The following is a 56490-nucleotide window of genomic DNA, read 5'->3' as shown; positions in this document are numbered from 1 at the left end:
GCAGGCCGGCGATCATCTGCGCCCGCACCCGCTCGATCGCGGCGGGATCGAAGCGCGGCTCGGCGAGCGCGAGGGTGAGCAGGCGGATCGCCTCGTCCGCGTGCTTGACCAGCGTCTTGAGCGAGCCGCCGATGGAATCGGGGCCGGTATGGAAGCTCAGCTCGATCGCGCGGGCGGCGAGCGCCTCTTGGAAGGCGTCGGAATCGAGATCGCCCGCGCCCTCGTCGAGCAGGCGCGCCATCATCTGCGCGGTGCCCGCCTTGCCCTCCGCGTCCTGCGCCGCACCGCCCTCGAAGGTGAAGGAGAGCGCGATCATCGGCACCACCGGCGAGGCGACGTGCCACGCCTCGATGCCGGGGGCGGCCGCGAGCGGCAGCGCCTGGGTCGGCGTGGTCGCGGTGCGCGTGCCGGTCTCGGCGAGATTCATCGGAAGTTCCTTAAAGCGTCTTTTCACAAACGGCGCCGCCGGCCCTCCGGCGGCGCGAAGAATCGGGCGGCCTCAGGCGACCACGACGTCCGTCTCGCGGGCCTTGGTGAGGTAGCCGGTCACCGAGCGGGCGGGCACGAGGTAGCGGGCGGCCACCGCCACGAGCCGGTCGCGGCTCACCGCCTCGATCTCGGTCGGCCAAGCACGCACCTCCTCGACGGTCTCGCCGATGGCGAGCGCCGAGCCGTAGATGCGGGCGAGCGAGGACTGCGAGTCGGAGGAGTAGACCGTCTCGGCCACGAGCCGGGTCTTGGCCCGCTCGATCGCCTCCGGATCGAGCGCCTCGGGAACGCGGCGCAGCACGCGGTCGACGTGCTCCTCCAGAGCTTCCAGGCTCACACCCTCGGCCGGCACGGCGTAGACGGCAAACCGCGTGTCGTCGATGGCCGAGCCCATGTACCAGGCGCCGGCATTCACGGCGACGCCCATCTCCAAAACCAGTTTGCGGTAGAGGAACGAGGTCGCGCCGCCGCCGATCACCTCGGCGAGCAGTTCGAGGTCATGGCCCTCGCCGTCGCGGGCGGTCATGCAGGAGGGAGTGAGGTAGAGGCGCTGCAGGGTCGGCTGCTCGACCTTCGGATCGGCCACCGCGATGCGGCGCATCGCCCGCGGCTCCGGCTCGCGGGGCCGCGTCCGAAGCGGTCGCGCGCCCTGCGGCGTGACCCGGCCGTAGGTGTCCTCGGCCAGCCGCCGCACCTCGTCGGGCGTCACGTCGCCGGCCACCACCAGGATCGCGTTCTCGGGCGTGTAGAAGCGCTTGTAGTAGTCGATGGCGTGGGTGCGGTTCAGCTCCTCGATCTCGTGCATCCAGCCGATGATCGGGATGCCGTAGGGGTGATGCACGAAGAGCGAGGCCGACATCGCCTCGGAGAGCTGGGCCGAGGGATCGGTCTCGACCCGCATACGCCGCTCTTCCAGCACCACGTCGCGCTCGGGCGCCACCACGGCGTCGTCGAGAACGAGGCCGCTCATGCGGTCGGCCTCGAAGGACATCATCGTCGAGAGGTGGTCGCGGGCGACGCGCTGGAAATAGGCGGTGTAGTCGTAGCTGGTGAAGGCGTTCTCCTGGCCGCCGAGCGACGAGACCGCCCGCGAGAAGGCGCCGGCCGGATGCCGCTCGGTGCCCTTGAACATCAGGTGTTCGAGGAAGTGGGCGATGCCGGACTGGCCGATCGGATCGTCGGCCGAACCGTTGCGGTACCAGATCATGTGGGTCGCCACCGGCGCCCGATGGTCGGGCACCACGACGACGTCGAGCCCGTTGTCGAGCACGAAGGCGGAGACCTCCGGGCCGCCGGCCTCGGAGCGCCCGAACGGGGCAGCATCCACGCGGCCGGCGTGGTTCAGGCCTCGCTGCGGTCCCACGGGCGCGATGGCCTTCCGGTAGAGGTGCATCCTGCTGTCCTTTGCGGGGGCTCTTCCGCCCTCCGCGCTTCCCGTCTCAAGAATCCCGGTATTGTCCCGAGATCGTAGGCCGATGGCAAATCCCGTACCGCGCGGCGTGTCCGCGCGGTTACAATCCGTCCGAATGCTTGACGACTTCGTGGCTCCTTCCGCCGCGAACGAACCGCATCGGGAAGGGTACGCTCAGCGCCGGGACTGATCCCTGATATAGGCACGCGGATCGGCTTCGTCGCGGTCGTTGATCGGACCGCCGATGGGACCACCCTGCGGCTTGGCGACCTTCACCGGTGACTTGCGGTAGCCCGTGGGCGGATCGGTCAGCGTATCGCGGTCGGGCTCGACCAGCGAGGGTTCGGTCTTGTCGGGCGTCCCCTTGAGGAGTTCGAACGGGCTGAGCCAGGTCGAAGTGCGGGTATCGCCCTCGCCGGGAGAGTTCGCCGGCCCGGTCAGGGCGCCGGCACCGGCGCGTCGGCCGGCCTCCAGCTCGTAGACCGAGAGCGTCTCGTTGTTGTCGTTCATGCGCCCCTGGGCGCCGCGGACGATCGGCTTCTTCGCCTCGATGGCAGCCCGCTCGCGCTGGACCAGTTCAGGGTCCTTGGGCCAGGCCGGGTCGGCTTGGCGGGTGCGCGGCACGGGCAGGCCGGCGGTCAGATCTTCCTTTCCGCCGAGCTTCGGCGGCATGGCGAGCGGAGCGCGCTCGCGATAGGTGATGGCGGGGCGCTCCGGCTCGATCAGGCCGAGATTGCTCAGCGTGTCGCGCATGAACTCACCCTCGGCCCGGGCCGGGCCGGCGGCGAGGCCGGGCAACAGGGCCGCGCCCAAGGTCGCACTTAAGGCCCAGGGACGGATCGATCCGAAAGCCCGCGAGACGCTGCGCCGCCCGTTCATGTCATCTTCCCCAAGGTTTCAAGAACCGGCTCCGCCCGCTTTTCAACCGGGGCAGTCAGCCGGCGGGCAACTCGATGTGAGTCGCGGACCGAGACCTTCCGAACCGAGGTGAGCCGGGTTTCGGGCGAAGGTATGGCGCCTTGACGCAGCCGGGATGAAGTTCCCGTCAGGCCTGGGGATGCGTGCGGTCCTCCGCCACATCCGCAGGCGGGCTGCGTCCGGCCGGCCGCAGGCTGTCGAGGATCAGGCCGACGACGCCCGCGACGATGGCCGCATCCGCCACGTTGAACACGTACCAGGACCACGTCCCCGCATGCAGGTGGACGAAGTCGAACACGGCGCCGTAGGCCGCCCGGTCGATGGCGTTGCCGAGCGCACCGCCGACGATGAGACCGAGCGCCACGGCGAGCAGCCGCGAGCCGGCCCGGACCATCCATACCGACAGGCCGATCGCGGCGGCGAGCGAGATGCCGACGAGCAGCCAGCGCCCCAATCCGCCTTCCTGCTGGAACAGACCGTAGGACACGCCTCGGTTCCAGACGACGACAAAGTCCGCGAAGGGCGCCAGCCGCCAGGGCTGGGTCATCACGAGATCGGTGCCGAAATAGAGCCAGAGCTTGGAGGCCTGATCCAGGACCAAAGTCGCGATCAGGGCGGCGAGGCCGGAGCGGAAGGGGGTCACAAGGCCCCCGCACCCGGATGCGCCGCATCCCATTCCCGCAGGGCCTTCGCGTCGCGCGGCGTCACATCCGGGTAGTCGGGATCGCTGCCGATTTCGGGCGTGACCCGCCAGGAGCGGGCGCATTTCGTGCCCGCGGCACGCTCGGGCACCACCGCCACGCCCTTCACCTCGTCGAGGCGGAAGGCGTCCGTTGGGCCCTCGCCCGCGCGGACCGTGATCGCCGAGGTGATGCAGACATCGGCGAAATCGACGCCGTCGAGGGCGCCGAGCAGGTCGGGGTCCGACACGTAGACGGTCGGGGCCGCCTCCAGGCTTGCGCCGATGCGCTTGGCCGCGCGCTCGATCTCGAGCGCGCCGGTCACGACGCGGCGAACCTTGCGGATCTTCTGCCAGCGCGCGGCAAGCGCCTCGTCGCGCCACGCGGCGGGCGTTTCCGGCAGGGTCTGGAGATGGACCGAGCCGTCCTGCGACGGATAGCGGTCGAGCCACGCCTCCTCCGCCGTGAAGGCGAGGACGGGGGCGAGCCAGATCGTGACCCGGCGGAACGCCTCGTCGATGACCTGAAGCGCGGCGCGGCGGGTCACCGAGGAGATCGGATCGCAGTAGAGCGCATCCTTGCGTACGTCGAAGTAGAAGGCCGAGAGGTCGCCGGTCATGAAGCCGTTGAGCAGCGCGACGATCCGCTTGGTGTCGAAGGCCGCGTAGGCGTCGCGGATCTCGCCGTCGAGTTGCGCCAGACGATGCAGAATGAAGCGCTCCAGCTCCGGCATCTCGGCAAACGGCACGTCGTCGCCGGGCACCCGGTGGGCGAGCGAGCCGAGCATCCAGCGGAGCGAATTACGCAGCTTGCGGTAGGTCTCGGCGAAGGTTTTGACGATCTCCGGGCCGATGCGCAGATCGTCGGAATAGTCGGCCGCCGCAACCCAGAGACGGAGGATGTCGGCGCCCGATTCCTTGATGACGTTCTGCGGCGCGACGACGTTGCCGCGCGACTTCGACATCTTCTCGCCCTTGGCGTCGAGGACGAAGCCGTGGGTGAGCACCACGTCGTAGGGGGCGTGGCCACGCGTGCCGCAGGATTCGAGCAGCGAGGACTGGAACCAGCCGCGATGCTGGTCGGAGCCCTCCAGATACATCACCGTGTCAGGTCCGCCATCGACCGCGCGGCGGATGCCGGCGAGGCCGGGGAAGGCCTGTGGGTCGTCCAGCACGAAAGCGTGGGTCGAGCCGGAATCGAACCAGACGTCGAGGACGTCGGTGACCTTCTCGTAGTTCGCCGGATCGTAGTCGGGCGCCAGGAAGCGCTCCGCGGCGCCTTCCGTGAACCAGGCATCCGCGCCCTCGGCGGAAAAAGCCTCGGCGATGCGGGCATTCACCGCCTCATCGCGCAAGACCGCCCCGGTCTCCCGCTCGACGAAGACGGTGATCGGCACGCCCCAGGCGCGCTGGCGCGAGACCACCCAATCGGGCCGCCCCGCCACCATGCCGTTGATGCGGTTCTTTCCCTGTGGCGGAACCCACTGCGTCTGTTCGATGGCGTGAAGAGCGGTCTCGCGAAGAGTCCGGTTGCCCAAAGAGTCCACCGGCCGGTCCATGGCGATGAACCATTGCGGCGTGTTGCGGAACAGGACCGGCTTCTTCGAGCGCCAGGAATGCGGGTATTGATGGCGCAGAACCCCGCGGGCGACCAGGGCGCCGACTTCCGTCAGCGCGGCGATGAGCGCCTTGTTGGCATCGCCCTTCTCGCCCTTGGCGGTGAAGACGAAGCGGCCGGTGAAGCCCGGCGCCTCCGCGGTCAGCATGCCGTCGGCATCGACGGTGTAGGGGATGCGGGTGTCGATGCCGGCTTCCGTGAGGCGGCGGCCATTGGCCATCCAGACCTCGAAATCCTCGCGGCCGTGGCTCGGCGCGGTGTGGACGAAGCCGGTGCCGGCCTCGTCGGTGACGTGCTCGCCCTCCAGCATCGGCACCACGAAGCCGTAGCCGGGGTCGAAGGCATGAAGCGGATGCGACAGGGTCAGCCCGGCAAGACTCGCCGCCGGCACGTCGGCCACGCGCTCGAACGCCTCGACGCGGGCGGCCTTGAACACGCCCTCGGCGAGCGCATCGGCAAGCAGATAGGTGTCGCCGACCTTCGCCCAGTTGTCGTCCGCTGCCTGCGTGACGCGGTAGAGCCCGTAGGCGACGCGCTTGGAATAGGCGACCGCGCGGTTGGCCGGCAGGGTCCAGGGCGTGGTCGTCCAGATCACGACGCGGGCGTTGGCCAGCTCGGCCGAGGCGCCCTCCCGGATCGGGAACGCGACGAACACCGTGTCGCTGACATGCTCCTCGTACTCGACCTCGGCCTCGGCGAGCGCGGTCTTCTCCACCACCGACCACATTACCGGCTTCGAGCCGCGATAGAGCTGGCCGGAGGCGGCGAACTTCATCAGCTCCGCGGCGATGCGCGCCTCGGCCGGGTAGGCCATGGTCGAGTAGGGATGATCCCAATCGCCGGTGACGCCGAGGCGCTTGAACTCGTCTCTTTGTGTGTTCAGCCAGTCCGCCGCAAAAGCCCGGCATTGCTGGCGGAATTCCAGCACCGGCACCTCGTCCTTGTTCTTGCCCTTGGCGCGGTACTGCTCCTCGATCTTCCACTCGATCGGCAGGCCGTGGCAGTCCCAGCCCGGCACGTAATCGGCGTCGCGGCCGAGCGCGCCCTGCGAGCGGACGACAACGTCCTTCAGGATCTTGTTGAGCGCGTGGCCGATATGGATGTTGCCGTTGGCGTAGGGCGGCCCGTCATGCAGCACGAAGCGCGGGCGCCCCTTCGCGGCGGCGCGGATCCTCTCGTACAGGCCGATCTCCTTCCAGCGCTCCAGCAGAAGCGGCTCGCGGGTGGGCAGACCCGCGCGCATCGGGAAGTCGGTCTTCGGCAGGAACAGGGTCCGCGAATAGTCGCGGGCGGCCGCGGGGGCGGCATCGGTCTGGTCGCTCATGGGTTCGGCAGAATTCTCGTCGCAGGAGGACGGCGATCAGGGAAACAGGCGGAAGGCGTCACCCGGCATCCGGGGCGGCCGCCAGTGCGGCGCCTTAGTGTCTCTCACAAAACTCCCGCCGCGCTGTCCTCGCCAGAGCGAGAACGGTCGGTGACCGGGAGTTTCGTGAGTCACTCTTACGCGGAGGCCGGGCCCGTAATTCGCGTCGCGGAGGAGATGAGGCCGAACATGCAGTGCTTCTAAAGCGCTCCCCGGCCAAGGGGAAGAGCCGAGACGACGCCCCGTTTGCGGACCGGGACGATCGCGGAGCGGGAGGCCGCGCGGAGCCACACGTTTCCGGGTTCCCGCTAATCCGTCGCCAGGACTGCGACATCACAGCGCCTGCCCCTTGCATCGACCGTGCATCCTTGCCATCAGCCGCGCGCAACAGGGGCTCCGGCCGACAGCAAGGCGATGCCGGAGTGACCAAGGTGTCGTCAGTTACAAAGGCGGCTCTGACTACCGATGTGCGATTGAGCACTGAAATTAAAGAGACTAGCGTCCGCCCAAAGCCGCCCGGGCGAGGCCGCGCGACACGGTATCGGTGAGGAAACATGGCCCATTCCGCAACGCCTGATGCGGGCGCCCACGGCGCGCAGCCGGCCGCCCACGTGCCTTGGTACCGGGTGCTCTACATCCAGGTGCTGATCGCCATCGTGATCGGCGTCCTGCTCGGTTGGCTCAGCCCGGAATGGGGCAAGTCGATGAAGTGGCTCGGCGACGCCTTCATCGCGCTCATCAAGATGCTGATCGCGCCGATCATCTTCTGCACCATCGTCCACGGCATTGCCTCGATCGGCGACCTGAAGAAGGTCGGCCGCGTCGGCCTCAAAGCCCTGATCTATTTCGAGGTCGTCTCCTCCCTGGCACTTCTCATCGGCATCATCGTCGGCGAGGTGATCCAGCCGGGTGCCGGCTTCGGCGCCGACGTGTCGAAGCTCGATGCCAAGGCGGTCGAGGGCTACGCCAGCAAGGCGGCGGCCGATTCCACGATCGCTCACATCCTGGCGATCATCCCCAAGAGCTTCTTCGACGCCTTCGCCACCGGTGACCTGCTTCAGGTCCTGCTGATCTCGGTGCTCACGGGCGTCGTGCTCACCGGCATGGGCGAGAAGGGCGCCGGCATCACCCGCGGCATCGACGCGGCGGGTCAGGTGTTCTTCCGCATCATCGGCCTCGTGGTGAAGCTCGCCCCGATCGGCGCCTTCGGCGCCATGGCCTTCACGGTCGGCCAGTACGGCATCGGCAAGGTGATCGACCTCGCCTGGCTGGTCGGCACCTTCTACACTACCTCGCTGGTGTTCATCTTCGTCGTGCTCGGCGGCATCGCGGCGTTCGCCGGCTTCTCGATCATCAAGTTCCTGGCCTACATCAAGGACGAGTTGCTGATCGTGCTCGGCACCTCGTCCTCCGAGACCGTGCTGCCGCACATGATGACCAAGATGAAGCGCCTCGGCGCCTCGGATTCGGTCGTGGGCCTCGTGATCCCGACGGGCTACTCGTTCAACCTCGACGGCACCAACATCTACATGACGCTCACCACCCTGTTCCTGGCGCAGGCGGTGGGCGCCGACCTCTCGGTCGGGCAGTACGCGACGATCTTCCTCGTCGCCATGCTGACCTCGAAGGGCGCCTCGGGCGTGACCGGCGCCGGCTTCATCACGCTGGCCGCGACGCTGGCCGCCATCCCCGGCAACCCAGTGCCGGTGGCGGCCATGACCCTGGTGCTCGGCGTCGACAAGTTCATGTCGGAGTGCCGCGCGCTCACCAACCTCATCGGCAACGGCGTCGCCACCGTCGTCGTCTCCCGCTGGGAGGGCGAGCTCGACAAGACCAAGCTCGCCGAGGTGATGGCGCATCCCTTCTCGATCGGCACCGAGATCTCGGACGAGGCACCCGAAGGCCCCGGCGAGGAGCACACTCCCACGACCCCGAAGGCCGTCGCGGCGCAGTAGAGCCGCCTTGGTCTCCGATGCTTTACGGTTCGGGATCGATCTCGGCGGCACCAAGATCGCCGGGATCGTCCTCGACGCCGACGGGACGACGCGAGCAGAGTCTCGTGTTCCGACTCCGCGCGGCGACTATGAGGGGACGCTCGACGCCATCGCCGGCCTCGTTGCCGCTCTGGAGCGGCAGGCCGGAACCGCGGGGGCGAGCGTCGGCGTCGGCATGCCCGGCGCGATCTCCCGCGCTACGGGCTTGATCAAGAACGCCAACTCGGTCTGGCTGAACGGCCGGCCCTTCGCGGAGGATCTCTCCGCCCGCCTCGGCCGCCCGGTGCGGATCGAGAACGACGCCAACTGCCTCGCCGTCTCGGAAGCCGTGGACGGGGCCGGCGCGGGCGCAGCCATCGTCTGGGCGATCATCCTCGGCACCGGCGTCGGCTCGGGCATCGCCCTCCAGGGGCAGGCGCTGACCGGCCGCAACGCCATTGCCGGGGAATGGGGCCACAATCCCCTGCCCTGGCCACACGACGACGAGCGCCCCGGCCCCGCCTGCTATTGCGGCCGCCACGGCTGCCTTGAGACCTGGCTCTCCGGCCCCGGCCTTTCCGCCGATTTCTTCCGCCGCACGGGAGAAAGCCGGAGCGGCGAGGAAATCGTCGCGCGTGCCGAAGGCGGCGATGCGGCTGCCCTTGCGGCGCTGGTGCGCCACCGCGACCGGCTCGGACGCGGCATCGCCCATGTGGTCAACATCCTCGACCCGGATGTGATCGTGCTCGGCGGCGGCCTGTCGCGGGTCGAGGGCCTCGTCGCGGCGTTGCCCGACGCGATCGGGCCGCACGTCTTCACCGACGCCTTCGACACGCCGGTCCGAGCGAGTCGGCACGGCGACGCCTCGGGCGTGCGCGGCGCGGCTTGGCTCTGGGGGACGCCTTGATCGGCTGGCTCCGCCGCCTGCTCGGCTGGGATCACCCGCCGGCGTCGGCTCCGTCCACCGTGGTCTGGAGACCGCCGCAAGGGCGCGGCGAGGCGGCGATCGACACGCCGAGGCCGCCTGTGGCGGTCTGGGAGCCGAAGCCTCAGCCGCCGCAACCCCGCAGCGAGGCGGAGATCGACGCGGTCGAGGCGGCTCTCGAGAGCCTGATCGCCGCCGGCCTCCGGCTCGGTCCGCACTACGAGAAGATGGACCGGCGCGCAGTCGCGCGGTCGATGGCGGAACATCCCGAGTTCGCGGCGGGCGACGACAACGAGCCCCTGTCGCTGACGGAGCGCAGCCCGGAGACGCTCTCGATCGACATCCTGTGGAGTTACCGCGCCTTGGCGGACGGGATCGAGGACGAATTCGCCAACGCGGCGATCTTCGAAGATCACTGCTACGACGGCGCCGACGAGGACACCTATCGCGACCTGTTCGCCCGGCTGATCGCGGTCGCCGGGGTCTGGACCGGCCACGATGTCACCGTCTCCCGCGTGCCGGGGCTCGGTCCCTATGGACACGGCTTCCGCGTCGCGTTCGAGACCGAGCCGCCGATCCCGCCCCTCACCTTTCCGGCCGACAAGAACTTCGACTGGAGCCTGCTCGAACAGCTCGACGCGCACCGGCCAGCGGGTGAGACGCGGCGCTTCCGCGTCGCCGCCGATGGCGGGGCCGGGCTGGTGCTGTTCCTCGACGACGCCGAGGCTCGGGCGATCGCCCTGCGCCTCGGCTGGGGACCGGACGATCTGTGACGGCTGCCTTCAAACCAAGTGTGTGGAAGGCTCCCCGCTCCTCAGCATGAGGACCGTCGTGGATGCCGAACGGCTCCGTCAAACAGGCTCTGTGGGCTTCGGTTGTCTCTCGGCGTCGTGAGTCAGCATTGACTTACCGCGTCCGCCTTCCGAAAACCCGCCGTCCCCACCGCGGGGCACGCTTCGCAAAATCACGGTCCCATCATGCCCATCCTGACCTTCCCCGACGGCAACACCCGCGCGTACGACGCCGCGGTGACCGGCCGGACCGTGGTGGAGGGCATCGCCAAGTCGCTCGCCAAGCGCACGGTTGCCATGGCGCTCGACGGCACGGTGCGCGACCTCGACGACACGATCGAGGCGGATGCCGCGATCGAGTTCCTCTCGCGCGACGACCCGCGGGCGCTCGAACTGATCCGCCACGATTGCGCGCACGTGCTGGCGGAAGCCGTGCAGGCGCTGTGGCCCGGCACGCAGGTGACGATCGGCCCCGTCATCGAGAACGGCTTCTACTACGACTTCGCCAAGGATGAGCCCTTCACGCCCGAGGACTTCCCGAAGATCGAGGCGAAGATGCGCGAGATCATTTCGCGCGATGCGCCCTTCACCAAAGAGGTCTGGACCCGTGACGACGTGAAAAAACTCTTCGCCGACAAGGGCGAGAGCTACAAGGTCGAGCTGGTCGATGCGATTCCGCCGGGCGAGGATCTGAAGATCTACCGCCAGGGCGACTGGTTCGACCTCTGCCGCGGCCCGCACATGACTTCGACGGGCAAGGTCGGCGCGGCCTTCAAGCTGATGAAGGTCGCGGGCGCCTATTGGCGGGGTGATTCCAACAACCCGATGCTGACGCGCATCTACGGCACCGCCTGGGCCTCTCAAGGCGACCTCGACGCCTACCTGCACCGGCTGGAGGAGGCCGAGCGCCGCGACCACCGCAGGCTCGGCAAGGAAATGGACCTGTTCCACTTCCAGGAGGAAGGGCCGGGCGTCGTGTTCTGGCACGCCAAGGGCTGGACCATCTTCCAAGAGCTGATCGCCTACATGCGCCGCCGCCTGAAGGGCGACTACGCCGAGGTGAACGCCCCGCAGATCCTCGACAAATCGCTGTGGGAGACCTCCGGCCACTGGGGCTGGTACCGCGAGAACATGTTCGCGGCCCAATCCGCCGGCGAGGAGGCCGAGGACAAGCGCTGGTTTGCCCTCAAGCCGATGAACTGCCCCGGCCACGTGCAGATCTTCAAGCATGGCCTGAAATCCTACCGCGACCTGCCGCTGCGCATGGCCGAGTTCGGCGTGGTTCACCGCTACGAGCCGTCGGGCGCCATGCACGGCCTGATGCGCGTGCGCGGCTTCACCCAGGACGACGCACACATCTTCTGCACCGAGGACCAGCTCGCCGCCGAGTGCCTGAAGATCAACGACCTGATCCTCTCGACCTACGCCGATTTCGGCTTCGACCAGATCCTGGTGAAGCTCTCGACGCGCCCCGAGAAGCGCGTCGGCTCGGACGCGCTGTGGGACCACGCCGAAGCGGTGATGACGCGGGTGCTGGGAGAGATCGAGGAGCAGTCCGGCGGCCGGATCAAGACCGCGGTCAATCCCGGCGAGGGCGCGTTCTACGGGCCGAAATTCGAGTATGTGCTGCGCGACGCCATCGGCCGCGACTGGCAATGCGGCACGACGCAGGTCGACTTCAACCTGCCGGAGCGGTTCGACGCGAGCTACATCGACGCCGACAGCCAGAAGAAGCCGCCGGTGATGATCCACCGTGCCATTTGCGGCTCGATGGAGCGCTTCACCGGCATCCTGATCGAGCATTTTGCGGGGCACTTCCCGCTCTGGCTCGCGCCGGTGCAGGTGGTGGTGGCGACGATCACCAGCGATGCCGACGCCTACGCCCGCGAAGTGGTCCGCGTGCTGGAGCGCGCGGGCCTGCGTGTGGAAGCCGACCTAAGAAACGAGAAAATCAACTACAAGGTCCGTGAGCACTCGCTGGCCAAGGTGCCGGTACTGCTGGCGCTCGGCCGCCGCGAGGCGGAGGAGCGCACGGTCTCGGTGCGCCGGCTGGGCAGCCAGAAGACCACCACGCTGACCCTCGACGCGGCGCTTGCGGCCTTCATCGAGGAGGCGACCTCCCCGGATCGCCGCCGGGCCGAAGCCGCCGCCGACAGCCTGCCGAGCACGGATGCGGTGCTCGACGGCCAGCACGTCGAGGTTCCCGCACCGTAAGTGTCTCACAAAACTTCCGCTGCGCCGTCATTGCCAGAGTGACGACGGTCAGAGACCGGGAGTTTTGTGGGGCACTCTTAAGACGAACGAGGGGCGGGGCCTTCGCGCCTCACCCCTCCATCGCCCGCGCGAGCTCCGAAAACACCCGCGGGTCGGCGCATTGCGCCACGTTGAAGCGCATGGCGTCGGCAGCGCCCTGGCTCAGCGAGAACACGTTGCCCGGCGCCAGCACCACGCCGCGGGCGAGCGCCCGGCGGGAGACGTTGGTCGCGTCGAGGCCGTCCGGCAGGCGGCCCCAGAGGAACATCCCCGCGCTCGGCACGAACGGCACCGCGACGCCGACCTCGGCGAGCCGCCGCACCACCGTGCCGCGGGCCTCCGCCAGCCGGGTGCGCATGGCATCGACGTGGTGGCGGTAGCTGCCCTCGGCGAGGAAGCGGTGGACGGTGGCCGCGGTGAGATGGTTGTCGCTGAGCGAGACCGCGAGCTTGAGATCGACGAGGCGTTCGACCCAGTCGTCGCGGATCGCGATCGCGCCAACGCGGGCGCCGGTCGAGATCGTCTTCGAGAAGCCGCCGACATGGATCACCCGGTCGAGCCCGTCGAAGCCGGCCAGCCTGGGGCCCGGCTCGGCCTCGAAATCGGCGTAGGCGTCGTCCTCGACGATGAGCGTGCCGTGCATCTCGGCGAGCCGCAGGATGCGGTGGACGGCGACCGGGCTCAAGGTGGCGCCGGTCGGGTTCTGGAGGCCGGAATTGGTGATGTAGAAGCGGGGCTTGTGCTCGATCAGCGCCCGCTCGAACGCCGCGAGATCCGGCCCCTCGGGCCCGAACGGCACGCCGACCATCTGCAAGCGGTGGGCACGGGCGAGCGCCTGGAACGAGAAGTAGCAGGGATCGTCGAGCAGCACCGTGTCGCCGGGCTCAGCGAGGAAGCGGATGATGAGATCGAGGGCGTGGGTAACCGAATCGGTCAGCACGAGCTGGTCGGGATGGGCGCGGATGCCACGCTCGGTCAGACGGAGCGCCAGTTGCTGACGGAGCGGCGCATGGCCCTGCGGCGTGTCGTAGAACATCACCGCCGCGCTCTGCCGCGCGACTTGGCGCAGCGCCCGGCGCAGCTCCGCCTCAGGCAGCCAGTCCGGCGGGAGCCAGCCGCAGCCGGGCCTCAATGAGTCCGGCCGCGCCTCCAGCGACTGCCGGGTGATCCAGACCGGATCGACCGCCCGGTCGAGCCGCGGCCCGATGGCGGTAAGGCAGAGCGGCTCCGGCCGAGCGGAGACGAAGAAACCGGAGCCAGGGCGGGAGACGATGGCGCCGCGCGCCGCCAGCCGGTCATAGGCCTCGACGACGGTCGATTTGGAGACCTGCATGCTCTCGGCCAGCCCTCGCACCGAGGGCAGCCGGGCGCCGGGGCCAAGCGCCCGGCCCTCGATCCGCGCCTCGATGGCACGCATCACCGTCTCGACCCGTGAGAGGACCGGCTCCTCGACCGTGACCGTCATGACTGTTCCTCCGAACTGTACCGGCGCATGCCCCGGACAGTTCCTCGGAATCGTACTGCAACCGTCCCTGTCGGAGAAGCGGCGATCCCCTCATATCGGAGCCACCGAGAGACGGGAGACTGACCATGACGCTTTCAGAAGACACCCATTCGCGCCAGCCCGGCACCGGTGCCTGGCTCGGCCGGCGCCTGCGCGACCTCCTCGTTTTGACCCTCGGCGCTCTCCTGGCCCTGCCGCTGATCGTGCCGTTCGCCTGAGCCGACTCAACCGGCGGTGCAGTTCGCCTCGAACAGCGACCGCGCCCGCTCCATGGCCTGGAACGCCACCATGGAGCCGGGGCTGCGCAGTTCCGGCCCCTCGGGCAGGCGTCCGAGAAATTTCTCGGAGAGATCGGCGACGAACGGGCGGGGGCCGGTATAGGCGCCCATGCGGTTCCTCACATCGACCGTGCCGCAGAGCGCCCCGGCCCGGCCGATCCGCAGGTCGGCGACCCGAGCCTCAGGATCGCGCATCTGCTGCTCGATCAGGCTCAGCGCGGTGTGCGCCGCCTCCGCTCCGACGCCGGCCTCCGAGCCGTCCACGACGGTCTGCGCCTCCGCCCCGCGAAGGCCGGACAGGATCAGGAGGGCCGCCAGGGCGGTCGTGCGCAGACGCATCGGGCTTCAGCTTCCTTTGGCGACGACTTCGATGTCGCGGTCCATCCCGCTCTCGACCTTGAACTCGCGGGTGAAGACCTGCCCGTCATGCCGGGCGATCAGCACGTAGTCGCCCTCCGCCAGCGTCACAGAAGGGAAGGCCCCGATCGCCTCGCGGATCGTGTCGCCACCGGGCGTCAGCACGCTGAAGGCGGTGCCGGCGAACGCCTCGGAGCCGGGAGCGGCCACGAGCTTCAGGGTCACGGTGGCGGCGCGGTGGTTCATGGTCGCGTCGGTGACCTTGCCGTTCTCGACCCGGAGATCGGCACGCTGGATCGCGTTCGAATCGCCGTAGCTCGACACGACGTGATAGGTGCCCTCGGGCAGGCGGACGATCTCGCCGGCCTTGATGCCGCTGCGCACGAGGCGTCCTTCCGAATTCGTCCCGATCGGCACGTAGACCGAGAAGCCGAGCTGATTGCCCGGAATCTTCTGGTCGCCGACCGCGCCCGACAGCTTGAGCGCGCCCGCCGCGACGCGGAGCTGATCCGTGTTGGCGGTGCCCGCCATGGTGATCCGCTTCGAGGCGCTGGCATAGCCGTAGGTGACGGTGGCGACGTAGGCGCCGGCCGCGAGCTTGAAGGTCGGGGCGGGCTCGTTCGAGCGGGCGACGATGGCCGGGCGGGCGCCATCCCCGTTCTCGCCGTAGACGCGCCAGGTCAGGCCAGAGCGGATCGGCCCGTTCGCGCCGACGAAGACCGCCGAGAGCGTGAGGTCCGCCTCGCCCTCGGCCGCGGGCGGGGGCAGCATCGGCCCGGTCACGCCCGGCGAGGGCAGGCCCGGCCCGAACGGCGACGGCGCCTGCGCGGCGGCCGGCGCGGCCGTGAGGAGGGCAGCCAGGGAGACGGCCGAGGCGATGATCGTGCAGCCTGCGGACCCGCGTCTCATCGTCCCCGATCCTTCCGCTCGCCCCGCCGGAGGCCATCTCAAGCACCAGTTCGGCATCTTCGCGCTCTTGAAACCCGACCGTGGCGGCGGCATGGCGGTCGTGGTGCGAGCGTCATCCATCCTTCAGCCCCAGCACGCGGATTGTCCATGACCGAGATTCGAGACACCGCCGACGGCATCACCCTCGATCTGCTGCGAACCCGCCGCTCGGTGCCGCCGATGCTGCTCGACGGGCCCGGCCCCATGCCCGAGGAACTCGACGGCTGGCTCGCGATCGCGGCGCGGGTGCCCGACCACGGGAAGCTCAGCCCCTGGCGCTTCCTCGTGATCGAGGGCGAGGCGCGCGAGCGCATCGGCGCCATCATCGAGCAGGCCTTTCTCGCCGACTTCCCCCAAGCCGACGAGAAGCGGCGCGCCCAGGAGCGGCAGCGCCTCGCCCACGCGCCGGTCGTGGTGGGCGTCGTGTCCCAGGCGGCGCCGCACGTGAAAATCCCCGAATGGGAGCAGGTGCTCTCGGCCGGCGCCGTCTGCATGAACCTCATGGTCGCCGCCAACGCCGCGGGCTACGCCACTTCCTGGCTCACCGAGTGGTTCGCCTATGACCGCCGGGTGCTCGACGCGCTCGGCCTCGACCCGGCCGAGCGCATCGCCGGCTTCATCCATATCGGCCGGGCGCGGGAGGTGCCCTCCGACCGGCCGCGGCCGGATCTGAGCCAGATCGTCACCCGGCTCTGAGAGACGCTTCATGCATTACGAGGCCGACAATCCCAGCCTGCCGCACAATCCGCTCAAGGCCATCGTCGCCCCGCGCCCGATCGGCTGGATCAGCGCCATGGACCGGGCGGGCCGGGTGAACCTCGCGCCCTACTCGTTCTTCAACGCGGTCGGCGGCGAGCCCGACATGGTGATGTTCTCCTCCTCGGGCCGCAAGGACGCGATGACCTTCGCGGAAGAGGGCGGCGAGTTCGTGTGCAGCCTTGCCACCTTCGACCTGCGCGAGGCGGTCAACGCCACCTCGGCGCCGCTGGCACGGGGCGAGAGCGAGTTCGGCTTTGCCGGGTTGACCCCCGCGCCGTCGCGCCGCGTGCGGCCGCCCCGCGTCGCGGAATCGCCCGCGGCGATTGAGTGCAAGTGGCTTCAGACCGTGCCGCTGGTGCCGCTCGGCGGCGGTGAACCGGCGAATTTCATGGTGATCGGGCAGGTGGTCTCGATGTACGTGGACGACCGCTTCGTGAAGGACGGCCGGGTCGATACCGGTGCCATGCGCCCAATCCTGCGCGGCGGCTATTTCGACTACTTCACCACCGAGTCTGAGAACCGGTTCGAGCTGCGGCGACCGAAGGGTGGCGGCTAAGAACCTATTCCGGTAGGGTTTGTTGAGCGGCGATGATCCCGCAGGCGAAGTGGACGAGGGCTCGGTAGTTCCGGGGCTTTTTGGGCCAGCGGATGAGGATGCCACGGAAGCGGTTGAGCCAAGCGTGGGCGCGCTCGACGACCCATCTGCGCGCCTTGGCCCCGCGGTGGCGTTTGGCGTGGATCTCCTCGCCTCGGCGGCGCAGGTGGAGGGTGAAGCCGCGCTCCTCGACCAAGGTCCGGGAGGTGGCGTAGTCGTATCCCTTGTCGAGGCACAGGTGCAGGGGCGAGCGTCTGGTCGGTTTGGGCCGGGCGACGGGTACGGCGTCCAAGGTCTCACCCATGAGAAGATGGTCGTTGACGTTGGCGCCCGCGATGACGACGCTGATCGGGACGCCGCGTCCGTCAGTGAGCACCGAGCGCTTGACCCCGCGCTTGCCGCGGTCGGTCGGGTTGGGGCCGGTTTTTTCCCCCACCCAGGGGCGCCTTGCCCATGGCTGCATCCAGCGACAACCACGTCCAGTCGATCCCGACCAGATCGTCGTAGGCCAGCAGGCCCTCCCGCCAGAACGCCTCGAACACCCCGGCCTGCGTCCACTCCTGGAACCGGCGATGGGCCGAGGAAGAGGTGCAGATCCCGGTGGCGGTCAGGGCGTTCCACTGGCATCCGGTGCGCAGCACGAACAGGATCGCGTCCATCGCCTTGCGATCGGGCGTCCGCGGGTTGTGACAGCCCAGAGGATGAGGCGGACGTGGAGGCAGCAAGCGCTCCATCCGCGCCCACAGATCGTCGGGCAGGCGATAGCCGTCGTCCAGAACTGACGGCTTGCTCGGGCGGCGCTTGCGAGGCTCGGTCATCCCGACAAACTAGGGCGCCGAGCCTCAGCGCCTAGCGAGATAGGTTCTAAAGCGCTTTCCGACGAAGTGGATGCCGGTTCGTCGAGCGGACAGTTTCGACTTCACCCGAGATGGCCCTGCGCGGCTCCGCGGCGGCGCGGAACGCGAGCGGGCACAGCGCCGTTTCTCACGCCACGAGGTGGGAGGAACGGCATGCGAGTTCTTGCGACGGCATCGATGCTGACGGTGATGACGCTGCTCGGCGTCGGGACCGCGGAGGCCAAAGGCTGCATCAAGGGCGCGATCATCGGCGGCGTCGCCGGCCATTATCTGGCTGAGCGCGGCGTGGTCGGTGCCGTGGCCGGCTGTCTGGCCGGACGGGCCCTGGCCAACCGCCGTGCACGACGCGAAATCGACTACGGCTCCCGTGTCCAGCCCCGCGGGGCCGGCTATGGCGCAGGACAGGCCTATCCGCGCCGGGACTACCGATACTGACACGGGAACCGGGGCGCCGATCGGCGCCCCGTCTTGTACGGATCCGCCACTCGGTGGTCCGTGCCGAGCGCGGGACGTTCCACGGGTCGCTCGAAGTCATCGGCCGTGAGGCGGGTCCGCTGGGCGTTGCGGACAGGCAGGGCTGGCGAGCCGATGCAGTGGCGCCTCTAACCGGTGATGCCGAGTTCGGCTTCGACGCGGCTGATCCAGTCCCGCAAGGCCGGATAGGGCGCGAGGTTGAAGCCGCCCTCGTGCGCGAGGCGGGTATAGGCCACGAGCGCCACGTCGGCGAGGCTGAGATCGTTGCCGACGAGGAACGGCCCGTCCACCAATGCGCCCTCCATCAGGGCGAGTGCGGCGTGACCCCGCTCGAACAGCTTCGGATCGAGTTCTGCCTCCGTGCGGCCGAGATAGAGGAGTTGGAACCGGCGCACGGCGATGTAGGGCTCGTGGCTATACTGCTCCCAGAACAGCCATTGCCACATCTTCGCCTGTGCGAAGGCATCCGCCGGGATCAGCCCGGAATCGCGGGCGAGGTAGCCGATGATCGCGTTCGACTCGGCGAGGCTGCGCCCGTCCTCCAGCACCAGGGTCGGCACGCGCCCGTCCGGGTTGAGGGCGAGGAAGTCGGGCGTGCGGGTCGCGCCCTTCAGGATGTCGATTTCGCGCCAATCGAGATCGATCCCGAGATGGGCGGCGACCCAGGCCACCTTCAGGCAATTGCCCGACTTGCGGTCGCCGTAGACGGTGAGCATGCCAACCTCTCCTGTCCCGCTCGCGGGCGAGGCCGCCTCACCCGGTGCCGTCGGGCGCTGGGGGCCGCGACACGACCCACCTGAAGCCATACGGCGTGGCTGTCGCAAGCCCCTCGGGTAAGCGTTCCTCGCCGAGTGTCAGCGCTTCGAAGACGGCCACGCCCGCCGCTGCCGCCGCGAGTTGGATGAGGCCGTGCGCCTGGGCAAGCGCGCCCGCCGCCCGCAGGCTCGCGGCGAGCGCCGTCTTGTCGAGGGAAAGGCCGGCGAGCCGGGGGCTTGCCCCGGCGAAGCTGCGGGCCTCGAGCACGCCGAGGGGATGGCCGATGGCAGCGAGAATCGCCGTCGCACCATCGCGGACGCCAACCAGTGCCTCGCAGACGGCGAGCCGGGCGCCGAGGGCGGCCACGTCGCGGCCGGCGCGGGCATCGCGCAGCAGCATACCGTCCGGCCGCTGCGCCATCAGGTCTTCAAGGCTCGGGTCGTCGGGCGTGTCGAGGGCGGCGTAGATCGTCAGGCCGGGCCGATGTGTTCGCAGATCCGCGATCACGCCCGGCGGCGGTGGCGTCTCGAACACTAGGGCATCTGCCCCAGCCGCCAGCGCCGCTTCGACAGCGGCCGGGTCGATGACGGCGCCGCGCGCGGTGTCAGGCTCGGAATGATCCGGGACGGGTCTCATGCGGGTTTCAATGGATCGCAGCGGGCTCGACGGGCTGCGCCCTCCGCAAGCGGGCGAAAAGCTTAAGCTTTTCGCGCATGCGGCGGGCCGGAGGCAGGATCGTTCAAGCTTCTTTTACCATATGCGCAGGAATGTCGGGCTTCGCGGGGCCGAATGACGGTCCCGGCGGGACACGTCATGTTCCTGTTCACCAATGCTCCCATCGGCAACCGCGAGACCGCCGCTCCGGCGCGGACCGCCGCGGCGAACGGCGAGGTCGTCGAGGCGATCCGCGAGGGCGCGCAGACGAGCGGCGTCGGCTTCGACTACCTGCTCGCCACGGCGCAGCGCGAATCGAGCCTCAACCCCTCGGCCAAGGCGAGCACTTCGACGGCGACGGGCCTGTTCCAGTTCATCGAGCAGACTTGGCTCGGCGTGATGAAGAATGCCGGGGCCAAGCTCGGTCTCTCGTCCTACGCCGACGCGATCACCGCGGGCGCGGATGGCCGCTACACCGTGGCGGACCCGGCGGCACGGCAGGCGATCCTCGACCTGCGCCGCGATCCGAAGGTCTCGGCGGCGATGGCCGGCGCGCTGACGCAGCGTAACGGCGAGGCGCTGAGCGCGGCTCTCGGGCGCGAGCCGACGGCCGGCGACCTCTACGCGGCCCACGTCCTCGGCGCGAAGGGGGCGAGCGCGCTGATCGCCTCGGCGCAGGCGAACCCGTCGCGCCCCGCCGCCCTCGACCTGCCGGAGGCGGCCGCCGCCAACCGCAGCCTGTTCTACGACCGGGCCGGTCGGCCGCGCAGCGCGTCCGAACTCTACGGCCTCCTGAGCCAGACGACCTCGGGCGTGGCGACCCCGGTCGCGACCGCCGCGGCCGAGACCAGCGTGCCGACGGCCTATGCCTCGCTGGAGGGCGGCCTGCGCTCGCTGTTCCAGACCGACCGGCGCCAGGGCGCGATCTCGGAAGGCGTGGCCAAGCTCTGGCAGAACCGCGCCGCGAGCACCGCCGCCCGTACGGCCCCGACCTATTTCCCGCGCTCCGACGGAGCGGGCGAGGCGGACGGCACGGCCACGCCGCCCGCCGCGACGGCGCCCGCGAGCGTGGCGGACGCCACCTCCGTCTCGGAACCGATCCTCGTGCCGCTACCGCCGCGCCGGCCGGCCGGACTGGCCGCGCCGACCGCAACGGCCTCGGAGCCGGCCGCCACCCTGATGGCTGGGCCGATGCCGGACCGGCCGAGCGCCACGGCTTCGAAAAATTCCCTGTTCGACCCCTCCGCCTTGCGGCTCAGGAGCGGCTCATGATCCTCCGCCAATTCCTCGCCCTCACCCAGAACGCCACGCCCGAGCGCCGCGCCGAGGCCGCAGGCACCCTGACGCGCAGCTATCTCCAGGGCACCCTGGGGCCGGAGGCGGCCTGGGAGGCCAAGACGGCGCTGCTCGCGCTGCTCGACGATCCGGCCGCGGCGGTACGCCGGGCGCTGGCGCAGGCCTGCGCCGAATCCGAACAGGCGCCGCGCCCGCTGATCGTGGCGCTGGCCTCCGACCAGCCGGACATCGCCTGCCTCGTCCTGGCGCGCTCCCCCGTGCTGATGGATGCCGATCTCGTCGATTGCGTCGCCATGGGCTGCGAGGAGACCCGTGCGGCGGTGGCCGGGCGGTCCGATCTGTCGAAGCCGGTCGCCGCGGCGCTGGCGGAGGTGGGCGGCGCCCCCTCGCTGATCGCGCTCGCGCGCAACCCGCTCGCGGCGATCGGCACCGCTGCCCTGATGCGGATGGTCGAGCGGCACGGCGACGACGCGGAGCTGCGCCAGGCCCTGCTGACCCGCACCGACCTCGCCATCGAGGTGCGCCACGCCATCGTCGCCCTGATGGCCGAGCAGCTCTCGCGTTTCGGCCAGGATGCCGGCTGGATCAGTTCCGAGCGCGGCGACCGCGCCGCGCGCGAGGCCCGCGACGCCGCCGCCCTCGCGCTCAGCGACGAGGCCGACGAAGCGCAGCTCGTGCGGCTCGTGGCGCATCTGCGGGTGCAGGAGCAGCTCACCGCCGGACTGATCCTGCGGGCGATCCTTTCCCTGCGCCTGCCCTTTGCCGAGATCACGCTAGCCGAGCTGAGCGGTCTCAGCCGCGCCCGCGTCGCCGGGCTGATGCTGGAGCCGCACGGCGCGGGCTTCGCTGCCCTTCACCGCCGCGCCGGCCTGCCCGCCCTTCTGCTGCCGTCGATCCGGGCGGGGCTGACCGTCTGGCGCGACGCCAATGGCGGCCGCAACGGCGTGGACGGACCGCGGCTCGCCCGCTCGATGATCGAGGCGGCGCTGACCGCCTGCGAGACCCTGCCCTTCGCCGAGGCCCGCGGCCTGATGGCGCTGCTCGCCCGCTTCGAGGCCGAGGCGGCTCGCGACGAGGCCCGCATCCTGGCGCACGAGCAGGCCGAGGCCCAGGCGCGGGAAGCGGCCGAGGCGCCCATTCTCCTGACGGCGCCGGAGGCCGTGGACGGGTTCGTCTCGGAAGCGCCGTCGGACATCCTCATCCTCTCCGCAGGCCCCGCCGCCTCGGAACCGGTTCTGCCCGACGCCGCCGCCGCGTGGCCGCTGGCGCCCCGGCCGGAGGAGCGCATCGGCGCGGCGGTGATGGAATCGGCGGACGAGATCGGGCCGGACACGGCCGAGACCGTGCTGGCCGGCCTCGCCGACGAGATCATGGCGCATTTCCTGGCAGACCGGGCCGCGGCGGCGGGGCAGCTCTCAGGCCCCGCGCCGGAGTCCCAGGCCGCGATCATTCCCGAGATCGTCGTCGAACCGAAGCGAACCCCACGGCCGCGCGCGATCGCCGTGGCGGTGGCCGCCGGGATGATCCCCGAGGATCTGATCCTCAGCTACCGCGCGGATCGCGAGCGCCAGCGCCTCGCGGCGTGAGGCCGGGGCTCAGATGAGGCCTCTCCGTCCAAGCCCCCTCACCTTCGGCTACCGCCTCGCTTCATACCCCGACAAGGGGGCATGAAGCCCTCTCCCCGCACGGCGGAGAGAGGGAAACTAGCGGCTTCCGGGGTTGTCATCCGGAAACCGAGCTACGCCGTCCAGGCTCGCATCGCCTGCGGCCCGACGATGTCGATGGGCGGCTCGAAATCGCTCGCCCGGCCGCGCATCGCCTCCGGCGGTTCGGGGAAGCCGCTGCGGTTGCCATAGTCGCGGCGCACGCGCTGCGAGGGCCGGAGTGGCGCCTGCGACAGGTTGCGGGCGCAGACCACATCGAGAGCGGTGGCGCCGGCCAGCGCCATCAGCGCGATCATCGCGTTGCCCCGGCGCGGGTTGGACGCCTCCAGGGCCGGCAGCACGGTGGCGATGTCGACGGCATCGCCCCCGACCCGCCCCCAGATCCAGGGCGTCGCATCCTTCGAGCCGAGAATGCCGACGCCGGTGACGATCTCCCGCACGCCGTAGGCGCGGATGACCGGCGTCAATTCCGGCTTGCCGAGCCAGCGGGCGATGGCCGCCCCGCCGACGATCTCAGCGGCGCCGAGGCCGAGGGAGAACCATCCGAGCCCCTGGGCGAGCCCTTCGGTCGCCGGATCGGGCCGTCGGCGGGAATCCGGCGCGATCCGGGCGAGCGTCCCGTTCGATCCGTGGCTGTCGCGGGCCATGTCACCTCCACCTTTCGAGACGGGACTCACGGGGCCGGTCAGGGCCGCAGCACGACCTTGATGCAGTTGTCCTTCTTGTCCCGGAACGTCCGGTACATCTCCGGGCCCTGTTCCAACCCGGCCCGGTGGGTGATGACGAAGGAGGGATCGATCTGGCCCTCCTCGATCCGCCGCAGCAGGTCGTCGGTCCAGCGGTTCACGTGGGTTTGGGCGGCGCGAATGGTCAGGCCCTTGTTCATCACCGCGCCCATCGGCATCTTGTCGACGAGACCGCCATAGACGCCGGGGATCGAGAGGATGCCGGCGGGGCGGCAGACATAGATCATCTCCCGCAGCACCGAGGCACGGTCGCTCTCCAGCATCATCGCCTGCTTGACCCGGTCGTAGACCTGCTCGACGGCCCGCGGCGAGTGCGCCTCCATGCCGACCGCGTCGATGCACTTTTCCGGGCCCTTGCCGTGGGTCAGTTCGTTGAGGCGCTCGACCGGGCTCTCGCGCGTGTTGTCGATGACGATGGCACCGCCGGCCCGCGCCATGTCGAGGCGCTCGGGCACGCTGTCGATGCAGACCACCTGCTTGGCGCCGAGCAGGATCGCCGAGCGGATCGCCATCTGCCCCACCGGGCCGGCGCCCCAGATTGCCACCGTGTCGTGGGGCTGGATGTCGGCCTGCACCGCCGCCTGCCAGCCGGTGGGGAAGATGTCGCCGAGGAACAGCACCTGCTCGTCGGTGAGCGAATCCGGCACCTTGATATGCGTGCGGTCGGCGAACGGCACACGGACATATTCGGCCTGCCCGCCGCTATAGCCGCCGGTGAGGTGCGAGTAGCCGAACAGGCCGGCAGTGCCATGGCCGAACGCCTTGTCGGCCAGACTCCGGTTGCGGTTCGTGCGCTCGCAGACGGAGAAGAACCCGCGCTTGCACTGGTCGCACTCGCCGCAGGTGATGATGAACGGGATCACCACCCGCTCGCCCTTCTTCAGCGTTCCGTTCAGGCCCCGACCGGTCTCGACCACCTCGCCCATGAATTCGTGGCCGAGGATGTCCCCCTTCTTCATCGCCGGAATGACGTGATCGTAGAGGTGAAGATCCGAGCCGCAGATCGCGCAGGCTGTGACCTTGATGATCGCGTCGCGATCATCCTCGATCTCGGGATCGGGAACGGTGTCGCAGCGAATGTCCTGGGTGCCGTGCCAGACGAGGGCCCTCATCGGATCTCTCTCCCAAGGATTCTTTTTCAGGCCGCGCCGGATTCTTGAACGCGCTGCCCGGATATCCATGGGATGAGGGTTTTTGTTTCAACCTCGATCGATGATCTTTGAGCCTGCCGACATTTGATCGTTCCGCAACACGCGGTACGTCCGGCAGACGCCCTTTTGGATCGTCTCACGCGGCCATGGCATTTGCCCGGCGCAGATCCTCGACGAAGGTTTGATAGGCCACCGCCTTCGCCGCCTCGTCGGGCAGGCGCAGCAGGTAGGAGGGGTGGACCGTGATGAAACCCTCGAACGGCCGGCCGAACTCGGCAGGACCGCGAGCGCGGGTAATCGGGATTGATTTGCCCGTGAGCGCCAGCACCGCGGTGGCCCCGAGTGCCACGACCAGTTTGGGGGCGACGAAGTCGAGTTCCTTGTCGAGCCACCAGCGGTAATGGCTCACCTCGCCGGCGGTCGGCTTCTCGTGGATGCGGCGCTTGCCGCGCAACGTGAACTTGAAGTGCTTGACCGCATTGGTGAGGTAGGCCTCGCGCCGGTCGATCCCTGCCTCTTCGAGCGCGCGGGAGAGGAGCTGCCCCGCCGGGCCGACGAACGGGCGGCCCTGGTGGTCCTCCTGATCGCCCGGCTGCTCGCCGACGAAGGCGATCCGGGCGCCGACCGGCCCCTCGCCGAGCACGGCCTGCGTCGCCCCCGGAACCAGCGGTTCGGAGCGGGCGATGATCGCGTTGAGGGCTTCCAGCGAATCCGGCTCGTCCTGGGCCATCTTCGCCACGGCGCGGACGGGGTCGCGCTTGGCCGGCATGGTCGGCTCCTTCTCGATCATCGCCTGGGCGCGGGCGCTCGCAGCCCGGACGAGAGCGGGAATCGCCGCCGTCTCCGGCATGTTCCGCCAGTACTTGCGGGGCATCTCGGCGCGCATGGCGTCGAGGTTGAGCCGGGCCGGGTTGAAGGTGCTCTCGTAATAGTCGCGCCAACCGGCCTCGAAGCCATCACCGTCGGGCACATCCTCGCGGCGGCCGGGCGGGCCGAAGCTGAGCGCGCCGTTCCAGTGCGCCGACCCCTCGGGCGTCAGGATCGACCATTCGAGGGCGCGGAAGCGGTCGACGAAGAAGGGCGCGGCGGCTTCCAGGATGTGATGGTCGGGCTCGAACCACGCCGCGAACCGCTCCCGCCCCTCCCCCGGCACCCGGCGGAAGCGCAGGAAGGCGTGCATCTTGTGCAGGTCGCGGCCAATCGCCTTCCGCATACGATGCAAGCGGTGGACGAGCGGGTCGCTCAGGACTTCCATCAGCGCCCGCTCACCGTGCAGGACTCGCCAGACCAGGGCGTAGAGCAGGCCGTAGCGCTCAGGGTCGCGGTGGGGCACCACCATCGGGATCAGTTCGGTCACCGCGCGGGGAAGGCGCAGCGGCGGGCCCTCCGCGGGGACGGTGTCGGCGCCGAACAGGCTCGGGGCCTCCGTCTGCCAGACGATGGTCTCGGGCGGGATCTCGGCCGCGATCAAGCGGCGCGCGGCGGCGCGGAAGCCGGGGAGATCCGCGCCGGGGGCGAGGCCGACGACATGGATGCCGCTCGGCGCCCCTCCCATCGCTGCGGCCGCTCCCATCAGAACAGGCTCAACTGCTCGGCCGGCTCAGCGAGCTTCATTCGCAGGTCGAGCCGATCGGTCAGCGTCGTCGGCCGGAAGTCTTCCGCAATCAGGAACGGTCGCGCCCGCTTCAGCCCCGAGGTGAGCCGCGCCACGTCGTCGAGGCGCAGGCGACCGTGGCGGCGGGCCTTGATGATGGCATCGACCGCCCGCGCCCCGAGCCCCGGGACCCGCAGCAGCATCTCCCGGTCGGCGCGGTTCACGTCCACGGGGAAGCGGTGGCGGTTCTTCAGCGCCCAGGCGAGCTTCGGGTCGATGTCGAGCGCGAGCATGCCATCGTCGGCGGCACCCGCCACGTCGTCGGGGGAGAACTCGTAGTACCGGATCAGCCAGTCGGCCTGATACAGCCGGTGCTCGCGCCGCAGCGGCGGGGCCTGCGGCGGCAGAGCCGAGGAGGCGTCGGGGATCGGACTGAAGGCCGAGTAGTAGACGCGCTTGAGCCCGTAGGTGCCGTAGAGCAGCGCCGACTTGCGAATCATCGCCTCGTCGGTAGTGGCGTCCGCCCCAACGATGACCTGCGTCGATTGCCCGGCCGGCGAGAAGCGGCGGCGCTCTTCTTTCGCCTGGACGATGCGCTCGCCGATCTGCCCCATCGCGCCTTCGATTGCCGCGCCGTCCTTCTCCGGGGCGAGGCGGTTCAGGCTCGCTTCCGTGGGCAGTTCGAGGTTGATCGAGAGACGGTCGGCGTAGAGCCCCGCCTCCTCGATCAGCCAGGGGCTCGCCTCGGGGATCGATTTGAGGTGGATGTAGCCGCGGAATCCGTGATCGCGCCGGAGCTTCTTGGCGACGCGGGTCAGCATCTCCATGGTGTAGTCGGGCGAGCGGATGATGCCGGACGAGAGGAACAGCCCCTCGATGTAGTTGCGCTTGTAGAACTCGACCGTGAGCGTCACGACCTCTTCAACGGAGAAGCGCGCGCGGGCAACGTTCGAGGAGCGTCGATTCACGCAATAGGCGCAGTCGAATAGGCAGTAATTGGTCAGCAGGATCTTGAGCAGGGAGACGCAGCGCCCGTCCGGTGTGTAGGCGTGGCAGATACCGGCGCCCGTGGTCGAGCCGAGCCCGTCCGCACCGGCCTTGCGCTTGGGTGCGCCGGAGGACGCGCAGGAGGCGTCGTATTTGGCGGCATCCGCGAGGATGCGCAGCTTGCGCGCGAGTTTGTCGTCCATCGAACGGAAGATGAACGCAGCCGCGCCCGGATCAATGCGGCGCGTTGGCCCGCGCACCGGAAAAAGCCTCCCGCCGCGCAACGCAGCGCGACGGGAGGAGACGCGTCAGCCCTGGACGAGCGTCTTGTCGAGGGTGATCTCGGCGTTGAGCACCTTGGAGATCGGGCAGCCCTTCTCGGCATTGCCGGCCAGTTCATCGAACTTGGCCTGGTCGATGCCCGGAATCACCGCCTTGAGGGTGAGGGCCGATTTCGTGACCTTGAAGCCGTCGCCGTCCTTCTCCAGCGTGACGACCGCCTTGGTGTCGAGGGAGGTGGCCTTGAGCCCGGCCGACTGGAGCTGGAAGGCCAGCGCCATGGTGAAGCAGCCGGCATGCGCGGCGGCGATCAGCTCTTCCGGGTTGGTGCCCGGCTCGTTCTCGAAGCGGGTGTTGAAGCCGTAGGGGTTGTCCGAGAGCACGCCGGACTGCGTCGTGATCTTGCCCTTGCCGGTCTTGCCGTCGCCCTCCCAGTGGGCGCTCGCGTGGCGGTCGGTCATGTAGGTCGTCCTCGTCGTCGGAGCGGATGCGATCCGCGTGGCCTCCGACGTGGAGCGGCAGGCGAGCCTGTCGAGGGGGCGCCCCTCATTCTTCACCGAGGGTTGTCTCATCCTCCTCGGCCTCGCCGGCGACCACGGCCTTGGCCAGCGCGTAGGAAAAGCCCGCCCGTGCCATGGCGGCGAGGTCGCGCTCGCGGTTGGCCTCACGGGTGCCCGGCCGGCGATAGGGGCCGAGACGGCGGCGGCGGGCATAGGCGCGGGCGGCCTGCGCCTCGGTGTCGGCCTCGCTGCCCTCTGCCCCTTCGGCCTCCTCCCGCTCCTCGGCGAGCGTGGCCGCAATCGTCTCTGCATCGATCCCCTTGGCGGCCAAGCGCGCCTGGACCTGACGGGTCGAGGTGCCGCGTCGCCGCAAGCCTCGCAGGCGGGCGGCGGCGAAGCGCGCGTCATCGACCAGCCCGGCGCGCTGGGCGCGGGCGACCGTCTCCTCGATCAGCCCGGCATGCGCCCCCGGATCCTCGTCGCGGGAGCGGCAGCGGCGCGCGATGCGACGGGCAAGCACCCGCCGCAACATCTCGGAGGAGGCGCCGTAGCGGTCGAGATAATGCGTCGTCACCCGCTCCAGCCAGGCAGACGTGACCGGCGGTTCGGGCCTCGGTTCGGGTCGGCCGGCGCCCTGCCCATCGCCTGGACCATCACGTCGGCTTGAAACGGTTCGCGCAATCATTCGTTCTTCACGATCCGGACAGGTTTTCGATTCATGAATCTCGGATGGATCGCACGCGATTTCGAGGGCTACGGCGCCGCATGGCGGCCCGGCTCATGAGGCGCGAATGGCTCTACGTGCTGCTGGCCCTCGGGTTCGCGGCCGTGGCCGGCCTCGTTATCACCTTCTCCCGCCCCACGCTGCTCACCGTGGCGGTGGGCCCGCGCGACGGTGTCGAGGCGGGGCTGATCGAGATCTACGCGCGGGCGCTCACCCGCAATCACGAGGATGTGCGGCTCCAGGTCGTGCCGTTCGATGACGTGCGCGACAGCGCCGCTGCCCTGGAGCAGGGCCGCGCCGATCTCGCAGTGGTGCGGCCCGACGTGAAACTGCCGGATAACGGCCTGACGCTGGCGATCCTCCACGACGAGGCGCTGATCGTCGCGGCACCCGAGGCCAACGAGATCGAGAGCTTTTCCGATCTCTCGACCCGGCGCCTCGGCGTCGTCGCGCGCCACGAGGCCGACCTGCCGGTGCTGACGAACCTTCTCGACTTCTACGATTTCAAGGCGGCCTCGGAAGCCGAGGCGCTGGGCGGCGAGGCCCTCGCGGCCGGCCGCATCGGCCTCGTCCCGCTGAAGGCCAGCGAGATCACCGGGGCGCTGGAGGCGAAGCGGGTCGATGCGGTGGCAATCATCGTCTCCCCCACCGCCAAGCCGGCGCAGGCGATGCTGCGGGCGGTCGAGGCGGCCTCGCCGGAGCGCAAGGTGGCCCTCGTCAGCGTGCCGGACGGCAAAGCGATCGTGCAGCGGATGCCGGCGCTCCAGCCGGTCACGCTCTCGGCGGGCACCTTCGGCGGCCGGCCCAAGCGCCCGGTGGAGGATGTCGAGACGGTGGGCGTGTCCTACCGGTTGATGGCCCGCGGCGCGGTGAGCCGCGTCGCCGTGGCATCCGTGGTGCAGCACCTGTTTGAGTGGCGTTCGCGGCTCGCGGCCTCCGCCCCGATCGCCCAGCAGATGAAGCCGCCGGACTACGACACCACCGTCACGGCCACGAGCGCGCAGCTTCCCAACCATCCCGGCGCAGTGGACTATTTCGAGCGCGAGCAACAGACCTTCCTCGACCGCTACGAGGACTGGATCTACCTGTTCGCCTTTTTCGGCGGCACGGTGGGCTCCGGCATCGCATGGATCGGCCAGCGGCTGGCCCGCAAACGGCGCGAGCGGATCGACATCATCCTCGACCGGTTGCTCGACATCCTGGCCGAGGCCCGCGAGGCGCAGTCGGCGGCCGCCCTCGACGCGCTGACCCGCGAGACCGACGCGCTGATCGCCGACGTGGTGCGTCAGGCCCGCGAGCGCAGCATCGATTCGCGGATGATCTCCGCGCTGATCCTCGCCATCGACGCGGTGAACGGCGCCCTCGACGACAGCCGCCGCGCCTTCGAGCCCGGCGCCGACCCGAGCAACGGCAGCCGGTCGCGCACCGCGCGGCTGCTGTCGCTGAGCCTGCCAGCGGCGGAGTAGGCTACCCCACCCCCACCGGATGCTTCACCACGAACGGGGTGCGCATCGTGACCAGCTCCTCGCCGAGCGTCGGGTGCACGGCGATGGTGCGGTCAAAATCGGACTTGGTCGCGCCCATGGTGACGGCGATGCCGACCGCCTGAATGATCTCGCCGGCATCGGGCCCGAGCACGTGGACGCCGACCACCCGGTCGCTGGCGCGATCCACCAGAACCTTCATGATCACCCGCTCGTCGCGGCCGGACAGTGTCGCCTTCATCGGGCGGAAGCTCGCCTTGTAGACGTCGATGGCCTCGTAGCAGCGCCGCGCCACATCCTCGTTGTGGCCGACCACGCCGATCTCCGGCGTCGAGAACACGGCGGTCGCGATCAGGCGGTGATCGACGCACCAGGGCTTGTTGCCGAACACCGTGTCGGCGAAGGCGTGGCCCTCGCGGATCGCCACGGGGGTGAGCGCGGCGCGGCCGTTGACGTCGCCGACGGCGTAGATCGAGGGCACCTTGGTGCGCGAATCCGCCTCGACGGGGATCGCGCCCCGCGCATCGAGGTCGATCCCGACCCGATCCAGTCCGAGCCCGGCGACGTTCGGGCGCCGGCCGGTCGCCACCAGCACGCAATCAACGGTGAGGCTCTCGCCGCCGCTCAAGGTGGCACGGATGGCCGAGCCGTCGCGCTCCAGACGCTCGACGGTCTGCTCCAGGCGCAGATCCATGCGCTTGGCGTAAGCCTCGCCGAGCGCGTCGGCGATCTCGGGATCGAAGCCGCGCAGCAGGCTCTTTCCACGATGCAGAAGCGTCGTCTTCGAGCCGAGGCTGGCGAAGACGCCGGCGAATTCCACGGCGATGTAGCCGCCGCCGACCACGAGGATGCGCTCGGGCTGGGTTTCAAGCTCGAACACGCCGTTCGAATCGATCGCGAGCTCTGTGCCCGGAATCAACGGTTCGCGCACCGGCGTCGCGCCGGTCGCGATCAGGATGAACTTCGCGCGCACCCGCCGGTCGGACTTAACGAGGCGGACCGTGTGCGGATCCTCGATCACCGCCCGGTCGGCGACGACCTCGACGCCGGCGCCCGCGAGGTTACGGCCGTAGATGCCCTCGAGCCGCGCCACCTCCGCATCGCGCGAGCGCTTCAGCGCGGCCCAGTCGAAGCGCGGCGTCTCAAGGTGCCAGCCGAAGCCGGCGGCATCCTCGAATTCGTCGGTGAAGCGGCCGGCATAGACCATCAGTTTCTTCGGCACGCAGCCGCGGATCACACAGGTGCCGCCGACGCGGTACTCTTCCGCCAGCATCACTCGTGCACCGTGGCCGGCGGCGATGCGGGCCGCCCGCACCCCGCCGGAGCCGCCGCCGATCACGAACAGGTCGACGTCGCAAGACTCGTCCATCTTGGTCTCGCTCATCTCGGTCTCGCTCATGCGCTCTCGTGTGCGCTCTCATATGGGGGCCGCGCGCAGGCCGCGGCCCGCAGCCATGTGATGGCCGCCCCGAGGCCCGCCGTCCACCATCCCTGCCACGCGCCGTGCTCGACGAACATCACCGCCACCGCCGCGCCGAGCAGCCCGAGCGCTGTGGCGAACAAGAGCCGCGGCAGGGCCGAAGCCGCCCGCAGGGCGAGAAAGGCGACCAGCGCCCCCAGCAGAGCGCCGACGAAGCCGAGTTCGGACCAGATCTGCAGGAAGGTGTTGTGCGGGTGGCCGACGGCCAGCATCGCCCGCATCTCCGGTTCGAGCGCCTGCGCCGCCGGGACTTCCGCGAAACGCAGGGCCGTGCCGTAGCCGGAGCCGATCCACGGCGCCTGCGCCACGGCGGCACCGAAGCTCTGGGCGATGGCGACCCGCGCCCGCGACGAGGACTGCGTCAGCCGCTCATGCGCCGCCTCCGGCATCAGCCGGTGGAGGATGTCGCCCTCGACCGGCGCCAGGGCGAAGGCGAGCCCGAGCACCAGCGCCGCGAGCCAAAGGGCCACGGAGCGCGGGAGGAGACGCCCGACCGCGAACATCACGCCGCCGGCGAACAGGCCGAGGGCGGCCGCGCCGCTGATCGAGCGCAGGATCGCCAGGGCCGCCACGGCGAGGAGGGCCCCAGACGCGAGGCGATGGCCGCGCAGGGCGAGGAAGGCGGCGATCGGCCCGGCGATCAGCAGCACCGTCAGCAGCGGGCGGTTGAACATGAAGAGGGCGACGCGCTGCCCGAGCCAGACCTGCGGTGCGAGATCGAGCGCAAGGCTTGCCACGATGGTGAGGCAGGCAACGGCCAGCAGGCCCGCGCCAAGTAGCAGCGCCCAGGCTGACAGCCGGGTCGGCGCGAGCCGGGCGAGGATCGAAGCGGCGATCAGCGTCGGCAGGAATTCGGACAGGACCCGCCCCCAGAGGGCGGGAAACGGGCTCCAGACCCGCGAGACGAGGCACCAGCCGAGGAAGGCGAGCGCGGCGAGGCCGAGGGGCGAGCGCAGCGGACCGGTCAGCAGAGACAGCGCCCGCCCGCGATGCTCGGCCACGGCGCCGGCGAGGAACAGCAGGGCGGCAATGCCGATGACGAGCGGGCTCGACCGGTTGGCCAGCGCCATCACCGGCGCCACCAGCGCCAGCGCGACGGCGCCGGAGGCGTAGAGGCGCGCCGCCGCGGCGGGGCCGGCGATCACTGGAGCTGGTGGCCGCGCTTGCCCATCTCGGCACGGGTGCGGACCATGATGTATTCCGACACCTCCTGGGTCCAATCCTGCATGGCGCCGACCATGTCGTCGAGCACCTGCGGCTGGGTCTCGACGTAGCGCTTGCCCGCGGGCGAGCGGAAGAAGGTGACGATGTCCTTCAGCTCGGCCTCGGTCAGGCGCTTGGCGTAGATGCGCGCGGCGATGTTGATCAGCCGCTGCTTCTGCAGCTCCATCTCCGGATCGAGGCTTTTCAGCACATCGTCCAGGTCCTTGGCGAGATCGGGCCGCGTCACCGCGTTCTTGCGGATCTGATCGGCCATCGTCGGGATGATCGAGTCGAACGAGCGGGCGATGCCGGAACTCAGCATCACCTCGCGGGCGAGCGCGAGATGGGAGGCGCTGACCTCCGGCTCCGGCGCGGGGGCCGGCGGTGGGGCCGTACCGGGCTTCGCGGTCGGCTTCGAGGCGGCGGCCGGGGGCTTGGCGGCCGGCTGCTGCGCCAGCGCCGCCGGCACGAGGACGGCCTGCGACAGCAGAGCCGCGAGGACGGGGCCGCCCAGGGCGGCGAGACGGAGGACCATGCGGGAGAAGCTCCGGGGAAGGAAAGGGATGCGGCCGGGCGTCAGAGGCGGCCGAGAACGCTGACGACCGCCGCCTCGCCGTCGGCGGCGGCGAGGATGGCCGCGTCGGCGATGCCGAGGAACAGGCCGTGCTCGACCACGCCCGGCACCGCCCAGAGCCGGGCGGACAGGGCCTCCGGATCGGGGATCTGGCCGAGCCGCAGATCGAGGATGGCATGGCCGCCATCGGTCAGGACGGGCACACCGGAGGCGTCGTGGCGACGCACGATCTCGCCCGCGCAACCGGCGCCCGCCACTGCTGCCTCGACGGCGCGGGTGGTGGCGCCGATGCCGAACAGGTTCACCTCGACGGGCAGCGGAAAGGCGCCCAGCGTCTCGACCCGCTTCGACGCGTCAGCGATCACCACCATGCGGCGGCTCGCCACCGCGACGATCTTCTCACGCAGCAGGGCGGCGCCGCCGCCCTTGATGAGGCGCAGATTGCTGTCGACCTCGTCGGCCCCGTCGATGGTCAGATCGAGTTCGGGCAGCTCTTCGAGCGTGGCGAGCGGGATGCCCTCGCGCTCACAGGCGATGCGGGTCGCCTCCGAAGTCGGGACACCGGTCACGGTCAGGCCGGCGCGCACGCGCTCGCCGAGAAGCGCGATGAAGGCGGCCGCGGTGCTGCCGGTGCCGATGCCGAGGCGCATCCCGTCCTCGACCAGGGGGATTGCGCGCTCCGCCGCCGCGCGCTTGAGGTCGGGCGCACTCACGACACGATCTCGGACATCGAATTCATCGGGAGCACTCGGACCGTCGGAGCTGGAGCGGCGAATCTGGGGCGATTGAGGAGGCAGGCCCTAGCACGCCTCTCCGCGACCGCAAAAGACGGACGCAAGGAAGCATGAAGGCCGAGTCGCGGCTCAAGACACAGGGCTTTGCGCCGCCTCCGGGTCTCAGGGCCGCGTTCCCTGCGGCGGCGTGGCGCTCGGGCCGGCGCGGCCGGGGGCCGGACCGGTCGCGGCGGCCCCTGCCCCACTCGCGGTACCGGCGGGCGGCGGGCCGGCCTGCTCGGTGCAGACCACGAGTTCCTGGCGGATCTGCACGTAGCAGGCGCTGGTTTCACCTGTGCGATAGTTGACGCGGTAGATCCCCGATTCGCGGGCGTGGCGGGAGGCGATCAGCCCGTACTCGCCCGGCGTCTGCGGACCGGCGCCCTCCCCGGCGGCGAAGCACAGGGTAACGCCGACGCTGTCGTCGCGCAGGCCGTACTGGCAGGAGGTGACTTCGCCGTTGGCGCGGTCGATCCGGTAGATCCGGTTCAGATCGACCGCGGGGGCGGCCACGAACTCGTAGGGCCCGGCGGCTTCGGCCGCGACCGGCAGGAGGGCCAGGGTGGCGGCGAGCAGGCAGAAGGTCGGGCGCGGATGGGAACGCATGGGGCGGGACATCGTATCCGTTGCGGGGGCCGAGCGGCGAATCGAGGCGGAGCGCGATCAAGCACCCGTTCCGTGGCGGAGCTTGGGCAGAGAGGCAACACTGAGGGGCCGCGCTAACCGCGCGTCAACCGCCAGGGTTGATCGTAAGGGACACGACCGCTAGCCAGCTTGACAGTGGAACGAACCGGGACGCCGATGACCGTGAACAGCTCCCCGATCGTCGTGTTCGATCTCGACGGCACTCTCGCCGAGACCGCGGGCGACCTGATCGGCACCCTTAACGTCATCCTCGCCCGTGAGGGCCACGCGCCGCTTCCCCTCGAACAGGCCCGCGACCTGCTCGGTGCGGGCGCGCGCGCGCTGATCCAGCGCGGCTTCACGGTCGCGGGCGCGAGCCTGACGCCGGAGCGGCTGGAGGCCCTGTTCCAGGACTTCCTTGACCATTACGGCGACCATCTCACCGACAACTCCTTCCTCTTCCCCGGTGTGATCGGGGCGCTCGACCGGCTGGAGGCGGCGGGCTTCCGCCTCGCGATCTGCACCAACAAGGTCGAGTCGCACGCGGTGGCGCTGCTCGATGCCCTGGGCATCGGACACCGCTTCCGCACCATCGTCGGCAAGGACACCTTCGCCTACTCGAAGCCCGACCCGCGTCACATCACCCTGACCGTCGAGCGCGCCGGGGGCGATCCGCTCCGCGCGGTGATGGTGGGTGATTCCAGGGCCGACGTCGCCGCAGCGAAGGACGCCGGCATCCCCGTCGTCGGCGTGACCTTCGGCTACACCCCGGTGCCGATGCGCGACTTGGCGCCCGATTGGATCATCGACCATTTCGACGCCCTGCCCGAGGCGGTCGACGCCCTCCTCGCCCGCGAGAGCGTGAAGCCCGCGGCCTGAGCCCAGGGCAATCGCTTGAAGCGATTTCCCTGGTTTCTTGGCGTGCCTCAGTCGCCGGCGCCCGCCTCCGCGGGCTTAGGCTTTCGCTCTGCTCGATGCTTTTCAGGACGGAAGTCCTGAAAAGCCCGCTTCGCGCGGCGCTCTTCGCGCCGCGAAGCCGCCAAAACGGCTTCGAGCGATTGCCTTGGGCCTGAACCTCCACACCGCTTGCACCCGCGCGGGCGCTGGGCCACTGAGCGTTGCGACGGGGCCTGGAGCCGCCCCGCAGGGCGCGAGAGGCAGACCGGCGACATGAGCGAGACGGATACCTTCGACCTGACGCTGGAGCGCATCGCGCTGATCCGGCGGATGGTCGTGGCCTGGAACGGGGCGGAGGCCGGCGCGCCGATGATCCATCCGGACGCGCCCTACGGCAGCACCGACCGCGACGGCGACATCTTCAACGTCACCGGCGATGACGAGGGCGCGGACGAGGAGCACCGGGCGATGGGCGACGCGCTCGCCGTGTTCCTGCAGAACGCCGTGCTGAAGCCCGGCCGCTACCAGTATCACAACCCGCTCGCCAAGCTGGCGCCGGCGGATGTCTTCGACGTGTTCCGCGACGAGGCCACGGGCGAGACGCCCGAGCACATCACCTTCGAGGTGACCGACGAGCACCTGCGGCTGCTGCCGCAGCTCAGCCTCGAATGGGACGACGCGTACGACGTGCCGAGCGTCGATCCGAAGCGGCCCTACGGCGCCATGACGTGGTACACGGTGGAGATGGCGGTCCATCTCGGCGAGCCGCCGGAAAAGGATGCCGATGGCCGCGCCATCCTGACCGACGAGCAGGAGAGCCGCCTGGAGCGCCTGCACCGCGAGATGCAGCCGGCGATGCAGATCTTTCTGCGCTACGGCGATCTCGGGCCTGGTCCGTTCCGCCAGCCCGAGGGCACGATCGGCTGGGAACCGGCCTGACGACAGGCGATCCTTCTTTGCGAATCGCTGCTCCCTCCGCCTAACAGCGGAAGGGCAGTGCAGCGATTTCGAAGGAAGAAGCCGGATGAAGCGAGGATCGATCGCGGGACGGGTGCCGGGCGCCCTCATCCTGGCGCTGGCAGCGCTGGCCTCGCCCGTCCAGGCCAACGACAGCGCGGCGACCCTCGATGCGGGCGGCCTCGTGCTGGTGCGCGATGACGCGATCGAACTGGCGAGCGAGGATCTTCGCATCGCCATCGACCGCATCGACGTCGATTACGTCTTCCGCAACCGCTCGAAGGCGCCGCGCACCCTGCGTCTCGCTTTCCCGCTGCCGCCGATCGACGGGGCCGAACTCTCGTTCAGTGCGCTCTCGCTGCCGGTCCAGGGCAGCGCCAACTTCGTCGGCTTCACGGTCAAGGCCGACGGCAAGGCCGTCGAGCCGGCCCTGGAGGAGCGCGCCTTCCAGGGTACGCAGGAGGTGACCGAGCGCCTCAAGCGGCACGGGCTTCCGCTCAATCCACTGCGACGCGAGGAGTTGGCGACGGCGCTCAAGCGCCTCGCGCCCGCCGACCTCAAGGCCCTGCACGGGGCCGATCTGCTGTCCGAAGCAACGCCTGACGCCGGCGCCCAGTGGCGCAGCGAAGCCAAGTTCCACTGGGAGCAGACCTTCCCGGCGGAGGCGGAGCTGCGCATCGCCCACAGCTACGCGCCGATCGCGGGCAACTGGTTCCTCTCGCCCAAGGAGGCTGCGGCGCGCGACTTCCGTGCCCGCTACTGCCTCGACGATGCCGGCCTTGCCGGGATCCGGCGCCTCGCCGCAGCGAAGCCCGAGGGCTACACCCGCGCCTTCGAGGTGCCCTACATCGTCACCACGGCCCGGAACTGGGCCGGCCGGATCGGCCGCTTCACCCTGACGGTGGACAAGGCGCGCGCCGACGCCCTGGTCAGCTTCTGCCGGCAGGGCGTGCGCAAGACGGGTCCGACCACCTTCGTCTGGGAAGCCCGCGACTACGTGCCGGATTCCGACCTGCGCGTGCTCATTGTCTCGAACGATCCCGCCTTGTTGGGCGATCGCTGAGGCGCGGGGCTCAGCCCTCGCGCTTCTTGCGCTGCGCCAGCGTCCGCAGGCGCAGGGCGTTGAGCTTGATGAAGCCGGCCGCGTCGCGGTGGTCGTAGGCGACGGCGCCTTCCTCGAAAGTGACGAGGTCCTGGTCGTAGAGCGAGTGCGGGCTCGTCCGGCCGATGACGTGGACGCCGCCCTTGTAGAGCTTGAGCCGCACCTCGCCGGTGACCTTCTCCTGGCTCTTGTCGATCAGCGCCTGGAGCATCTCGCGCTCCGGCGAGAACCAGAAGCCGTTGTAGATCAGCTCCGCGTATTGCGGCATGAGCTGGTCCTTGAGATGCGCGGCGCCGCGGTCGAGGGTAATCGACTCGATCGCCCGGTGGGCCGGCAGCAGGATGGTGCCGCCGGGCGTCTCGTACATGCCGCGGCTCTTCATGCCGACGAAGCGATTCTCGACGAGATCGAGCCGGCCGATGCCATTGGCGTGGCCCAGTTCGTTCAGCTTGGCCAGCAGGGTGGCGGGCGAGAGCCGCTCGCCGTCGATCGAGACGGCGTCGCCGCGCTCGAAGCCGATGGTGATGACGGTCGGCTGGTCCGGCGCCTCCTCCGGCGAGAGCGTGCGGGAATAGACGTAGTCGGGCACCTCGACGGCCGGGTCCTCCAGCACCTTGCCCTCGGAAGAGGCGTGCAGAAGGTTGGCATCGACCGAGAACGGGCTCTCGCCGCGCTTGTCCTTGGCGATCGGGATCTGGTGCTGCTCGGCGAACGCGATGAGCTGCTCGCGCGAGCGCAGATCCCATTCACGCCAGGGCGCGATCACCGTCACGTCGGGCTTGAGCGCGTAGTAGCCGAGTTCGAACCGGACCTGATCGTTGCCCTTGCCGGTAGCGCCGTGGCAGACGGCGTCGGCGCCGACCGCTTCCGCGATCTCGATCTGCTTCTTGGCGATCAGTGGCCGGGCGATCGAGGTGCCGAGCAGATAGACGCCCTCGTAGACGGCGTTGGCCCGGAACATCGGGAAGACGTAGTCGCGGACGAATTCCTCGCGCAGGTCTTCGATAAAGATGTTTTCCGGTTTGATGCCGAGAAGCTCGGCCTTGCGGCGGGCCGGCTCCAGCTCCTCGCCCTGGCCGAGATCGGCGGTGAAGGTCACGACCTCGCAGCCGTAGGTGGTCTGGAGCCACTTCAGGATGATCGAGGTGTCGAGTCCGCCCGAATAGGCGAGAACGACCTTCTTGACGGATTTGTTCGGGCGGGCGTCGGACATGGTGTTGGGCTCGGGCAACAGGGTGCTGGCGGATTAACAGCGGAGGTGCGCGGCGCGCAACCGGCGGGGCGGCATGCCCGTTGCCCCGTTTCCGATCCGGCCTGTCCCGGAGCGCCGCCACAGACGTGGTAGGGTCGCCGGCAGGACGGACGGGCCGATCCGGAGAATCGACGAATGCCGCGGCGACCGACCCTGGAATTCTGGTACGAGTTCGCTTCGACCTATTCCTACCTCTCGGCCATGCGCATCGAGGCGCTGGCCGAGGCGGCCGATGTCGAGCTGCGCTGGCGTCCGTTCCTGCTCGGGCCGATCTTCGCGGCGCAGGGCTGGACCAACTCGCCGTTCAACCTCTACCCGGCCAAGGGCCGCAACATGTGGCGCGACCTCGATCGCGAGGCCGCCCGGTTCGGGCTGCCGCCTGTGACGCGCCCGAACCCGTTTCCGCAGAACTCCCTGAGCGCGGTGCGCGTGGCGACTTACGGCGCCGACCAGGACTGGCTGGTGCCGTTCTCCAAGGCGGTGTTCGAGACGAGCTTCGCCAAGGGCTCCTCCATCGCCGAGCCGGCGGCGGTCGGCCGGATCCTCGATTCGCTCGGGCTCGACGGCACCCAGATCCTCAAGGCGGCGGCCTCCGAGGCCAACAAGAGCCGCCTGAAGGTCGCGGGGGAGGAGGCCCGCTCCCGCGGCATCTACGGCGCGCCGAGCTTCCTCACCGGGGACGGCGAGCTGTTCTGGGGCAACGACCGCCTGGAACAGGCTCTGGCCTGGGCCGCCGGGGACCGGCCCGACGGGTTGCGGTGAGAGCCTGGGGGCCGATGCGTCGCGCCCAGCCCGTACTCAGAGTTTCTCAGACGACGACAGGTTCGGCCGGCGGCGTCATCGTCCGGAGGCCGTCGAGCAGGTCCGCCATGGGCTGCGGCATGCCGATCAGGTAGCCCTGCACGTAGCGGCAGCCGTGGCCGCGCACGGCGTTCAACTGCTCCGTGGTCTCGATCCCCTCGGCGATGCCGTCCAGCCCGAGGTTCTGGCACAGGTCGAGGATGGTGCTCACGACGCTGCGGCCGAGATCGGTCTCGACATCGGCCATGAAGCCGCGGTCGATCTTGATCCGGTCCAGCGGCAGGCGATGGACGTAGTTGAGGCTCGAATAGCCCGTTCCGAAATCATCGAGCGCGATCTTGATGCCCAGCGCACGCAGCAGGGTGATCGCCTTCTGCGCGCCGTCGAAGTCGCGCATCAGCGCCGTTTCCGTCAGTTCCAGGGTGATCCGGCGGGGATCGAGCCCGCTCCGGCGTACGGCGGCGAGAATGGCGATCACCGTCTCGGATGAGGCGAGGTCGTGCGAGGAGAGGTTGAAGGACAAGCCGATCTCGGGCGGAAGACGGGCCGCGTCGGCGAGCGCCTTGCGCAAGAGAAGCAGCGTCACCGAATGGATCATGCCGCAGCGCTCCGCCACGGCGATGAAGCGGTCGGGCGGCACGCGTCCGAGCTTCGGACTGGTCCAGCGTGCCAGCGCCTCGACCGCGGTGATCCGGTCCGTCACGGTGTCGAGGATCGGCTGGTAGTGCATCTCCATCTCGGCGGCGAGATCCGCGCTCTGCAGCGCCGTCTCCACCGCGCGCGCGTCGCGGATTGCGTCCTCGTGCTCCTGCGAGAACAGCGTCGTGGAACCCCGCTTGCGCTCCTTGGAATGGTAGAGCGCGTAATCGGCCCGGTCGAACAGCGCGTCCGCGGCGCGTCCGGCCTGGGGGTAAAGCGCGAGCCCCCCCGAGCAGCCCGGCACGACCTGCGTCTCACCCAGCGCGATCGGCGCGTGCAGCCCCGCGCAGATCCGATTGCAGAGGTCCACCACCTCGTCCGGACGCGCGGCCGCATGGATCAGCACGCCGAACTCGTCACCGCCGAGGCGTGCGATCGTCACGCCGCCGCCGGCGAAGGTTTGGAGCCGGCGCCCGGTCTCCTCCAGCACCCGGTCTCCGGCGGTGTGGCCGAACGTGTCGTTGATCGGCTTGAAGCGGTCCAGGTCGAAGATCGCGAGGGCGAAGGTGGCATCGGGTCCGGCCGAGGCGGCGATCAGGGCATCGAGGCGCTGGAAGAAGTATCGCCGGTTGGGCAATCCGGTCAGGCTATCGGTATGGGCCAAGCGCTGGTTTTCCTCGCTCAACCGCTGCGCCTCCGCCTTCGACGCGACCAGTTGCAGGAAGGCCAGGAAGTTGTTGGTGAGGATGCGCACCATCACCACGGTGACGAAGGCCGTGTTCAGTGCGATCGCGATGAAGACGCTGTTCCCGCTCGTGAAGCAGTGGATCAGGAACACGCCGATGACGATGAACGTCACCAGCAGGGCCGCGATCGGGAGATGCGTCAGGCAGAAGATGCAGGCAATGACGGTGATCGCGACGAAGATCGCGACGTGACCCTGTTCGAACGGGCCGCCATATCCGTTGAGCATCATCGCCCAACCGACGAAGAGGGCCGAGAACAGGATGGTGAGGAGGCTCGTGCCGCGCAGCCGCTTCAGGGCCCTGGCTCCAGCGATGTCCTGCGGACGCAGGCGCCACCAGTGGAGGGCGCGCACCATGCACAGGGCGATCATCAGACCGGGCAGTCCGATCGTCAGCCAAGCCGGCGCGAAGGGGTAATGAGTGAAGGCGAGCGCGCAGGCGTTGATGGAGAGCAGCGCGTAGAGCGACGGAATCTGTTTCCGCAACTCTACAAGCTGATGGATGCAGGCCTCGGGGTCTGTATAGCCCGATACGATCCCACTCAGCAATTCTTTGCGGCCGCGGATGAATTTCATCGAATCCTACCGACAACCGGACGCCGAGTCGCCAACACGTTACGCGTGCATCCGTACCAATAGGATTTACTTGGTCCGATACCTCCTAAGATTTTATTGCACCGAAGCAATCCAACTCATGAATAGGCTTCCGAGCGTCGATCAGCCGAAGCCGACATCCATTCCGGCCCACTGGCACAACCACACGCCTGCGGAGACCGTCGTGCCTGAGTGCCGTTTGGGACATGCGCCCCGCACCGGACTATGCGCCGGAACCGGCAGCCCGATCGACGACCGGAACGACGGAGGTCGGGACGGTTCATCCGCGTGTCGCCGTATCGACATGGATGTCGCGGCCCCGCGTCTCCGGTAGCAACAGGGCGGCGGCGGTGCCGACGAGGCTGAAGGCGGCGAGGTAGTAGGCCGGCGCCATCCGGTCGCCGGTGGCGGCGATCAGCCAGTTCACGACGTAGTTGGTGCTGCCGCCGAAGATCGAAACGGACAGGGCGTAGACGACGGACAGCCCGGCGCTGCGCACCGCCCGCGGCAAGGCCTCGGGAATGGCGACGATGATCGCGGCCGCGTTGATCGAGGACAGGGCCGAGAGCAGGAAGGTGACGGCGTAGACGCTGAACGCGGTGGGCTCCCGCAGCATCCACAGGAAGGCCGGCACGGCGAGCACGAGGATCAGCGCCCGCGGCCAGACCATGACCGGCTTGCGCCCGAACCGGTCGGCGAGCCAGCCGCCCAGCAGCGGGAAGATCACCGAGGCGAGCCCCAGCGCGATCGGCACGGCGTTCGCGGCCATCTCCGAGAGGCCGAGTGTCGCCCCGGCATAGACCGGCATGTTGGTGCCCACCGCGTTCGACACGGTGGAGGCGGCAATGACGAGGAAGGTGAGGGCGAGCATCCGCCCGTGCCGGCGCAGCAGCCGGCCGAGCACCGCGCTCGTCGAGGCGGCGGCGGCGGGGTCGTGGCCCTCGCCCGCGGTCTCGGGCAGATGACTGCGGATCACGAGGCCAACCGGCACGACGAGGAGGCCGAGGCCGAACATCAGCCGCCAGCCCCAATCGGCCATGGCCGCCTCGCCGAGGATCAGCGTCAGCACCGTTGCGAACAGGCCGGCGAACAGCGCGGCGCAGCCCTGGCTGGCGATCTGCCAGCTCGTGACGAAGCCGCGGTGACGGGCCGGAGCGGCCTCGATCAGGAAGGCGGTGGAGGGGCCGACCTCGCCGCCGAGCGCCAGCCCCTGAATCAGCCGCCCGACGATCACGATCACTTGCGCCCAGCCACCGATGGTCGCCGTACCGGGGCAAGCCGCCAGCATCAGCATGCCGACCGCCATCAGCGCGATGGTGATCAGCATGGCGGGCTTACGTCCGGCCCGATCGGCGAACGCGCCGATCAGCACCCCGCCCACGGGCCGCATCACGTAGCCGATCCCAAACAGGGCGAGCGAGGCGAGCAGGCTGTCGGTCGGGCTATCCGAGGGGAAGAAGGTCGCGCCGATCGATTTGGCGAAGAAGGCGTAGATGGTGAAGTCGTAGAATTCGAGAGCGTTGCCGAGCACGACAGCGCCCACGGCCTTGCGGTCGAGGCGCGTCGGCGCGGCGCGGGCGGGCGAGTGCATCGTGATCCTGTCGTGAGGTTCGGGAAGGTCGAGGCGCGGCGGAAGGCCGGTTCCGGGCAGAGCGCGTCGGTTGAGGGCGGCAGTTAGGTCGCCGCCACGACACCGCCACCCCCGCCGGGCCGCGCATCCGCCGGACCGCCGCCTGTTGCCGACCACGTTTTCTTGAGCCGGCCGGCTTCCTCCCCGGTCCGATCGTGCTATCGGGCGCACGCATCGCGTCTCTTGAAACTGTCCACGCCTCTTGCGCCTGCTCGTCGTCGCCATCGGACGCCTGAAGAACGGGCCGGAGCGGGATCTCGCCGCCCGCTACCGCGAGCGCGCCGTCGCGCTCGGCAGGAGCCTCGGCGTCGCGGCCTGCGAGCTTGCCGAGATTCCCGAATCGCGCGCGCGCCGGACCGCCGACCGCGTCGCCGAGGAAGCGGCCGCGATCCTCGCCCTCGTGCCGGCCGACGCGGCGGTGATCGCCTGCGACGAGCGCGGCCGCTCCGACTGGCCGAGCGAGCGGATCGCGGACAAAATCGGGGCGTGGCGCGACGCGGGGCGGAGCAGCCTCGTTCTCGTCATCGGCGGGGCCGACGGCCTTCACGAGAGCGTGCGGGCACGCGCCGACCATATTCTCGCCTTCGGAGCGGCGACACTGCCGCACGGTCTGGTGCGCGTGCTCGCCCTCGAGCAGGTCTACCGGGCCCTGACCATCCTGGCCGGACACCCCTACCACCGGGGCGATCCCGAGGCATGAGATCACCGGTGACCGCCGACCCGAGGCCGACGACCCGAACGGCCAAGCCCACTGCCCTGCTGATGGCGCTCGCCTGCCTCGCTGGCAGCCTCGCCCTGCCCGTGCGCGCGCAGACGACACCCGATCCGGAGGCGATGCGGCGCACGCAGGAGGAGCGGGACCGGCGCGCCCAGAACCTCAAGCAGATCGAGGACGCGCTGGCGGCCAGCAGCGGCAACCGGGCGGCGCTCGAGTCCGAAATCGCCGCGATCGGCTCCGACCGGACCAAGCTCAGCGCTGCCCTGCTCGATGCCGGACGCCAGGCACAGGCGACCGAGGACCGGATGAACCGGCTGGAGGAGCGCCTGCGGGCGCTCACCGACAGCGACGCGGCGATCCGCAAGTCGCTGGAGGCGCGCCGGGCAGTGATCGCTGAGATTCTGGCCGCGCTCCAGCGCATGGGCCGCCGCCCGCCGCCCGCCGTTCTGGTGCGCCCCGAGGATGTGCTGGCGGCGATCCGCACCTCGATGATGCTCGGTGCCGTGGTGCCGGAGCTGCGTGGCGAGGCGGATACGCTGGCCGGCGACCTCACCGAGCTGGTGCGGGTGCGCGGCCTCATCGCCGCCGACCGCGAGGCGCTGAAGAAGGATCTCGCGGGCTGGGCCGCCGAGCGCCAGCGCCTCGACGCGCTGATCGCCGCCCGCCGCAGCCGTCAGGCGGAGGTCGAGACGAGCCTCACCGCCGAGCGCCAGAAGAGCGCCGAACTCGGCGCCCAAGCCAAGTCCCTCAAGGATCTCGTGGAGCGGATGGAGAGCGAGCTGTCGAGCGCGCGCCGCGCCGCCGACGCGGTGCGCGCCGCCGCCGAGCGGGAGCAGCGGGCGATCCAGGAAAAGTTCGCCGCGGCCAGTGCCCGCGATCCGGCGCGGTTGACGCCGAAAGTGAAGTTCACGGAAGCCCGCGGCGATCTGCCCAGGCCGGTGAGCGGCACGCTCGTGCGCGGCTTCAACCAGCCCGACGGCCAGGGCGGCACCACCCGCGGGATCTCGCTGCGGACGCGGGCCAAGGCGGTCGTGTCCTCCCCGGCGGACGGCTGGGTGTCGTTCGCCGGCCCCTTCCGCTCCTACGGCCGACTCTTGATCATCAATGCGGGCGACGGCTACTATCTGTTGCTCGCGGGGATGGATCAGATCAACGTCGAGGTCGGCCAGTTCGTACTGGCGGGCGAACCGGTGGCCGTGATGGGCGAGGGCAGCGGCCCCCCGGCAAGCACGCCAGCGAACGTGACGCAGGCTGCGTCACAGAAGGACGATGATCGGATTGATCCCGTCCTGTACGTCGAGTTCAGAAAAGACGGCGGCTCCATCGATCCGGAGCCGTGGTGGGCGAGAAGTTCCAGCGAGAAGGTTCGCGGATAATGCGCAAAGTGTCCCTCGTGTTGCTCGGCGCGGCCCTCGGCATCGGCGCCTCGGCCCTGTCGACCCAGACCCAACTCCTCTCCGGCACGAGCGCCATCGCGGCCTCGGCGGAAACCTACCGGCAGTTGAGCCTGTTCGGCGACGTGTTCGAGAAGGTGCGCACCGACTACGTCGAGAAGCCCGAGGAAGCGAAGCTGATCGAGTCGGCCGTCAACGGCATGCTGACCTCGCTCGACCCGCATTCCAGCTACATGGACGCGAAGGCCTTCCGCGACATGCAGACGACGACCAAGGGCGAGTTCGGTGGCCTCGGCATCGAGGTCACGATGGAGGACGGCCTGATCAAGGTCGTCTCGCCGATCGACGACACCCCCGCCTCCAAGGCCGGCCTGCTCGCCAACGACATCATCACCCAGATCGACGAGGATCAGGTCCAGGGCCTCACCCTGAACCAGGCCGTCGACAAGATGCGCGGCCCCGTGAACTCCACGGTGAAGCTGAAGATCTCCCGCAAGGAGGCCAAGGATCCGATCGACGTCTCGCTGACGCGCGACGTGATCAAGATCCGCCCCGTGCGCTCGAAGGTCGAGAGCGGCGATGTCGGCTACGTCCGCCTGACCCAGTTCAACGAGCAGACCTATGACGGCCTGAAGACCGCCATCGACAAGCTCCAGAGCGAGATCGGCGGCGACAAGCTCAAGGGCTACGTCCTCGACCTGCGCAACAATCCCGGCGGCCTCCTCGATCAGGCGGTGATGGTCTCCGACGCCTTCCTCGACCGCGGCGAGATCGTCTCGACCCGCGGCCGCAACCCGGACGAGACGCAGCGCTTCTCCGCCAAGGCCGGTGACCTGGCCAAGGGCAAGCCGATCGTCGTGCTGGTGAACGGCGGCGCGGCCTCGGCCTCCGAGATCGTGGCCGGCGCCCTGCAGGATCACAAGCGCGCGACCATCATGGGCACGCGCTCCTTCGGCAAGGGCTCGGTTCAGTCGATCATCCCGCTCGGCGGCCAGGGCGCCCTGCGCCTCACCACCGCGCGCTACTACACGCCGTCCGGCCGCTCGATCCAGGCCAAGGGCATCGAGCCAGATCAGGAGGTGCTGCAGGAAGTGCCCGACGATCTGAAGGGCAAGGACGAGACCAAGGGCGAGGCTGGCCTGAAGGGCCACCTGAAGCAGAAGGACACCGAGGAGCGCGGCGGTTCCTCGGCCTACATCCCGCCGGATCCGGCCAAGGACAAGCAGCTCATCGCCGCCGTCGACTTCCTGCACGGCATCCAGAAGGGTGCGGCCAACGTGACGAAGCCGGCCACGCAGAACTGATTGTGCCGGCCCGCGGCGGGCATCCGCTGCGGAGTTAGCGAAAGATTAACCATGACGGCCCGCAATACCGGTCAGACCGGGATTGCGGGCCGTTTCTCGTTGAAGGCCGGGTCCGGTCGTCCAATCCTACGCCAAAGAGGCGGGACGGCGGGTGAGCGACGCGGCCGACGACATCCTGACGAAGCCCCTCGGTGTCGCGGACAAGGCGGCCCGGCCGCGCTTCGCCCTGCCTCCGTCCGCAGGCATGACCGCCGGTGCCGGAGTCCTGGCGCTCGTCCTGATGGCGGGCGGCATCGCGCTCACCGGCGATCCCCGTGGCGGCGAGCCTCGGGCGCAGGCGCAGATCGAGATCCGCGAAGCCCCGGCCTCCCGCGTGACCGACGTGGCACCGCCCGCGCCGAAGAGTCCCGCCCAATCCGCGAGCGAGGTCGAGCAGGCCTCCGGCGTCACCGTCTTCCGCCCCGACGGCTCGACGGCACCCGACGCGCCGGTGATCATCCGCGTTCCGAATACCTCTCAGGTGAAGCTCGCGCCCGCGCCCGATCCGCGCCTGACCGAACGCGGGCGCCACGGCCCCCTGCCTCGCCTCGGCGAGGGTCGGCTCCGCCCCCTCGACATCTACGCTCGCCCGGACGAGCCTGGCACCGGGCCGCGCATCGCCGTCCTCGTCTCCGGTCTTGGGATCGGCGAGAACGCTACTCTCGGCGCCATCGCCCGGTTGCCCGCCGCGGTAAGCCTCGCGCTGTCGCCCTACGGCGGCGACCTGGAGAAGACCGCCACCCGCGCCCGCGAGGCCGGCCACGAGATCCTGCTCCAACTGCCGATGGAGCCGTTCGACTATCCCGACAGCGATCCCGGACCGCAGACGCTTCTGGCCTCGGCCCGACCGGGCGAGAACCTCGATCGGACAGCCTGGGCGATGAGCCGGTTTCCCGGTTTCATCGGCGCCGTGAACTTCATGGGCGCCAAGCTGATGAGCGAGCCCGGCGCCCTGGAGCCGGTCTTGAAGGATCTGTCCGCCCGCGGGCTCGGCTTCGTCGATGACGGGGCGGCCGCCGGCTCGCAGGCCGCGGGCGTCGCGGCCAAGATCAAGCTTCCGGCGGCCCGCGCCGAGGTGGTGATCGACGCCGTCGCCCGACCCGACGCCATCGACGCAGAACTCGCCCGCGTGGAGGCGCTCGCCCGGCAGAAGGGTCTCGTGCTGGCCTCCGCCGGCGCCTCGCCGCTGACGATCGACCGCCTGTCACGCTGGTCCCGCGATCTTGAGGCGCGGGGCATCCGGCTCGTGCCGGTCAGCGCGATCCTGCGCCGCCCTGGCAGCGTCGCCAAATTATCGAGCGCGGTCCCGTAGCCGACCGTCCTGAAAGACGGTCACCGGCGATCGAAGAGGACGATGCGAGGCGAGGCTGCGCCGCATCGGACCGGATCGGGTATCCCGCACGACGCTTCGAACGGAACCGCGGCTGAGTGCGGGCGAGGCGCTTCGCATCGCCTCCGGCCCTGTCCTCCCGGCCGTCGATCAAAATTTCTCGACAGACCGATACCCGATCGCGACTTTCTAGAAACGTTTACACGCAGTGATGGTATTTCAGTCCTAGCATTTGATAGTTTATCATCATCACGGGGATCGGATCTGTTTTTAATCCGAACGGTAGCAGGAAGTTCGATGAGCAATTTGTGATCCGGTAAGTGTTTGCCGGCAGGATCGTGCCGCTCGACCGACCAATTCGGGCCCAGTCGTCCTGTCGGAGCTCATCCGTGTCTCTCCAAACGCTTCCCATCCGCAGCAAGCTGATCGGCTCCTTCGCGCTGCTGACGATACTCCTCGTCGGCCTGGGCCTCCTCGGTCTCTTCGGCACGCAGACGATGCGCGATCAGGCGCTCGACATCGAGCGCAACTGGCTTCCGAGCGTGCGCCTGCTCGGCGAGATCGACACCGCGGCCGCCCGGATGAATGGCGTGATGCTGCGCCACACGCAGGCCGTCGATCCGCAGATGATCCAGACCATGGACAAGGATTTCGAGCGCTTCGGCAAGCTGATCGCTGACAAGCGCGCAGCCTACGAGCCCCTCATCACGACCGCGGAGGAGCGGACGCTCTACGACACCTATGTGCGCGAGGCCGCCGCCTTCGAGACCGAGCGGCGGATCGTGATGGATCTCTCTCGTCAGGGGCGCAAGGCGGAGGCCTTCACCTATTACGAGGCGAAGGGACTGGCGCCGCGCCGGGCGATGTCGAACGCCCTCGAGAAGCTGATCGCCTTCAACAACGAGGGTGCCGCCCGGGCGATGGAAACGGGCGAGGTCGTGTACCAGCGGGTCCGGACGATCGGCCTCGCCGTCCTCCTCTTCGGCGTCGCCCTTGCCGTCCTGCTCGCCGTGCTGATCATCCGCGGCGTCACCCGCGGCATCGCCTCCGTTGTCGGGCCGATGCAGGCCTTGGCCGCGGGCGACGTCTCGGTCTCGATCCCGCACCAGGGTCAGCGGACCGAGATCGGATCGATCGCGGACGCGGTCCAGATCTTCAAGGACGGCCTGATTCGCATGCGCAGCCTCGAAGAGGAAAGTGCCGCGGCCCGCGCCGGCGCCGAGGTGCAGCGCAAGGCGGCGATGCGCGAGATGGCCGAGCGGCTCGAGGGTGCCGTCGGCGGTGTCGTCAGCCTCGTCTCGTCCGCCGCCTCGCAGTTGCAGGCCTCGGCCCACGGCATGACCGGCGCCGCCACCCGGACCGCCAGCCAGTCGGTGAGCGTGGCGGCGGCGGCCGAGGAGGCGGCCACCAACGTCAACACCGTCGCCGCGGCGGCCGAGGAACTGGGCGCTTCGGTGCAGGAGATCGGCCGGCAGGTCAGCGGATCGACGAGCCTCGCCCAGGCCGCGGTCGGAGAGGCGGCACAGACGGCCGCCCATGTCCGGGCGCTGAACGCGGCGGTGGCCAAGATCGGCGACGTCGTCACCATGATCACCACAATCGCCGGCCAGACCAACCTGCTCGCGCTCAACGCCACCATCGAGGCGGCCCGCGCCGGCGAGGCAGGACGGGGCTTCGCCGTCGTCGCGGCGGAGGTCAAGGAACTCGCCAACCAGACCGCGCGGGCGACCGAGGAGATCTCCGGCCAGATCGGCCGGATCCAGGAGACCACCGGGCACGCGGTCTCGGCCATCGGCAGCATCACCGGTCGGATCGAGGAAATCAGCGCGGTGGCGGCCTCGATCGCCGCAGCGGTGGAGCAGCAGGGCGCGGCGACGCAGGAGATCGTGCGCAACGTCGCCCAGGCGGCGATGGGCGCGGGCGAGGTGACGAGCAACATCGCCGGCGTCGCCCAGGCCGCCGAGGAGGCCGGAGCGACCGCCGCCGAAGTGCTTGCCGCCTCCTCAGAACTGTCGCGCCAATCCGAGCATCTCTCGACGGAGGTCGGCCGCTTCCTGGCGAACGTGCGCGCCGCCTGACCGATTGCGGGAACAGCGGGGACGAAGGCGGGCGCGACCGAGGCCGCGCCCGCCTTCTTTGTGCGGCCTGCGATGGGCGGCAGGTCGGCGTTGCCCGCACCGGTTCGGCCACCTATGGTCGCGCCGCCAGCACGAGCCCGCGATGACCCGCCCCAACGACGACCTCCTGCGCCTGCCGGAAGGCAGCGCGCTGCCCTATCGCCCCTGCGTGGGCGTCGCTCTGTTCAATCGCGACGGCCTCGTCTTCATCGGACGGCGCAAGCGCGAGGCGGGTCCCGAGCACGTCGACGGCGAGCGCGCGTGGCAGATGCCGCAGGGTGGCATCGATGACGGGGAAGAGCCCCTCGCCGCGGCGCTCCGCGAACTCCACGAGGAGACCAACGTGCCGGCCGACGCCGTCACGCTGCTCGGCGAGACCCGCGACTGGCTCGCCTATGACCTGCCGCCGGCGGTCATGAAGCAGGCCTGGAAGGGCCGCTATCGCGGCCAGCGCCAGAAATGGTTCGCCTTCGGCCTGACCGGCAGCGAGGCGGTGATCGACGTGGAAGCCCCCGGCGGCGGTCACCACAAGCCCGAGTTCGAGGCGTGGCGCTGGGAGCGGCTGGAGGCGCTGCCGGATCTCATCATCCCGTTCAAGCGTCCGGTCTACGAGGGCGTCGTCGCCGCTTTCTCCGGGCTGACCGGCTGGCAAGGCACCGAGCGAAACGCCAGGGATAATCCGGCATGATGCCTCCGCGCATCCGCGGCTGATCCGATGCGGTGGTGGCTCATTCCCCTTCTCGCGGTGGCGGCTTGGTTCGCCTACACGTTGACGCCGTTCTGGTCGCTCTACGGCTTCGCCGCGGCGGTACAGGCGGGCGACGCCGCCGCGATCGAGCAGCGAGTCAACTTTCGCACGCTGCGCCTGTCGCTGGCCCGGCAGATCAGCGCCGCGGTGAAGGCCGACAGCAACGCCCTCGATCCGCGCGAGCGGCAGCGCATCGCCGACGCGGCGGCGGCTCTGGCTCTGCCGGTCATGGAATCGGCGCTGACCCCGCAGGCCGTAATCGACCTCCTCGACGACGGCTGGCCGCAGGGCGCCGACCTCGCCGCGCCGGCCAACCGGCACCAGCGGCGCGATGGCCTGCGCATCCCCGATCTCCGCCGGCTCTTGCGCTACTACGTCTCCTCCGACATGCGCGGCTTCCGCTCCGTGGTGATCCCCGTGCCGCCCGATCATCCGCGCCACGAGCAGTTCCGAATCCGCCTGCGCCTGCGCGACTGGGGGTGGCGCCTCGTCGATATCGAGCTGTCCGACGACCTGCGCCGCCGCATCGCCGAGAAAGCAGCCGCCGCAGCCACCCGCCTGCGCGACGGGCGCCCGAGTTCGGACAAGGCGCCCGCGGAAGCGCCCGCTCCGCGCGAGCCCTGACATCGCCCGACAGTCCTCAAGGCGGTGGTCTGGACGCCGGACACGCTCCCCATAGCTGAGCCGTCACGATCGGCCCCGCTTCCGGAGCGCTGCCTTGAGCCAGGACGCTGCACACAGTTCGGGCGCCGAGGATTCCGGCCCCGGCCGCCGCCTCGGCGCAGGGCTCCTGATCGCCACCCTCGGCGTCGTCTACGGCGATATCGGCACGAGCCCGCTCTACGCTCTCAAGGAGGCGGTGCGCGCCGCGAGCCCCGGCGGCCACCCGAGCCCGGTCGCTGTGACCGGCGCGGTCTCGCTGATCCTGTGGGCGCTGATCCTCGTCGTCGCGCTGAAATACGCGGTGCTGATCCTGCGCGCCGACAATCGCGGCGAGGGCGGCATCGTGGCGATGCTGGCCCTGCTCGGCGCCCGCCATGCGCAACCCGGCTCGCGGCAGGCGCTGCTGCTGGTCGTCGGCCTCGTCGGCGCCGCGCTGCTCTACGGCGACGGCGCGATTACCCCGGCGATCTCGGTTCTCTCGGCGGTCGAGGGCCTGCGGGTCGATGCCCCCGGCCTCGACCGCTTCATCGTGCCGATCGCGCTCGCGATCCTCGTCGGCCTGTTCCTCGTGCAGCGCCGGGGCGCCGCCTTCATCGGCCGGATCTTCGGGCCGGTGATGTTGGTCTGGTTTCTCGTGCTGGCCGCCCTCGGCGTCGGCGGCATCGTGCAGGCGCCGCAGATCCTCACAGCGATCAATCCGCTGCGCGCGGTCGAGTTCACGGCCCATGCCGGCCTGCATGTCGGCTTCGCGATGCTGGGCGCCGCCTTTCTCGCGGTCACCGGCGGCGAGGCGATGTATGCCGATCTCGGCCATTTCGGCGCGCGCGCGATCCGCGCCGCGTGGTTCGTGCTCGTGCTGCCGGCCCTGGTGATCCATTATTTCGGGCAGGGCGCGATCCTGCTGGTCGATCCGTCCGCGGCCGAGAACCCGTTCTACCGCCTCGCGCCGGGCCCCCTGCACTACCCGCTGATCGGACTGGCGACGCTCGCCGCCGTCATTGCCTCGCAGGCAGTGATCTCGGGCGTGTTCTCGCTGACCCGGCAATCGATCCAGCTCGGTTTCCTGCCGCCGCTGCGCATCATCCACACCGCCCCGGACGAGAGCGGCCAGATCTACGTGCCTCTGGTGAACTGGCTGCTCGCCGCCGCGACGCTCTCGGCCGTGCTGATCTTCCGCTCCTCCGATGCGCTGGCGGGCGCCTACGGCATCGCCGTGTCGCTTCTCATGGCGATCACCACCCTGCTCGCCGGCCTCGTCGCCCGCAAATGGGGCTACGCCCTGCCCGTCGTGCTCGCGGTCAACGGCTTCTTCCTCGTGATCGATCTGATCTTCCTCTCGGCCAACAGCGTGAAGCTGTTCGAGGGCGGTTGGTTTCCGCTGCTGCTGGCCGGCCTCATCGCCTTCCTGATGCTGACCTGGCGCAAGGGCAATGCCTGCCTGGAACAGGCGCGCATGGCCTTGCGCCCGCCGGAGGCGCGGTTCCTCGACGATCTGCGCCGCGACCCGCCGACGACCCTGCCGGGATCGGCCGTCTTCCTATCCTCGGCCACCGAGGGCATCCCGCTGCCGATGATGCGCTTCGTCGAGCGGCTCGGCGCCCTGCACGCCCGCGTGCTGATCGTGACCGCCCTGTTCGAGGAGACGCCGACGGTGCCGCGCGAGGAGCGCGCCCGCGTCACCGAGATCACCCCCGAGATCAGACGCATGGTGCTGCGTTACGGCTTCATGCAATCGGCCTCGGTTCCCGAAGGACTCGACTGCGCCGTGGCCGCCGGCCTCCTTCCGAAGGAGTTTACCGAGAATGTCACCGTCTTCGTCGGCCACGAGACGATTATCCCCGTCTCCGACCGGCGTGGGATGTCGGATTGGCGCGAGGCGGTGTTCGCGGTGATGCAGAACAACGCCGAACGCACCGGAGCCCATTTCTGCGTGCCAGCGCATCAGGTGATCGAGATCGGCACCGAGATCGAGATTTGAGGACGGCTACTCGTCCGCCCCCTTCCCGGCCATCCGAAGCTGCGAGGCGACGCATTCGCGGACCGCGTCCTCGATCTTGGCCTTCTGCGCATTCGAATAGCCCGCAACGTCGTCGATGCATCGGACGAAGTAGCCCGCGGTGAAGCTCTCGTTGACCGAAACGAACGACTTGCCGAAGCGGGTCGCGAGCTGAAGGCGGTCCATGGCCGGACTCTGCCGCCAGGCCTCCAGCGTGTCCGTCATCGACAGGGCGTGGGCGGCGCCGGGCAGAAGGGCAACGGCGAGGAACAGGGCGGAGAAGCGGCGCATCGTGCTAAAACCTCCCGGATGGTTTTTCTGAATTATCCGCACATCTTTTCCGAACAAACCCTCCTCTCGATACAATCGACGGGATCAGATCGGACCATTAGGCTAGATAAACCGTTCCGTGATGTCGAACATCCTGAAGATGGGAGCCTTCTTCTTATTTTGTTCTGAGATTTTCGCAGCCTCCCGTTTCATCCGAGCCGGATGCGCCCTTCATCCACGCCAATCGGAAAAGCCGACGACGCGGTGGCTCAGGCGTCGATGGCGGGCCGTCTCGCCGAACGGCGCCAGCTCCCAGGTCCATTCCCGCTCTGGATTGCCGAGCCGCACGCCGTAGAGGAGATCGTGCCGGGCGTGGACGCGGCCCTGCCGGTCCTCCTCGGTCTCGTCGATGTCCGTGACGAGGCAGACCCGCGCTCTCAGGCCCGCCAGGGCCTCAAGATGGCCCTCGACGATCCGTCGGCCGAAGGCGTCGCCGTCCTCCGGCATCCAGGCTCCGAGGGGGTGACGCGAGGCCTCCAGCCGCTCGACCGGGCGGATCGGCAGTTGCGAGAGGAGGTTGGCCGAGATGACGAGGCCGGTGCCCGGCTCGGCGCAGACCGGCGGCAGGCGCGGTTCGAGGTCGCGCGCGGCGCCCGTCATCAGCGCCATCGCGCCGCTGAGATCCGCCGTCAGCGTCTCGACGTTGGCGAATCCCCGGATCGCCCGGCGTGCCGGCCGCAGATGCACGGCATCGACCAGCACGACCCGCCGGAAGTGCGCGGCGAGTTCCGCCAGCGGCACGTCGAGCAGAAGGCCGGAGCCTAGCACCACGGCGGTGTCGCCCCGCTCGGTCGCGGCGATGGCCGCGCGCATCACCGCCCGGCTCGCCTCCAGATGCGGCGCCCAGGCCCGGCGACAGCGGCGCGCCCGCGACATCAGCCAGACGCTGTCGCGCAGGTAGCCGAGCCGGCGCTGGGCCGCCGGGGCCGGCGTGGTTAGGAGATGCAGGAGATCGAGCAGCACGGTGGCGTGGCGTCCGGCACGTGACCGAGCCTGTCAAGCCGCGTCACGTCTTGGTCGCGAAGCAGAGCCAGAACGCTCTTCCCGCCCCGGCTCCGACGCGACCGACCATGGATTCCCGAAACGCCCGCCTCGCCGCCGCCCTGATCGCGCTCTGCGCCGCTCTCGGCGTCGCCGCCGGCTTCACGAACGTGTTCGGCCGGACCGGCTCGGTGCCGCTCACCGCCTGGATCATGGTCGCCTATTTTACCAACCTGACCGGGCTTCTCGTCCTGGTCGTGTTCGGTGGGATCGCCCTGCGGGTAACGGCCCTAGCTCAACCCCGGCTCGTGGCGACGACGGTGCTCGCGACCCTGCTCGTCGGGCTCGTGCAGCGGCTTCTGCTCTACGGCCTCAAGACCCTGCGCGGTGGCGCCCTGGTCGGCGACATCCTGCTCCACCAGGCACTGCCGGTTCTGGTACCGCTGTTCTGGCTCGCCTTCGTGCCGAAGGGACGCCTCGCGGGGCGCGACCTCGTGCTGTTTGCGAGCTATCCGCTGATCTATCTCGGCTACACCCTGCTGCGCGGCGCCTACGACGCACGCTATCCGTACCCGTTCCTCGATGTGGGCAAGATCGGCTGGGGCCCGGTGGCGGCCTATGCCGGCGCGATCGCCGCGGCCTTCCTCGGCGTCGGCTGGGCGCTGGTGATGCTCGACCGGCGCCTCGCCCGGCGCAAGATCGCCGAAGGGTGAACCCTCGTCCCGAAAGCTGGCCAGCGGCTCTCGGAAAATGGCGCTGCTCTCGCCTCCTACCCCTCAAACAAGGTGGCGATCTCGCCGGGCCCCAGGATCCGGAACTCTCCCGCCGGCAGCTCGGAGGGAAGCGCGAGGCCGCCGACGCGGTCGCGATGGAGCGCGTCGACATGGTTGCCGAGGGCGGCGAACATACGCCGGACCTGATGGTAGCGCCCCTCATGCAGGGTCACCGTGCAGTGGGTCGGGTCGTCCGTCTCCATCTCTACGGGCAGGAGCGGCTTGTCCTCGCCCTCCAGCATCAGTTCACCCGAGGCGAGGATCGCGGCCTCGTCGCCCTGGAGCGGACGGGCCAGCGTCACGCGATAGCGCTTCGAGACCTTGGCCTTCGGCGAGATGATCCGGTGCAGCAGCGCCCCGTCGTCGGTCATCAGCAGGAGGCCCGAGGTCTCCTTGTCGAGGCGTCCGACCGTGGAGAGCGCCGGATCGCGCCGCCGCCAACGCTCGGGCAGAAGGCCGTAGACCAGCGGCCCCGCCTCCTTGTGCGAGCAGGTGACGCCGAGCGGCTTGTGCAGCATCAGGCAGACACCCGGCAGTGGATCGAGCGCCTCACCCTGCACCGTCATCCGGGCGGAGAGGTCGGGTTCGAGCGGGATGCGCTGCGAGGCGTCCCGCAGGGCCAGGCCGTCGAGGCGGACGAGGCCGGCGCGGGCCAACCCCTCGACTTCACGGCGCGAGCCGTAGCCGAGATTGGCCAGCAGCCGGTCGAGGCGGACGGCCTTCATGGGCGGGCCTCGCTCATTTGCGCGCCTCGAACAGCTTGTAGCCCCCCTCCGTCACCACCGGCGTGACGGTGCGG

53 protein-coding genes (2 of these 53 cut by a window edge) are annotated in these 56490 nt (G+C 69.7%); 24 read left to right on the top strand and 29 right to left on the bottom strand.

Features of this window, described 5'->3' with window-relative positions; all coding sequences use genetic code 11:
- The 5 genes from LPC10_RS11780 to ileS form a co-directional block, all read right to left on the bottom strand.
- Window positions 1–427 carry the 5' end (the start) of a pitrilysin family protein gene (locus LPC10_RS11780; protein ID WP_108940229.1) on the bottom strand. The gene continues 857 nt to the left of window position 1, outside the view, so only the first 427 of its 1284 coding nucleotides appear in the window; its start codon is at window positions 425–427; the stop codon falls past the left edge of the window.
- A gap of 72 nt (window positions 428–499) precedes the next feature.
- Window positions 500–1882: a pitrilysin family protein gene (locus LPC10_RS11775; RefSeq protein ID WP_231346830.1), complete on the bottom strand. Its 1383-nt coding sequence runs from the start codon at window positions 1880–1882 to the stop codon at window positions 500–502.
- A 192-nt stretch (window positions 1883–2074) separates the two neighbouring features.
- Window positions 2075–2779: a hypothetical protein gene (locus tag LPC10_RS11770; RefSeq protein WP_231346829.1), complete on the bottom strand. Its 705-nt coding sequence runs from the start codon at window positions 2777–2779 to the stop codon at window positions 2075–2077.
- Window positions 2780–2945: 166 nt separating this feature from the next.
- Entirely contained in the window at window positions 2946–3461 is a 516-nt protein-coding gene (gene lspA, locus LPC10_RS11765) for a signal peptidase II (RefSeq protein WP_231346828.1), read from the bottom strand.
- Window positions 3458–6439 carry an isoleucine--tRNA ligase gene (gene ileS, locus LPC10_RS11760; RefSeq protein ID WP_231346827.1) on the bottom strand — a complete coding sequence of 994 codons (2982 nt, stop codon included), beginning with the start codon at window positions 6437–6439 and terminating at the stop codon, window positions 3458–3460. The genes lspA and ileS overlap by 4 nt, the downstream gene beginning before the upstream one ends.
- Window positions 6440–7032: 593 nt before the next feature.
- On the opposite strand from ileS, the gene LPC10_RS11755 reads away from it, so the two are divergent.
- The 4 genes from LPC10_RS11755 (at window position 7033) to thrS (ending at window position 12381) form a co-directional block, all read left to right on the top strand.
- Window positions 7033–8433 (top strand): dicarboxylate/amino acid:cation symporter, encoded by a 1401-nt coding sequence (locus LPC10_RS11755; protein ID WP_166059358.1) that lies wholly within the window; start codon window positions 7033–7035, stop codon window positions 8431–8433.
- Between the two features lie 7 nt (window positions 8434–8440).
- Entirely contained in the window at window positions 8441–9358 is a 918-nt protein-coding gene (locus LPC10_RS11750) for an ROK family protein (RefSeq protein ID WP_231346826.1), read from the top strand.
- On the top strand, window positions 9355–10149 hold the full coding sequence (locus LPC10_RS11745; protein WP_231346825.1) for a hypothetical protein: 795 nt from the start codon (window positions 9355–9357) through the stop codon (window positions 10147–10149). The genes LPC10_RS11750 and LPC10_RS11745 overlap by 4 nt, the downstream gene beginning before the upstream one ends.
- A gap of 204 nt (window positions 10150–10353) precedes the next feature.
- Window positions 10354–12381, top strand: coding sequence for a threonine--tRNA ligase (thrS, locus tag LPC10_RS11740; protein WP_231346824.1), 2028 nt, complete (start codon window positions 10354–10356; stop codon window positions 12379–12381).
- A 109-nt stretch (window positions 12382–12490) separates the two neighbouring features.
- On the opposite strand, the gene LPC10_RS11735 is transcribed toward thrS, so the two are convergent.
- Window positions 12491–13885 (bottom strand): PLP-dependent aminotransferase family protein, encoded by a 1395-nt coding sequence (locus tag LPC10_RS11735; protein WP_231346823.1) that lies wholly within the window; start codon window positions 13883–13885, stop codon window positions 12491–12493.
- A 125-nt stretch (window positions 13886–14010) separates the two neighbouring features.
- Between LPC10_RS11735 and LPC10_RS25550 the strand changes: the two genes are divergently transcribed.
- Complete coding sequence (locus tag LPC10_RS25550) at window positions 14011–14142, top strand: hypothetical protein (RefSeq protein WP_255700750.1); 132 nt, start codon at window positions 14011–14013, stop codon at window positions 14140–14142.
- Between the two features lie 6 nt (window positions 14143–14148).
- Here the strand turns inward: LPC10_RS25550 and LPC10_RS11730 are convergent, their stop codons facing one another.
- Together LPC10_RS11730 and LPC10_RS11725 are read right to left on the bottom strand one after the other, a co-directional pair.
- On the bottom strand, window positions 14149–14541 hold the full coding sequence (locus LPC10_RS11730) for a hypothetical protein (protein ID WP_231346822.1): 393 nt from the start codon (window positions 14539–14541) through the stop codon (window positions 14149–14151).
- A gap of 6 nt (window positions 14542–14547) precedes the next feature.
- On the bottom strand, window positions 14548–15468 hold the full coding sequence (locus LPC10_RS11725; RefSeq protein WP_231346821.1) for a hypothetical protein: 921 nt from the start codon (window positions 15466–15468) through the stop codon (window positions 14548–14550).
- A 147-nt stretch (window positions 15469–15615) separates the two neighbouring features.
- Between LPC10_RS11725 and LPC10_RS11720 the strand changes: the two genes are divergently transcribed.
- Entirely contained in the window at window positions 15616–16203 is a 588-nt protein-coding gene (locus LPC10_RS11720; RefSeq protein WP_231346820.1) for a nitroreductase, read from the top strand.
- Between the two features lie 10 nt (window positions 16204–16213).
- The gene (locus LPC10_RS11715; protein ID WP_231346819.1) at window positions 16214–16822 is read left to right on the top strand and encodes a flavin reductase family protein; all 609 of its coding nucleotides are present in this window, start codon (window positions 16214–16216) and stop codon (window positions 16820–16822) included.
- Between the two features lie 4 nt (window positions 16823–16826).
- On the opposite strand, the gene LPC10_RS11710 is transcribed toward LPC10_RS11715, so the two are convergent.
- A protein-coding gene (locus LPC10_RS11710; protein ID WP_231346938.1) for an IS5 family transposase occupies window positions 16827–17595 on the bottom strand; the annotation gives its coding sequence in 2 pieces (ribosomal slippage) (window positions 16827–17297 and window positions 17299–17595; 768 coding nt in all).
- Between the two features lie 276 nt (window positions 17596–17871).
- Between LPC10_RS11710 and LPC10_RS11705 the strand changes: the two genes are divergently transcribed.
- Window positions 17872–18153 carry a hypothetical protein gene (locus tag LPC10_RS11705; protein WP_108940216.1) on the top strand — a complete coding sequence of 94 codons (282 nt, stop codon included), beginning with the start codon at window positions 17872–17874 and terminating at the stop codon, window positions 18151–18153.
- 167 nt (window positions 18154–18320) lie between these two features.
- Here the strand turns inward: LPC10_RS11705 and LPC10_RS11700 are convergent, their stop codons facing one another.
- Window positions 18321–18908, bottom strand: coding sequence for a glutathione S-transferase family protein (locus LPC10_RS11700; protein ID WP_231346818.1), 588 nt, complete (start codon window positions 18906–18908; stop codon window positions 18321–18323).
- A gap of 37 nt (window positions 18909–18945) precedes the next feature.
- A complete protein-coding gene (locus LPC10_RS11695) occupies window positions 18946–19584 on the bottom strand; it encodes an aldolase (RefSeq protein ID WP_231346817.1) in 639 nt (212 codons plus the stop codon).
- A gap of 177 nt (window positions 19585–19761) precedes the next feature.
- Between LPC10_RS11695 and LPC10_RS11690 the strand changes: the two genes are divergently transcribed.
- A complete protein-coding gene (locus tag LPC10_RS11690) occupies window positions 19762–20874 on the top strand; it encodes a transglycosylase SLT domain-containing protein (protein ID WP_231346816.1) in 1113 nt (370 codons plus the stop codon).
- The gene (locus tag LPC10_RS11685; RefSeq protein ID WP_231346815.1) at window positions 20871–22484 is read left to right on the top strand and encodes a DUF2336 domain-containing protein; all 1614 of its coding nucleotides are present in this window, start codon (window positions 20871–20873) and stop codon (window positions 22482–22484) included. Before LPC10_RS11690 ends, LPC10_RS11685 begins: the two co-directional genes overlap by 4 nt.
- 152 nt (window positions 22485–22636) lie before the next feature.
- On the opposite strand, the gene LPC10_RS11680 is transcribed toward LPC10_RS11685, so the two are convergent.
- The 6 genes from LPC10_RS11680 to LPC10_RS11655 all read right to left on the bottom strand — a co-directional run bounded on the left by LPC10_RS11680 (window position 22637) and on the right by LPC10_RS11655 (window position 28504).
- Window positions 22637–23209: a cyclase dehydrase gene (locus LPC10_RS11680; protein WP_231346814.1), complete on the bottom strand. Its 573-nt coding sequence runs from the start codon at window positions 23207–23209 to the stop codon at window positions 22637–22639.
- Window positions 23210–23247: 38 nt separating this feature from the next.
- Window positions 23248–24420 carry a zinc-dependent alcohol dehydrogenase gene (locus LPC10_RS11675; RefSeq protein ID WP_231346813.1) on the bottom strand — a complete coding sequence of 391 codons (1173 nt, stop codon included), beginning with the start codon at window positions 24418–24420 and terminating at the stop codon, window positions 23248–23250.
- A gap of 175 nt (window positions 24421–24595) precedes the next feature.
- The gene (locus LPC10_RS11670; RefSeq protein ID WP_231346812.1) at window positions 24596–26032 is read right to left on the bottom strand and encodes a UdgX family uracil-DNA binding protein; all 1437 of its coding nucleotides are present in this window, start codon (window positions 26030–26032) and stop codon (window positions 24596–24598) included.
- A complete protein-coding gene (locus LPC10_RS11665) occupies window positions 26032–27243 on the bottom strand; it encodes a putative DNA modification/repair radical SAM protein (RefSeq protein ID WP_231346811.1) in 1212 nt (403 codons plus the stop codon). The genes LPC10_RS11670 and LPC10_RS11665 overlap by 1 nt, the downstream gene beginning before the upstream one ends.
- Before the next feature lie 105 nt (window positions 27244–27348).
- Complete coding sequence (locus LPC10_RS11660) at window positions 27349–27780, bottom strand: OsmC family protein (protein ID WP_108940208.1); 432 nt, start codon at window positions 27778–27780, stop codon at window positions 27349–27351.
- Window positions 27781–27865: 85 nt separating this feature from the next.
- Window positions 27866–28504: a RecX family transcriptional regulator gene (locus LPC10_RS11655; protein WP_231346810.1), complete on the bottom strand. Its 639-nt coding sequence runs from the start codon at window positions 28502–28504 to the stop codon at window positions 27866–27868.
- A 95-nt stretch (window positions 28505–28599) separates the two neighbouring features.
- Here LPC10_RS11655 and LPC10_RS11650 point away from each other — a divergent pair, with 95 nt between their 5' ends.
- A complete protein-coding gene (locus LPC10_RS11650) occupies window positions 28600–30009 on the top strand; it encodes a TAXI family TRAP transporter solute-binding subunit (protein ID WP_231346809.1) in 1410 nt (469 codons plus the stop codon).
- A 1-nt stretch (window position 30010) separates the two neighbouring features.
- Here the strand turns inward: LPC10_RS11650 and gorA are convergent, their stop codons facing one another.
- The 5 genes from gorA to LPC10_RS11625 form a co-directional block, all read right to left on the bottom strand.
- Entirely contained in the window at window positions 30011–31411 is a 1401-nt protein-coding gene (gene gorA, locus LPC10_RS11645) for a glutathione-disulfide reductase (protein WP_231347021.1), read from the bottom strand.
- 11 nt (window positions 31412–31422) lie between these two features.
- A complete protein-coding gene (locus LPC10_RS11640; RefSeq protein ID WP_231347020.1) occupies window positions 31423–32580 on the bottom strand; it encodes an O-antigen ligase family protein in 1158 nt (385 codons plus the stop codon).
- Window positions 32581–32648: 68 nt separating this feature from the next.
- Window positions 32649–33245 carry a DUF2059 domain-containing protein gene (locus LPC10_RS11635; protein WP_231346808.1) on the bottom strand — a complete coding sequence of 199 codons (597 nt, stop codon included), beginning with the start codon at window positions 33243–33245 and terminating at the stop codon, window positions 32649–32651.
- A gap of 41 nt (window positions 33246–33286) precedes the next feature.
- The gene (gene rpiA, locus LPC10_RS11630; RefSeq protein ID WP_231346807.1) at window positions 33287–33997 is read right to left on the bottom strand and encodes a ribose-5-phosphate isomerase RpiA; all 711 of its coding nucleotides are present in this window, start codon (window positions 33995–33997) and stop codon (window positions 33287–33289) included.
- Between the two features lie 183 nt (window positions 33998–34180).
- Entirely contained in the window at window positions 34181–34663 is a 483-nt protein-coding gene (locus LPC10_RS11625) for a hypothetical protein (RefSeq protein ID WP_370644703.1), read from the bottom strand.
- Window positions 34664–34858: 195 nt separating this feature from the next.
- Between LPC10_RS11625 and gph the strand changes: the two genes are divergently transcribed.
- The 3 genes from gph (at window position 34859) to LPC10_RS11610 (ending at window position 37598) form a co-directional block, all read left to right on the top strand.
- Window positions 34859–35560: a phosphoglycolate phosphatase gene (gene gph / locus LPC10_RS11620; RefSeq protein ID WP_231346805.1), complete on the top strand. Its 702-nt coding sequence runs from the start codon at window positions 34859–34861 to the stop codon at window positions 35558–35560.
- 291 nt (window positions 35561–35851) lie between these two features.
- Window positions 35852–36517, top strand: a complete 666-nt coding sequence (locus LPC10_RS11615) for a hypothetical protein (RefSeq protein ID WP_231346804.1) — start codon at window positions 35852–35854, stop codon at window positions 36515–36517.
- Window positions 36518–36602: 85 nt separating this feature from the next.
- Window positions 36603–37598: a DUF4424 family protein gene (locus tag LPC10_RS11610; protein WP_231346803.1), complete on the top strand. Its 996-nt coding sequence runs from the start codon at window positions 36603–36605 to the stop codon at window positions 37596–37598.
- Between the two features lie 10 nt (window positions 37599–37608).
- On the opposite strand, the gene LPC10_RS11605 is transcribed toward LPC10_RS11610, so the two are convergent.
- Window positions 37609–38850, bottom strand: coding sequence for an argininosuccinate synthase (locus LPC10_RS11605; RefSeq protein WP_231346802.1), 1242 nt, complete (start codon window positions 38848–38850; stop codon window positions 37609–37611).
- Between the two features lie 174 nt (window positions 38851–39024).
- On the opposite strand from LPC10_RS11605, the gene LPC10_RS11600 reads away from it, so the two are divergent.
- Window positions 39025–39651, top strand: a complete 627-nt coding sequence (locus LPC10_RS11600) for a 2-hydroxychromene-2-carboxylate isomerase (RefSeq protein ID WP_108940201.1) — start codon at window positions 39025–39027, stop codon at window positions 39649–39651.
- Window positions 39652–39697: 46 nt separating this feature from the next.
- On the opposite strand, the gene LPC10_RS11595 is transcribed toward LPC10_RS11600, so the two are convergent.
- Together LPC10_RS11595 and LPC10_RS11590 are read right to left on the bottom strand one after the other, a co-directional pair.
- Entirely contained in the window at window positions 39698–41650 is a 1953-nt protein-coding gene (locus LPC10_RS11595; RefSeq protein WP_231346801.1) for a bifunctional diguanylate cyclase/phosphodiesterase, read from the bottom strand.
- A gap of 298 nt (window positions 41651–41948) precedes the next feature.
- Window positions 41949–43259, bottom strand: coding sequence for an MFS transporter (locus LPC10_RS11590; protein WP_231346800.1), 1311 nt, complete (start codon window positions 43257–43259; stop codon window positions 41949–41951).
- Between the two features lie 241 nt (window positions 43260–43500).
- Here LPC10_RS11590 and rlmH point away from each other — a divergent pair, with 241 nt between their 5' ends.
- The 8 genes from rlmH to LPC10_RS11550 all read left to right on the top strand — a co-directional run bounded on the left by rlmH (window position 43501) and on the right by LPC10_RS11550 (window position 53589).
- Entirely contained in the window at window positions 43501–43998 is a 498-nt protein-coding gene (gene rlmH, locus LPC10_RS11585; protein WP_231346799.1) for a 23S rRNA (pseudouridine(1915)-N(3))-methyltransferase RlmH, read from the top strand.
- A complete protein-coding gene (locus tag LPC10_RS11580; RefSeq protein WP_370644702.1) occupies window positions 43995–45392 on the top strand; it encodes a murein hydrolase activator EnvC in 1398 nt (465 codons plus the stop codon). Before rlmH ends, LPC10_RS11580 begins: the two co-directional genes overlap by 4 nt.
- Window positions 45392–46714 (top strand): S41 family peptidase, encoded by a 1323-nt coding sequence (locus tag LPC10_RS11575; protein WP_108940196.1) that lies wholly within the window; start codon window positions 45392–45394, stop codon window positions 46712–46714. The genes LPC10_RS11580 and LPC10_RS11575 overlap by 1 nt, the downstream gene beginning before the upstream one ends.
- 151 nt (window positions 46715–46865) lie before the next feature.
- Window positions 46866–48065 carry a divergent polysaccharide deacetylase family protein gene (locus tag LPC10_RS11570; protein ID WP_231346798.1) on the top strand — a complete coding sequence of 400 codons (1200 nt, stop codon included), beginning with the start codon at window positions 46866–46868 and terminating at the stop codon, window positions 48063–48065.
- Window positions 48066–48472: 407 nt separating this feature from the next.
- Window positions 48473–50161, top strand: coding sequence for a methyl-accepting chemotaxis protein (locus LPC10_RS11565; RefSeq protein ID WP_231346797.1), 1689 nt, complete (start codon window positions 48473–48475; stop codon window positions 50159–50161).
- A gap of 142 nt (window positions 50162–50303) precedes the next feature.
- Window positions 50304–50888 (top strand): RNA pyrophosphohydrolase, encoded by a 585-nt coding sequence (locus LPC10_RS11560; RefSeq protein ID WP_231346796.1) that lies wholly within the window; start codon window positions 50304–50306, stop codon window positions 50886–50888.
- Between the two features lie 27 nt (window positions 50889–50915).
- Window positions 50916–51572: a DUF2939 domain-containing protein gene (locus LPC10_RS11555; RefSeq protein WP_231346795.1), complete on the top strand. Its 657-nt coding sequence runs from the start codon at window positions 50916–50918 to the stop codon at window positions 51570–51572.
- Window positions 51573–51666: 94 nt separating this feature from the next.
- Complete coding sequence (locus LPC10_RS11550) at window positions 51667–53589, top strand: potassium transporter Kup (RefSeq protein WP_231346794.1); 1923 nt, start codon at window positions 51667–51669, stop codon at window positions 53587–53589.
- Window positions 53590–53595: 6 nt separating this feature from the next.
- Here the strand turns inward: LPC10_RS11550 and LPC10_RS11545 are convergent, their stop codons facing one another.
- The gene (locus LPC10_RS11545) at window positions 53596–53898 is read right to left on the bottom strand and encodes a hypothetical protein (protein WP_231346793.1); all 303 of its coding nucleotides are present in this window, start codon (window positions 53896–53898) and stop codon (window positions 53596–53598) included.
- Between the two features lie 210 nt (window positions 53899–54108).
- Window positions 54109–54900, bottom strand: coding sequence for a hypothetical protein (locus tag LPC10_RS11540; protein ID WP_231346792.1), 792 nt, complete (start codon window positions 54898–54900; stop codon window positions 54109–54111).
- Between the two features lie 107 nt (window positions 54901–55007).
- Between LPC10_RS11540 and LPC10_RS11535 the strand changes: the two genes are divergently transcribed.
- Window positions 55008–55631, top strand: coding sequence for a Pr6Pr family membrane protein (locus tag LPC10_RS11535; protein WP_231346791.1), 624 nt, complete (start codon window positions 55008–55010; stop codon window positions 55629–55631).
- 56 nt (window positions 55632–55687) lie between these two features.
- On the opposite strand, the gene LPC10_RS11530 is transcribed toward LPC10_RS11535, so the two are convergent.
- Together LPC10_RS11530 and LPC10_RS11525 are read right to left on the bottom strand one after the other, a co-directional pair.
- The gene (locus tag LPC10_RS11530) at window positions 55688–56416 is read right to left on the bottom strand and encodes a pseudouridine synthase (RefSeq protein ID WP_231346790.1); all 729 of its coding nucleotides are present in this window, start codon (window positions 56414–56416) and stop codon (window positions 55688–55690) included.
- 13 nt (window positions 56417–56429) lie between these two features.
- Window positions 56430–56490 carry the final stretch of a class I SAM-dependent methyltransferase gene (locus LPC10_RS11525; RefSeq protein ID WP_231346789.1) on the bottom strand. It continues 866 nt past the right edge of the window, so the window shows 61 of its 927 coding nt (coding positions 867–927); its start codon lies beyond the right edge, outside the window — the gene reads right to left on this strand; it ends in the stop codon at window positions 56430–56432.

The sequence above is a fragment of the Methylorubrum sp. B1-46 genome (assembly GCF_021117295.1).
Taxonomy (GTDB): Bacteria; Pseudomonadota; Alphaproteobacteria; order Rhizobiales; family Beijerinckiaceae; genus Methylobacterium.
Note: the sequence above shows the minus strand (reverse complement) of the source record. Positions and strands in the feature narration are given on the sequence as shown.

Bases quoted from the DNA above. Each gene is read 5' to 3' on its own strand.
- LPC10_RS11775 (WP_231346830.1), bottom strand. From the start codon at position 1,882: ATGCACCTCTACCGGAAGGCCATCGCGCCCGTGGGACCGCAGCGAGGC.
- LPC10_RS11770 (WP_231346829.1), bottom strand. From the start codon at position 2,779: ATGAACGGGCGGCGCAGCGTCTCGCGGGCTTTCGGATCGATCCGTCCC.
- ileS (WP_231346827.1), bottom strand. From the start codon at position 6,439: ATGAGCGACCAGACCGATGCCGCCCCCGCGGCCGCCCGCGACTATTCG.
- LPC10_RS11755 (WP_166059358.1), top strand. From the start codon at position 7,033: ATGGCCCATTCCGCAACGCCTGATGCGGGCGCCCACGGCGCGCAGCCG.
- thrS (WP_231346824.1), top strand. From the start codon at position 10,354: ATGCCCATCCTGACCTTCCCCGACGGCAACACCCGCGCGTACGACGCC.
- LPC10_RS11735 (WP_231346823.1), bottom strand. From the start codon at position 13,885: ATGACGGTCACGGTCGAGGAGCCGGTCCTCTCACGGGTCGAGACGGTG.
- LPC10_RS25550 (WP_255700750.1), top strand. From the start codon at position 14,011: ATGACGCTTTCAGAAGACACCCATTCGCGCCAGCCCGGCACCGGTGCC.
- LPC10_RS11730 (WP_231346822.1), bottom strand. From the start codon at position 14,541: ATGCGTCTGCGCACGACCGCCCTGGCGGCCCTCCTGATCCTGTCCGGC.
- LPC10_RS11725 (WP_231346821.1), bottom strand. From the start codon at position 15,468: ATGAGACGCGGGTCCGCAGGCTGCACGATCATCGCCTCGGCCGTCTCC.
- LPC10_RS11720 (WP_231346820.1), top strand. From the start codon at position 15,616: ATGACCGAGATTCGAGACACCGCCGACGGCATCACCCTCGATCTGCTG.
- LPC10_RS11715 (WP_231346819.1), top strand. From the start codon at position 16,214: ATGCATTACGAGGCCGACAATCCCAGCCTGCCGCACAATCCGCTCAAG.
- LPC10_RS11705 (WP_108940216.1), top strand. From the start codon at position 17,872: ATGCGAGTTCTTGCGACGGCATCGATGCTGACGGTGATGACGCTGCTC.
- LPC10_RS11700 (WP_231346818.1), bottom strand. From the start codon at position 18,908: ATGCTCACCGTCTACGGCGACCGCAAGTCGGGCAATTGCCTGAAGGTG.
- LPC10_RS11695 (WP_231346817.1), bottom strand. From the start codon at position 19,584: ATGAGACCCGTCCCGGATCATTCCGAGCCTGACACCGCGCGCGGCGCC.
- LPC10_RS11690 (WP_231346816.1), top strand. From the start codon at position 19,762: ATGTTCCTGTTCACCAATGCTCCCATCGGCAACCGCGAGACCGCCGCT.
- LPC10_RS11685 (WP_231346815.1), top strand. From the start codon at position 20,871: ATGATCCTCCGCCAATTCCTCGCCCTCACCCAGAACGCCACGCCCGAG.
- LPC10_RS11680 (WP_231346814.1), bottom strand. From the start codon at position 23,209: ATGGCCCGCGACAGCCACGGATCGAACGGGACGCTCGCCCGGATCGCG.
- LPC10_RS11675 (WP_231346813.1), bottom strand. From the start codon at position 24,420: ATGAGGGCCCTCGTCTGGCACGGCACCCAGGACATTCGCTGCGACACC.
- LPC10_RS11670 (WP_231346812.1), bottom strand. From the start codon at position 26,032: ATGGGAGCGGCCGCAGCGATGGGAGGGGCGCCGAGCGGCATCCATGTC.
- LPC10_RS11665 (WP_231346811.1), bottom strand. From the start codon at position 27,243: ATGGACGACAAACTCGCGCGCAAGCTGCGCATCCTCGCGGATGCCGCC.
- LPC10_RS11660 (WP_108940208.1), bottom strand. From the start codon at position 27,780: ATGACCGACCGCCACGCGAGCGCCCACTGGGAGGGCGACGGCAAGACC.
- LPC10_RS11655 (WP_231346810.1), bottom strand. From the start codon at position 28,504: ATGATTGCGCGAACCGTTTCAAGCCGACGTGATGGTCCAGGCGATGGG.
- LPC10_RS11650 (WP_231346809.1), top strand. From the start codon at position 28,600: ATGAGGCGCGAATGGCTCTACGTGCTGCTGGCCCTCGGGTTCGCGGCC.
- gorA (WP_231347021.1), bottom strand. From the start codon at position 31,411: ATGAGCGAGACCAAGATGGACGAGTCTTGCGACGTCGACCTGTTCGTG.
- LPC10_RS11635 (WP_231346808.1), bottom strand. From the start codon at position 33,245: ATGGTCCTCCGTCTCGCCGCCCTGGGCGGCCCCGTCCTCGCGGCTCTG.
- LPC10_RS11625 (WP_370644703.1), bottom strand. From the start codon at position 34,663: ATGCGTTCCCATCCGCGCCCGACCTTCTGCCTGCTCGCCGCCACCCTG.
- gph (WP_231346805.1), top strand. From the start codon at position 34,859: ATGACCGTGAACAGCTCCCCGATCGTCGTGTTCGATCTCGACGGCACT.
- LPC10_RS11615 (WP_231346804.1), top strand. From the start codon at position 35,852: ATGAGCGAGACGGATACCTTCGACCTGACGCTGGAGCGCATCGCGCTG.
- LPC10_RS11610 (WP_231346803.1), top strand. From the start codon at position 36,603: ATGAAGCGAGGATCGATCGCGGGACGGGTGCCGGGCGCCCTCATCCTG.
- LPC10_RS11605 (WP_231346802.1), bottom strand. From the start codon at position 38,850: ATGTCCGACGCCCGCCCGAACAAATCCGTCAAGAAGGTCGTTCTCGCC.
- LPC10_RS11600 (WP_108940201.1), top strand. From the start codon at position 39,025: ATGCCGCGGCGACCGACCCTGGAATTCTGGTACGAGTTCGCTTCGACC.
- LPC10_RS11595 (WP_231346801.1), bottom strand. From the start codon at position 41,650: ATGAAATTCATCCGCGGCCGCAAAGAATTGCTGAGTGGGATCGTATCG.
- LPC10_RS11590 (WP_231346800.1), bottom strand. From the start codon at position 43,259: ATGCACTCGCCCGCCCGCGCCGCGCCGACGCGCCTCGACCGCAAGGCC.
- LPC10_RS11580 (WP_370644702.1), top strand. From the start codon at position 43,995: ATGAGATCACCGGTGACCGCCGACCCGAGGCCGACGACCCGAACGGCC.
- LPC10_RS11575 (WP_108940196.1), top strand. From the start codon at position 45,392: ATGCGCAAAGTGTCCCTCGTGTTGCTCGGCGCGGCCCTCGGCATCGGC.
- LPC10_RS11560 (WP_231346796.1), top strand. From the start codon at position 50,304: ATGACCCGCCCCAACGACGACCTCCTGCGCCTGCCGGAAGGCAGCGCG.
- LPC10_RS11555 (WP_231346795.1), top strand. From the start codon at position 50,916: ATGCGGTGGTGGCTCATTCCCCTTCTCGCGGTGGCGGCTTGGTTCGCC.
- LPC10_RS11545 (WP_231346793.1), bottom strand. From the start codon at position 53,898: ATGCGCCGCTTCTCCGCCCTGTTCCTCGCCGTTGCCCTTCTGCCCGGC.
- LPC10_RS11535 (WP_231346791.1), top strand. From the start codon at position 55,008: ATGGATTCCCGAAACGCCCGCCTCGCCGCCGCCCTGATCGCGCTCTGC.
- LPC10_RS11530 (WP_231346790.1), bottom strand. From the start codon at position 56,416: ATGAAGGCCGTCCGCCTCGACCGGCTGCTGGCCAATCTCGGCTACGGC.